The sequence below is a fragment of the Fodinibius sp. Rm-B-1B1-1 genome (genome assembly GCF_038594945.1).
GTDB classification, from domain to species: domain Bacteria; phylum Bacteroidota; class Rhodothermia; order Balneolales; family Balneolaceae; genus Fodinibius; species Fodinibius alkaliphilus.
This window is the reverse complement of sequence record NZ_JBCFYD010000001.1, coordinates 634,388-692,058: the sequence shown is the minus strand read 5'-3', so window position 1 is coordinate 692,058 and position 57,671 is coordinate 634,388. Positions and strand designations below refer to the sequence as shown.

General features: G+C 42.7%; 51 protein-coding genes (1 of these 51 cut by a window edge). 30 read left to right on the top strand and 21 right to left on the bottom strand.

Annotation, left to right across the window (positions count from 1 at the left end):
• From AAFH98_RS03150 to AAFH98_RS03140, 3 genes are all read left to right on the top strand, one after another.
• A protein-coding gene (locus AAFH98_RS03150) for a peptidylprolyl isomerase (RefSeq protein ID WP_342521220.1) crosses the window boundary here: on the top strand, positions 1 to 1,497 show its 3' portion. The gene continues 261 nt to the left of window position 1, outside the view; only the last 1,497 of its 1,758 coding nucleotides appear in the window; its start codon lies off the left edge, out of view; it ends in the stop codon at positions 1,495 to 1,497.
• Positions 1,498 to 1,599: 102 nt separating this feature from the next.
• Entirely contained in the window at positions 1,600 to 2,715 is a 1,116-nt protein-coding gene (gene ribD / locus AAFH98_RS03145; RefSeq protein WP_342521219.1) for a bifunctional diaminohydroxyphosphoribosylaminopyrimidine deaminase/5-amino-6-(5-phosphoribosylamino)uracil reductase RibD, read from the top strand.
• A gap of 27 nt (positions 2,716 to 2,742) precedes the next feature.
• Positions 2,743 to 3,336 (top strand): riboflavin synthase, encoded by a 594-nt coding sequence (locus AAFH98_RS03140; protein ID WP_342521218.1) that lies wholly within the window; start codon positions 2,743 to 2,745, stop codon positions 3,334 to 3,336.
• Positions 3,337 to 3,366: 30 nt separating this feature from the next.
• On the opposite strand, the gene AAFH98_RS03135 is transcribed toward AAFH98_RS03140, so the two are convergent.
• Together AAFH98_RS03135 and AAFH98_RS03130 are read right to left on the bottom strand one after the other, a co-directional pair.
• Positions 3,367 to 6,087, bottom strand: coding sequence for a putative LPS assembly protein LptD (locus AAFH98_RS03135; protein ID WP_342521217.1), 2,721 nt, complete (start codon positions 6,085 to 6,087; stop codon positions 3,367 to 3,369).
• Between the two features lie 108 nt (positions 6,088 to 6,195).
• Positions 6,196 to 6,501 (bottom strand): FtsB family cell division protein, encoded by a 306-nt coding sequence (locus AAFH98_RS03130; RefSeq protein WP_342521216.1) that lies wholly within the window; start codon positions 6,499 to 6,501, stop codon positions 6,196 to 6,198.
• A 117-nt stretch (positions 6,502 to 6,618) separates the two neighbouring features.
• Between AAFH98_RS03130 and AAFH98_RS03125 the strand changes: the two genes are divergently transcribed.
• From AAFH98_RS03125 to AAFH98_RS03115, 3 genes are all read left to right on the top strand, one after another.
• Positions 6,619 to 8,523: a phospholipase D-like domain-containing protein gene (locus tag AAFH98_RS03125; protein WP_342521215.1), complete on the top strand. Its 1,905-nt coding sequence runs from the start codon at positions 6,619 to 6,621 to the stop codon at positions 8,521 to 8,523.
• 90 nt (positions 8,524 to 8,613) lie between these two features.
• Positions 8,614 to 9,540: a bile acid:sodium symporter family protein gene (locus AAFH98_RS03120; protein ID WP_342521214.1), complete on the top strand. Its 927-nt coding sequence runs from the start codon at positions 8,614 to 8,616 to the stop codon at positions 9,538 to 9,540.
• Positions 9,533 to 10,810, top strand: coding sequence for a 1-acyl-sn-glycerol-3-phosphate acyltransferase (locus AAFH98_RS03115; RefSeq protein WP_342521213.1), 1,278 nt, complete (start codon positions 9,533 to 9,535; stop codon positions 10,808 to 10,810). The genes AAFH98_RS03120 and AAFH98_RS03115 overlap by 8 nt, the downstream gene beginning before the upstream one ends.
• 22 nt (positions 10,811 to 10,832) lie before the next feature.
• On the opposite strand, the gene AAFH98_RS03110 is transcribed toward AAFH98_RS03115, so the two are convergent.
• The 9 genes from AAFH98_RS03110 to AAFH98_RS03070 form a co-directional block, all read right to left on the bottom strand.
• Positions 10,833 to 11,207 (bottom strand): YraN family protein, encoded by a 375-nt coding sequence (locus tag AAFH98_RS03110; RefSeq protein WP_342521212.1) that lies wholly within the window; start codon positions 11,205 to 11,207, stop codon positions 10,833 to 10,835.
• Positions 11,200 to 11,796 carry a GbsR/MarR family transcriptional regulator gene (locus AAFH98_RS03105; protein WP_342521211.1) on the bottom strand — a complete coding sequence of 199 codons (597 nt, stop codon included), beginning with the start codon at positions 11,794 to 11,796 and terminating at the stop codon, positions 11,200 to 11,202. The genes AAFH98_RS03110 and AAFH98_RS03105 overlap by 8 nt, the downstream gene beginning before the upstream one ends.
• A 3-nt stretch (positions 11,797 to 11,799) precedes the next feature.
• A complete protein-coding gene (locus tag AAFH98_RS03100) occupies positions 11,800 to 12,057 on the bottom strand; it encodes an FmdB family zinc ribbon protein (RefSeq protein WP_342521210.1) in 258 nt (85 codons plus the stop codon).
• Between the two features lie 87 nt (positions 12,058 to 12,144).
• Positions 12,145 to 13,338: a pyridoxal phosphate-dependent aminotransferase gene (locus tag AAFH98_RS03095; RefSeq protein WP_342521209.1), complete on the bottom strand. Its 1,194-nt coding sequence runs from the start codon at positions 13,336 to 13,338 to the stop codon at positions 12,145 to 12,147.
• A gap of 117 nt (positions 13,339 to 13,455) precedes the next feature.
• Entirely contained in the window at positions 13,456 to 13,956 is a 501-nt protein-coding gene (gene coaD, locus AAFH98_RS03090; RefSeq protein ID WP_342521208.1) for a pantetheine-phosphate adenylyltransferase, read from the bottom strand.
• Between the two features lie 14 nt (positions 13,957 to 13,970).
• Positions 13,971 to 14,525, bottom strand: a complete 555-nt coding sequence (gene rsmD, locus AAFH98_RS03085; protein WP_342521207.1) for a 16S rRNA (guanine(966)-N(2))-methyltransferase RsmD — start codon at positions 14,523 to 14,525, stop codon at positions 13,971 to 13,973.
• A gap of 82 nt (positions 14,526 to 14,607) precedes the next feature.
• The gene (locus AAFH98_RS03080; RefSeq protein WP_342521206.1) at positions 14,608 to 15,471 is read right to left on the bottom strand and encodes a hypothetical protein; all 864 of its coding nucleotides are present in this window, start codon (positions 15,469 to 15,471) and stop codon (positions 14,608 to 14,610) included.
• A 6-nt stretch (positions 15,472 to 15,477) separates the two neighbouring features.
• The gene (locus AAFH98_RS03075; RefSeq protein ID WP_342521205.1) at positions 15,478 to 15,957 is read right to left on the bottom strand and encodes a hypothetical protein; all 480 of its coding nucleotides are present in this window, start codon (positions 15,955 to 15,957) and stop codon (positions 15,478 to 15,480) included.
• 136 nt (positions 15,958 to 16,093) lie between these two features.
• Complete coding sequence (locus tag AAFH98_RS03070; protein WP_342521204.1) at positions 16,094 to 16,762, bottom strand: thiopurine S-methyltransferase; 669 nt, start codon at positions 16,760 to 16,762, stop codon at positions 16,094 to 16,096.
• 65 nt (positions 16,763 to 16,827) lie between these two features.
• On the opposite strand from AAFH98_RS03070, the gene AAFH98_RS03065 reads away from it, so the two are divergent.
• From AAFH98_RS03065 to AAFH98_RS03055, 3 genes are all read left to right on the top strand, one after another.
• A complete protein-coding gene (locus AAFH98_RS03065; protein ID WP_342521203.1) occupies positions 16,828 to 17,319 on the top strand; it encodes an MgtC/SapB family protein in 492 nt (163 codons plus the stop codon).
• Positions 17,320 to 17,336: 17 nt separating this feature from the next.
• Positions 17,337 to 18,650, top strand: a complete 1,314-nt coding sequence (locus AAFH98_RS03060) for an MATE family efflux transporter (RefSeq protein ID WP_342521202.1) — start codon at positions 17,337 to 17,339, stop codon at positions 18,648 to 18,650.
• Between the two features lie 95 nt (positions 18,651 to 18,745).
• Positions 18,746 to 19,261 carry a SixA phosphatase family protein gene (locus AAFH98_RS03055; protein ID WP_342521201.1) on the top strand — a complete coding sequence of 172 codons (516 nt, stop codon included), beginning with the start codon at positions 18,746 to 18,748 and terminating at the stop codon, positions 19,259 to 19,261.
• Here the strand turns inward: AAFH98_RS03055 and AAFH98_RS03050 are convergent.
• From AAFH98_RS03050 to AAFH98_RS03040, 3 genes are read right to left on the bottom strand one after another with little or no spacing between them, the layout of a single operon-like run.
• Positions 19,258 to 20,991, bottom strand: coding sequence for a SulP family inorganic anion transporter (locus tag AAFH98_RS03050; RefSeq protein ID WP_342521200.1), 1,734 nt, complete (start codon positions 20,989 to 20,991; stop codon positions 19,258 to 19,260). The two genes, AAFH98_RS03055 and AAFH98_RS03050, sit on opposite strands and share 4 nt — an antisense overlap.
• 3 nt (positions 20,992 to 20,994) lie before the next feature.
• Positions 20,995 to 22,779: an SLC13 family permease gene (locus AAFH98_RS03045; protein ID WP_342521199.1), complete on the bottom strand. Its 1,785-nt coding sequence runs from the start codon at positions 22,777 to 22,779 to the stop codon at positions 20,995 to 20,997.
• A 39-nt stretch (positions 22,780 to 22,818) separates the two neighbouring features.
• Positions 22,819 to 24,993 carry a S46 family peptidase gene (locus tag AAFH98_RS03040; RefSeq protein ID WP_342521197.1) on the bottom strand — a complete coding sequence of 725 codons (2,175 nt, stop codon included), beginning with the start codon at positions 24,991 to 24,993 and terminating at the stop codon, positions 22,819 to 22,821.
• Positions 24,994 to 25,113: 120 nt separating this feature from the next.
• Between AAFH98_RS03040 and AAFH98_RS03035 the strand changes: the two genes are divergently transcribed.
• The 8 genes from AAFH98_RS03035 to AAFH98_RS03000 all read left to right on the top strand — a co-directional run bounded on the left by AAFH98_RS03035 (position 25,114) and on the right by AAFH98_RS03000 (position 32,087).
• Positions 25,114 to 25,464 (top strand): hypothetical protein, encoded by a 351-nt coding sequence (locus AAFH98_RS03035; RefSeq protein WP_342521196.1) that lies wholly within the window; start codon positions 25,114 to 25,116, stop codon positions 25,462 to 25,464.
• 39 nt (positions 25,465 to 25,503) lie between these two features.
• Complete coding sequence (locus AAFH98_RS03030; protein ID WP_342521195.1) at positions 25,504 to 26,211, top strand: RluA family pseudouridine synthase; 708 nt, start codon at positions 25,504 to 25,506, stop codon at positions 26,209 to 26,211.
• Between the two features lie 71 nt (positions 26,212 to 26,282).
• Entirely contained in the window at positions 26,283 to 26,630 is a 348-nt protein-coding gene (locus AAFH98_RS03025; RefSeq protein WP_342521194.1) for a hypothetical protein, read from the top strand.
• A gap of 279 nt (positions 26,631 to 26,909) precedes the next feature.
• Entirely contained in the window at positions 26,910 to 27,407 is a 498-nt protein-coding gene (locus AAFH98_RS03020; protein ID WP_342521193.1) for a Dps family protein, read from the top strand.
• 37 nt (positions 27,408 to 27,444) lie between these two features.
• On the top strand, positions 27,445 to 27,735 hold the full coding sequence (locus tag AAFH98_RS03015; RefSeq protein ID WP_342521192.1) for a sll1863 family stress response protein: 291 nt from the start codon (positions 27,445 to 27,447) through the stop codon (positions 27,733 to 27,735).
• Positions 27,736 to 27,821: 86 nt separating this feature from the next.
• Entirely contained in the window at positions 27,822 to 28,643 is an 822-nt protein-coding gene (locus AAFH98_RS03010) for a mechanosensitive ion channel family protein (RefSeq protein ID WP_342521191.1), read from the top strand.
• 194 nt (positions 28,644 to 28,837) lie between these two features.
• Positions 28,838 to 31,093 carry a DUF349 domain-containing protein gene (locus AAFH98_RS03005; RefSeq protein WP_342521190.1) on the top strand — a complete coding sequence of 752 codons (2,256 nt, stop codon included), beginning with the start codon at positions 28,838 to 28,840 and terminating at the stop codon, positions 31,091 to 31,093.
• 127 nt (positions 31,094 to 31,220) lie between these two features.
• Positions 31,221 to 32,087: an MBL fold metallo-hydrolase gene (locus AAFH98_RS03000; protein ID WP_342521189.1), complete on the top strand. Its 867-nt coding sequence runs from the start codon at positions 31,221 to 31,223 to the stop codon at positions 32,085 to 32,087.
• Between the two features lie 446 nt (positions 32,088 to 32,533).
• Here AAFH98_RS03000 and AAFH98_RS02995 read toward each other — a convergent pair whose 3' ends face one another.
• A complete protein-coding gene (locus tag AAFH98_RS02995) occupies positions 32,534 to 33,007 on the bottom strand; it encodes a hypothetical protein (protein ID WP_342521188.1) in 474 nt (157 codons plus the stop codon).
• A gap of 614 nt (positions 33,008 to 33,621) precedes the next feature.
• Between AAFH98_RS02995 and AAFH98_RS02990 the strand changes: the two genes are divergently transcribed.
• From AAFH98_RS02990 to cdaA, 5 genes are all read left to right on the top strand, one after another.
• Entirely contained in the window at positions 33,622 to 36,345 is a 2,724-nt protein-coding gene (locus tag AAFH98_RS02990; protein ID WP_342521187.1) for a TonB-dependent receptor, read from the top strand.
• 170 nt (positions 36,346 to 36,515) lie between these two features.
• Complete coding sequence (locus AAFH98_RS02985) at positions 36,516 to 37,742, top strand: alkaline phosphatase family protein (protein WP_342521186.1); 1,227 nt, start codon at positions 36,516 to 36,518, stop codon at positions 37,740 to 37,742.
• A gap of 604 nt (positions 37,743 to 38,346) precedes the next feature.
• Positions 38,347 to 38,685: a ferredoxin FdxA gene (gene fdxA / locus AAFH98_RS02980; RefSeq protein WP_342521185.1), complete on the top strand. Its 339-nt coding sequence runs from the start codon at positions 38,347 to 38,349 to the stop codon at positions 38,683 to 38,685.
• A 79-nt stretch (positions 38,686 to 38,764) separates the two neighbouring features.
• Positions 38,765 to 39,622, top strand: coding sequence for a dihydropteroate synthase (gene folP, locus AAFH98_RS02975; protein WP_342521184.1), 858 nt, complete (start codon positions 38,765 to 38,767; stop codon positions 39,620 to 39,622).
• Positions 39,623 to 39,877: 255 nt separating this feature from the next.
• Entirely contained in the window at positions 39,878 to 40,696 is an 819-nt protein-coding gene (cdaA, locus tag AAFH98_RS02970) for a diadenylate cyclase CdaA (protein ID WP_342521183.1), read from the top strand.
• Positions 40,697 to 40,835: 139 nt separating this feature from the next.
• Here cdaA and meaB read toward each other — a convergent pair whose 3' ends face one another.
• The 3 genes from meaB to AAFH98_RS02955 form a co-directional block, all read right to left on the bottom strand.
• Positions 40,836 to 41,927, bottom strand: coding sequence for a methylmalonyl Co-A mutase-associated GTPase MeaB (meaB, locus tag AAFH98_RS02965; protein WP_342521182.1), 1,092 nt, complete (start codon positions 41,925 to 41,927; stop codon positions 40,836 to 40,838).
• 60 nt (positions 41,928 to 41,987) lie between these two features.
• Positions 41,988 to 44,117, bottom strand: a complete 2,130-nt coding sequence (gene scpA / locus AAFH98_RS02960) for a methylmalonyl-CoA mutase (RefSeq protein WP_342521181.1) — start codon at positions 44,115 to 44,117, stop codon at positions 41,988 to 41,990.
• Between the two features lie 104 nt (positions 44,118 to 44,221).
• Positions 44,222 to 46,249 (bottom strand): methylmalonyl-CoA mutase family protein, encoded by a 2,028-nt coding sequence (locus tag AAFH98_RS02955; RefSeq protein WP_342521180.1) that lies wholly within the window; start codon positions 46,247 to 46,249, stop codon positions 44,222 to 44,224.
• A 171-nt stretch (positions 46,250 to 46,420) separates the two neighbouring features.
• Between AAFH98_RS02955 and AAFH98_RS02950 the strand changes: the two genes are divergently transcribed.
• The 4 genes from AAFH98_RS02950 to AAFH98_RS02935 all read left to right on the top strand — a co-directional run bounded on the left by AAFH98_RS02950 (position 46,421) and on the right by AAFH98_RS02935 (position 51,541).
• Entirely contained in the window at positions 46,421 to 47,584 is a 1,164-nt protein-coding gene (locus AAFH98_RS02950; RefSeq protein ID WP_342521179.1) for an acyl-CoA dehydrogenase, read from the top strand.
• 246 nt (positions 47,585 to 47,830) lie between these two features.
• The gene (locus tag AAFH98_RS02945) at positions 47,831 to 49,096 is read left to right on the top strand and encodes a PAS domain-containing protein (RefSeq protein WP_342521178.1); all 1,266 of its coding nucleotides are present in this window, start codon (positions 47,831 to 47,833) and stop codon (positions 49,094 to 49,096) included.
• 61 nt (positions 49,097 to 49,157) lie between these two features.
• Positions 49,158 to 49,601 (top strand): SufE family protein, encoded by a 444-nt coding sequence (locus tag AAFH98_RS02940; RefSeq protein ID WP_342521177.1) that lies wholly within the window; start codon positions 49,158 to 49,160, stop codon positions 49,599 to 49,601.
• 104 nt (positions 49,602 to 49,705) lie between these two features.
• Positions 49,706 to 51,541: an ATP-binding protein gene (locus AAFH98_RS02935; RefSeq protein ID WP_342521176.1), complete on the top strand. Its 1,836-nt coding sequence runs from the start codon at positions 49,706 to 49,708 to the stop codon at positions 51,539 to 51,541.
• A 1-nt stretch (position 51,542) separates the two neighbouring features.
• Here AAFH98_RS02935 and AAFH98_RS02930 read toward each other — a convergent pair whose 3' ends face one another.
• Both AAFH98_RS02930 and AAFH98_RS02925 read right to left on the bottom strand, forming a co-directional pair.
• Positions 51,543 to 51,752: a dodecin gene (locus tag AAFH98_RS02930; protein ID WP_342521175.1), complete on the bottom strand. Its 210-nt coding sequence runs from the start codon at positions 51,750 to 51,752 to the stop codon at positions 51,543 to 51,545.
• A gap of 114 nt (positions 51,753 to 51,866) precedes the next feature.
• Positions 51,867 to 52,076 carry a cold-shock protein gene (locus AAFH98_RS02925; protein ID WP_095605246.1) on the bottom strand — a complete coding sequence of 70 codons (210 nt, stop codon included), beginning with the start codon at positions 52,074 to 52,076 and terminating at the stop codon, positions 51,867 to 51,869.
• A 190-nt stretch (positions 52,077 to 52,266) separates the two neighbouring features.
• Between AAFH98_RS02925 and AAFH98_RS02920 the strand changes: the two genes are divergently transcribed.
• The 3 genes from AAFH98_RS02920 (at position 52,267) to AAFH98_RS02910 (ending at position 54,943) form a co-directional block, all read left to right on the top strand.
• A complete protein-coding gene (locus AAFH98_RS02920) occupies positions 52,267 to 53,145 on the top strand; it encodes a nucleotide excision repair endonuclease (RefSeq protein ID WP_342521174.1) in 879 nt (292 codons plus the stop codon).
• Positions 53,146 to 53,390: 245 nt separating this feature from the next.
• Complete coding sequence (locus AAFH98_RS02915) at positions 53,391 to 53,843, top strand: RrF2 family transcriptional regulator (RefSeq protein ID WP_342521173.1); 453 nt, start codon at positions 53,391 to 53,393, stop codon at positions 53,841 to 53,843.
• 98 nt (positions 53,844 to 53,941) lie between these two features.
• Positions 53,942 to 54,943: a lipoate--protein ligase gene (locus tag AAFH98_RS02910; RefSeq protein ID WP_342521172.1), complete on the top strand. Its 1,002-nt coding sequence runs from the start codon at positions 53,942 to 53,944 to the stop codon at positions 54,941 to 54,943.
• Between the two features lie 58 nt (positions 54,944 to 55,001).
• Here the strand turns inward: AAFH98_RS02910 and AAFH98_RS02905 are convergent, their stop codons facing one another.
• The gene (locus tag AAFH98_RS02905; protein WP_342521171.1) at positions 55,002 to 56,084 is read right to left on the bottom strand and encodes a 3-oxoacyl-ACP synthase III family protein; all 1,083 of its coding nucleotides are present in this window, start codon (positions 56,082 to 56,084) and stop codon (positions 55,002 to 55,004) included.
• 302 nt (positions 56,085 to 56,386) lie between these two features.
• On the opposite strand from AAFH98_RS02905, the gene AAFH98_RS02900 reads away from it, so the two are divergent.
• Complete coding sequence (locus AAFH98_RS02900; protein WP_342521170.1) at positions 56,387 to 57,670, top strand: acetyl-CoA hydrolase/transferase family protein; 1,284 nt, start codon at positions 56,387 to 56,389, stop codon at positions 57,668 to 57,670.
• The last annotated feature ends 1 nt before the right edge of the window (position 57,671 follow it).

Genomic DNA, 57,671 nt, shown 5'->3' with positions numbered 1-57,671 from the left:
AACAGCCAGTTATTGCAAGATAAAATGGATGACTTGGGGATTACGGTTACCGATCAGGAGGTGGTTGATATGATTACAGGTCCTAATCCGGATCCTATTATCCGCCAAAACTTCTCGAATGAAGATGGTTCTATCGACCGGGTTGCTTTACAATCATGGGTTGAATCCCCGGAAAATACTCAGCTGTTAATTTCTGTTGAGCAACAGATGCGTCAAAAGCGTCAGCAGCAGAAAATGAATAACTATCTGCAGTCGTCAATGGATGTTAGTGAATATGAGGTTGAGCAACAGTACATCCGTAATAATACAAATGCTGATGTTTCGTATGTACGTTTCCCGTATGCTGAGGTATCAGAAGAGGAAGTTTCCGTTTCGGAAAGTGATTTGCGTAGCTACTACAATGATAATCAGGATGAATTTAAGCGCAAGGAGTCATATCGTATCCAGTATGTGAGCTTTGACAAAACGCCAACATCAAAGGATACAACCCGAACGTTTGAGGAGGTAAATCGGCTGAAGTCAGATTTTGCCACTGCCGAAAATGATTCGTTGTTTTTTAATCGCTATCAATCCACAACTGACTATAGTGTAAAGAATACAGCAAAAGATGAGATTCGTGAACTGTATCAGCCGGTATTAGATGTGGGAGTTGGCGAAGTTACGGATGTAATTCAGGACCAAGGGCGGCTTTACTTGTTAAAGAAATTAGATGAAACAAGTAACGAAGTGAGTTTTGTAGTATTTAGCCGGGATATTACTGCTGACCCTATTGCAACTATTGATGCCCGAGCCGAAACGGCTGATGACTTTAGTTTCTATGCTCAGGAAGATGGCTTTAATGCTGAAGCTGAGCGGCGTGAGCTGGAGGTAAGTGAAGGGTTTGCGACAAAAGGAAATAACTTTATTTCCGGTCTGGGGCAGAGTCAGCAGATTATGCGCTTTTTAGAAACGGCTTATGAGGGACAGGTTTCGGATCCCATTGAACTCACTGAACAGTTTGTGGTTATTAAAGTGAGTGAGATCACAGAAGCAGGTACCGAGCCTTTTGAGGAGGTTAAAGAGCAAATTAGAACGATTGTAACAAATAATAAACGCAAGCAGCAGGCCATTGCTAAGGTCGAAGAATTATTGGGACAAAATACAGATCTGCAGAGTATTGCAGAAGCCTCAGGTAAAGAGGTAACATCAGTAAAGTCGCTGGCTAAGAGTTCGGCAACACTTGAGGGTGCTGGCAGGGAGCCCAGAGTTATTGGTGCTATCTTTGGATTGAATCAAGGAGAACTTTCAGGTGCCATTGAAGGTACCTCTGCTGCTTTTGTTGTTCAGCTTGATGAACTGTATGAGGCGAATTTGGATAATTTGACTGCTGATGTTCGACAACGGATTCGACAGCAATTGCGTCAACAGAAAAGCCAGGCCTTTATGAGTGTTTGGCTTGAACAGCTTAAGAAGGAAGCGGATATCGAAGATAACCGAGCCCAACTATTGCGCGGGTAATTACCAGTTACATAGTGGTATTATAGGGCAAGAAGGAACGCTTCTTGCCCTTTTTTGTTTGGTATACTTTACGATAGAAGTAGATGAATAGTAACGATTATAATGAGTGAAGTTGATAAAAAATGGATGCGCCTTGCGCTCGAAATAGCTGAGCGAGGGGCTGGTTACGTTTCTCCCAACCCGATGGTGGGATGCGTAATTGTATCGTCCGATGGCAAGAAGGTTGGCCAGGGGTATCACGAGCGCTATGGGCAGGCTCATGCCGAAAAAAATGCTGTTGACTCCATTCGTGATCCAGAACAGCTTGATGGAGCTACTGTATATGTCACGCTCGAACCTTGTGCTCATCACGGTAATACCCCTCCGTGCTGTGAGCTTTTATCGAGATTGCCAATAAAACGGGTGGTTATTGCTATGGAGGACCCCACCCCCAAGGTGGCGGGCAAGGGAATACAGCATTTGCGTGATCATAATATTGAAGTGGATGTGGGATTGTTTGAGGAAGAGGCAGAGAAACTGAATGAATTTTTCTTGCATTACCAGACGCATAACCGTCCGTTTGTAACGCTTAAAATTGCCCAGACGGTAGATGGGTATATCGCTGCCCCTGATGGTGATTCAGAATGGATTAGTGGCCCTGAGTCACGAGCGTTAGTGCACGAATGGCGTAGCCGGTACGATGCGGTGATGGTGGGCCGTAATACGGCACTTTTGGATAATCCGCGATTAACAGTGCGCCATGTCGAAGGTCGACAACCCAAGCGTATTGTCATTGATGGGCCGCTGGATTTACCTCATGATTTGAACTTGTTTGCCGACCAGTATGAGGAGAAAACGATTGTACTGACCCATAACGAAGAGAAGTTTCAGAATGAAGCTGACCCGATGTTGAGTATGCTACAGTCGGATTACTTTCGAGGTAAGACGTTGTTGGTAGGCCAAAAAGATGGGCACACGGATTTAGATGAAGCCCTTCGTGAGTTGGGGCATTTGCCGGTTACATCAATCTTGGTTGAAGCTGGGCAGAATTTAGCATCTGCATTGTTGCGTCAGCGGTTAGTTGATAAGGTAGAGTGTTTTATTGCTCCCAAAATGCTTGGCGGGGGTACTCGGTCTGTTATTGGAGTGGGTATTAACCGCATGTCAGAAATTATGGAGTTCCGAGATGTACAGTGGCGGCAGGTAGGTAAAGACTTACTTTTCACCGGATATTTGTAACAAATAAAACGATTTAAGTATTCGAGCATGTTTACGGGCATTATTAAGTCAGTTGGTACAGTAGAAACGATTACATCACTCGAGGGCGGAAAAGAAATAACGATCGCCAGTGATTTCGCCGATAATGTGAGCATAGATCAAAGTATTAGTATTAATGGAGTATGCCATACGGCTACGGCTTGTGATGTCAAAACCTTTACCGTGCAAAGCGTGGAGGAGACACTTCGTAAAACCAATATTGGTGATCTAAAAGAAGGTGATTCTGTAAATTTAGAGCGATCTCTCCGCCCCGACCAGTTGATTGACGGCCATATTGTGCAAGGTCATGTAGATGCAACGGGTATTATCAAAAAAATAGAGCAAGAGGGCACCGATTGGTTGTTTACAATTGAATATCCAGAAGAGTACAGCAATTTAATTGTGGGGCGCGGTAGCATTGCTATTGACGGGATCAGTTTGACAGTGGCCAGTGAAGAAGGCCAAACGTTTAAAGTGGCAATTATCCCTTATACGTTTGAACATACTAATCTGCATGCCAAAGAAGTGGGGGATACGGTAAACCTGGAGTTTGATGTGCTGGGCAAATATGTGGTGAAGTATCTGGAGAATCGAGAGAAATAACGCTTATACTAAAATTAATCCGAAATAACTTTAAAACCCTGTTGGACGACGACCGCTGTTGCTCGACGACCGTTCAAGGTTGTTAAGTCCGGGTAGTTTTTGGAAAATACTTTGCAATTGTCCGGCATTTACGCGCAGTGAAAAGAAGTAATACTGGTTATCCCCAAACGGATTCATCGTAAAAGAGAGATCCCAGCAATGTAGATTTCGGCTCAACGAGAATTGTGAGGGCGTCATTTCTCCTTCTACAAAATCATATCCAAGCTGGGTGCGGAAATCCCATTTTGGGGTCAGTTTTAGGTTGATATTTCGTGCATTTATGGTCGCCGATGTACTATTGTCAGTATTGGGATTGGAACGTAAATTCCATCGATAGCTAAAATCAATAGAAAATGATAGTGGAGAGTTGAAATTTTGTACCGGCTGCCTGTTAAAATGGGGATCTATCGGGTGAAAGATACTCTGATTCAGGGGATTGTAGCTTTGGGGATAATAGGGTTTGTCATTGGCTTGAAATCCGCCATCTCCCCACTGTACAGAGTAACTGGTACTGGTAGAGAACGAAGTCATTTCAAACGGTTTGTTATCGGTTTTAATTAGAAAATCATCAATTTTATTACCCTGATTGTCACGATCATAAAAGTTGAAGGTAGCATTGGCACGAATACTAAGTCCAGGCAGAATAGGTGCGCGCAAAGAAGTTTTAAGGTCATCCAGTTTTAGGCTGTCCGCAGCAAAATTATAGCTTGTTCCAAGATTAAATTGTTGGATTATGTCAATAACTTCTTCCTTCTTTTCACCTGTCGAGTCGCGTTCTATTTTTTTAGCTTCAAAGATGTTTTCTAAGTTAAAACTTATTGATCGTTGTTCGCCTCGTCCGGGACCGCTAAAAACCTCGTTTTCGAAAATAGAATATTTTTGAGTGGGAATAGAGCCGTCGGTACGGGCCGAATCTGATTGTACGGTGCGGTAGTATCCCCAGAAATCACTGCTAAAATCGGGCTGGTAACTAAAAGAGATGGCGGGCCTAAGGGTATGGCGAATACTTTGGATCTTGCCAATTTTAGTATTCATTAGCCCATATAGTGTGGTAGAGAAATTTAACCCTGTATTAAAATCTCGGGCAGTAGTAAATCCTCGAACCTGTCGCTCTTCTACCCTGTTTGAGTCGGCGTTAAAAAATTTTCGCGTGGTGGTGGGAACCCAGTATTCAGTATAATTACCGTTAGCACTGACATTTAAATACCGGCTGGGAATAAGCTGGTTCATGCTTAAACTTACATCCTGCTGGAATCCATACTGGTAATGTTCATTATTGTCGGTGGCTTCGCGGTATTTTGTGGGATCGAGCAGGGCTTCAAACCAATTTACGTTGGCAGAATCGCCGGCTGTGGGGCGAAATTCGTAGTCGGAATTAAATGTGTTTTGGTATCGCACAGAAATAGTTTCGTACCATTTTGAATCTTGTCCCGATGTTTGCTCATTGGCAAAGGGGGAAAACCGTTTTAGGCTAAAATTCATATCCGGTCCCGACAGACTTGATACGTTGGTAGCAAAGTTTTGGTTTTGGTTAATAGAGATATCAAAATTGTAAGTGCCCTCGGGATGACGGTAGCGGTAGTTGAGGTTCGAGCGCGTACTTGTTTCTGCCCGTTCGTCCGGGTCATAGGAGTTGCGCTGATTAAAATCCTTAGTCCGCAAATTGATGTTGGTATTGAAGCTGGAATAGGGAGAAAAATCTTGTTGGTGCGAAATGCTTAGCTTTTTTTGCACATTAGTGCTAAAGTCGGGGTCTGTAGGCTCCAGCCCACTGTTTTCCCGAGAGTATCCAATTTCAATATTGCCATTTAACTTGTTTCGAATGCGATAATTAGTGCGAGCATCAAGGTAGTATGATCCTGAAGTAAAAATATCGACTGAAGCCTGTCCTGTTAGGTAATCATTGAAGTATTGAAACCACCCGAAATTTTGTAGTCCGATACCCCGTGTTTGTCGTTGCTGGTAGGCATAGGTAGGTTCCAAAAGTCCCGATTGTTTTTGTTCAAATTTGCCCGGCAGATATCCAAAGGGAAAAATTAACGGATATGGAATATCCAGGATGTAAAGCCGCGCACGTTCAAAAAAGACCTCTTCCTCATTGACGACCTTCATTCTATCAGCCTGGATATAATAATGGGGATGATCGAGTTGGCAGGTCGAGTAAATTGCATCTTCGAGATACACAACGTGAGGGCTTTCATTTTTAACCTTGGTGCCAATGAGGTTTCCATCCTGAACGCCTACTCGTGCTACTTCAAAACGTCCTTTTTCAGTTTTATAATTAAAGTCGATCTTATTGCTTCTTATACGGTCATCATCACGAATTAGAACGGGTTGTGATAGGGTGTCCTGCGGGGTTTGGGTTTTAGCACTGACCAAGCTGCTGTCAAGATTCATAGCTACTTTTCCCGCTTTAAGTTCACCCGAGGTGTGCACCACATTGGCATCGCCATAGAGCGTAGCAATACGCTGGTTTTCAAAGTCGAACGTAAGCGAATCGTTAGCTTGAAAGTTAACTTGTCCCTCTTGTTCTGGCTGAGATGCCGATTGCCGGGATTGTTGTGTGCCCGGTCGACCTTCAGGAATTGTGCGTTCTTGGAGCGTATCTTGCACAGCAGTAGTATCCTGTGCCCAAATAGGTTGCGATAATCCCAATAGTAAAACCAGCATCAATCCCCAAGGGATGCAAAAATATTTGAATGATCTATTCATGCAATTGATGCTGATAATGCGTTAGATTATTCGTAGGATGCAAGCAAGTATGAGTTTATATAGTATAAGGCAGAAGTGGAAAGAAATGAAGTTTTTCGATGAGAGTGGTTAGTCAACTTCTCTAATTTTATAAACCGTTTCCCCCTCCCTTTTCATACCATATTCTTCACGTGCAATACGTTCCAACAGAAAGGGATCTGTTTTGAGATTTTCAATTTTCTGTTTAAGTACCTGGGTTTCGCTTTTAAGCTGTTCCTTCTGTTCTTTTAGTTCGGCTTTCCGCTGATTAAGCTCAACCCGTGTCCAGATACTGTAAGTATCAATAAATGTAAACCATACCACGACAATGCCGCCCAGAATAAGGGCCAGAAATGATTTTCGCCATCGTAATGGATTTAACAATTCAAAGTTCATGTAGAAAGTTGCTTAAGGCGTTATTAATGCCGAACATTACGCCCGAAAATACCACAAAATATCAATCAAACACAACAAATGACCGGGCGGCTATTTTTATTTTGCATATTTGTTTTTTTGATACCCTTCCAATTGTCAGCCCAATCTTCTGCTGCTGACTCCAGTTCGGTAGAGTGGATTAAGGCTTATTTTAATCAACCGGCCGATTATTCGGTTGCCCGGCTGGGGAATATGAGTAAAAGTAATGCCGACCTTATTGGTACTCTTAAATCGCTTATCGAAAGTGCTGAACATAGCATAGATTTAGCTATTTACGATCTGGAGCATCCACGTATTGGTAGGGCACTTGTTACAGCTGCCGAGCGAGGCCTGCGCGTTCGGGTTGTGACGGATAACTATAACCGTACGGATGCCGATGAGATAGATTCTGCGATGTGGACAATGTTACGGCAAGCGGATATTATTTCGATTGATGATGACGGAGATGTGTACGAGGCCGACGGTACTATTGACGACAATAATTTGACTAATGCCGGAGCCGACATGCATCACAAATTTGCGGTTATTGACGCGTTGAGTGACTCCCCGCATGATGATAAGGTATGGACGGGATCAACAAACCTGACGTATACCGGCGCTTATAATACGAATAACACCATTGTTATTAAGGATAGCGACATTGCTGCAGCCTATCTCAATGAGTTTGAACAGATGTGGGGCGATAATGATGAAACGCCCGAGCCGGAAGCAGCTAAATATCACAAAGATAAATCGTATGTCGGCGAACATACTTATTTTGTAGATGATACGAAGGTGGAACTGTATTTTTCGCCTCAAAATCGGTCTGGCAGTAAGCCGGGCATCATGAATCGTTTAGTTGAAGTCATTAAACAGGAAACGCAGAACGATTTAGCCTTTCAAGCTTTTGCAATAACTCCGAGTATTCCGTTGAGTCAAACGATTTGGAAGATGTCGGCAACTGGCGAAATTGACCTCAATGGGGTTATTGACCCCTTGTTTTATTATCAATATAAAAGCCGGGGTGATATTTGGACGTCCCGGGAAGCAAATTTGACGAATCGGATGATTTTGCCGGCCAACGAGATGCGTAAGCTGCATCACAAAGTAATGCTTATCGATGCCAAGCATCCGGATGTACAAGATCAAGCGATTACTATTGCAGGTTCATATAACTTTTCTAAAAATGCCGAGGTTAACAATGATGAAAACTTGCTTATTATCTATTCTGATCGCATTACGAACCAGTACTATCAGGATTTTAGCGGAGTTGTCCGTCGTGCAAAACGAGAGGTTAATGTTCCTGCTCCCCATATAGATTCCGAGAAATGGTATCCGGTAGCCGAAGTTTCGGATGGTAGCCGGTTTGCGATAACGGTGCTTCCGGGTTTTGAGTATGACGTTGAATTCCTGGGTGTAGATGTACCGCGTGTTTATGCCGGGCAAGATTCTTTGGATTATTATGCAAATGAGGCCGAGGAGTATCTTCGTAATTTGATATCGGGTGGAACTGTACGGTTAAAGAGTGCATCAGGGGATATCCCTGCCTCGGGGTATGGAGCCTTTCAAGGGTATGTGACGCTTAAGACCGAGCAGGGTAAAATTATATCCTTAAACAAACAGTTGCTTAAACAAGGATTCGGTGAGCACGAGCAGTATTATGCGCAACATCCCGATTCAGTGAGGGCGTTCAAAAGATATACTCGGGAAGCCAGAGATAATAGCAGGGGAATGTGGAAGAATCCCGAAAAAGTGGGTAAGAAATTGGCGCGGAGTGAATTGGCAGACGGTGAAGAGCCTTCGGATGCATTTCCGATAAATATTAATACGGCAGATGCCTCGTTAATACAGTTGCTGCCGGGAATTGGTCCGGCCTATTCGGAACGTATTATCGACTACCGTGATCGGAATGGTTCTTTTTCGGGAGTGGATCAGCTGGAAAACATCAAAGGTATTGGGCCAACGACAATGGGAAAGCTGCGTCCTAATGTTGTGGTAGAATAAAAGGGATAAAGAAGTGACTTTTTCTTTTATTTTGAAGCAAATGCGTACTTTTCAAAGTAATAATAATGACCTTTTGTAAATGGTGAATATATGGGTGAATCTATTGATGCCCTTCGGTTAAATTTGGATGACAGCGGTTTGTTAGTGATGAATATTTCACTGGCCGTTATCATGTTTGGGGTGGCCCTGGAGCTTACGGTGGGGAGCTTTAAACGTATTGCCAGGGATCCTAAATCTACGATTATAGGAGTCGTTTCACAGTTTTTATTACTACCGGTTATTACCTATATGCTTGTTGTTTTTTTTGAACCACATCCCAGTATGGCATTGGGGATGTTTATGGTAGCGGCTTGCCCAGGGGGGAATGTGTCTAACTTTTTCTCCTTGCTCGCGAAGGGAAATGCAGCGCTTTCGGTGAGTATGACTGCTATTGCTACGACTACAGCAATTGTAATGACGCCCTTTAACTTTACGCTCTGGGCCAGTTTATATGAACCCACCAGTTTTATTTTGAGAGATATTCATATCAATCTTTGGGAGGTTTTCAAAATTATTGGTTTGATATTAGGGTTACCGCTAGTTTTAGGGATGGTTGTGAGGCATCAAAAGGAGGAATTAGCTCAAAAAATATCCGGATGGATTAAGGGTTTTGGAATCATCTTTTTTGCGGGATTTGTGTTGGTAGCTTTTGCGATGAATTACGAAAACTTTTTGAGTTATGTGCATCTTGTGATCGGCTTGGTCTTTTTTCATAATGCTTTTGCCCTTGTAGGTGGGTATGGGTTAGCTTCGGTATTTGGCCTTCCGCAAAAGGATCGAAAATCGATTGCTATCGAAACGGGTATCCAGAATTCGGGCTTGGGATTGCTACTCATTTTTAACTTTTTTGATGGGCTCGGCGGTATGGCTCTCGTAGCGGCCTGGTGGGGAATCTGGCACATTGTTACGGGCTTAGGCATAGGGTGGTACTGGTCGATAGGGAAATCAGCATTACGACAGGTGTTTAGCAATGCGTAAAAACTATTTGTGGTATCAATTTTTTCGGTATGGGGTCATGCGTCCGGCCCTGAATCTTTTTTATTCTGATATTCAGGTGACGGGTCGGCAGTACATTCCTGAACATAAACCGGTGCTTTTTGTTGCTAACCATCAAAATTCGTTTTTGGATGCCCTGCACGTGGTCAACAACACCAAGCATTTTGTTCATTTTTTAACCCGGGCTGAAGCTTTTGGAAATCCCGTTTTAGATCGTTTTTTCTACTCGTTGAATATGCTACCAGTCTATCGGGCTCGAGATGGCTTTGGGACGATTCGCCGAAATAATGAGATATTTTCCGATTGTTTTGATCGCCTGTATCAAAAGGATGCAGTGCTGGTATTTGCCGAGGCCAGCCATGAAATGGTGCGACGGGTACGTCCGTTGAGCAAAGGATTTACACGGATTGTTTTTGGCGCCGAGGAAAAATATAATTGGGAGTTGGATCTGCAAATTGTACCGGTGGGCATCAACTATGGTGATCATCGAAAGTCACAGCGCCCGGTTCACATCAAGTTTGGAGAGGCGGTACCATCGGTGCGATATCGAGATGATTTCCATGAGGATGAACGTGAGGCTGCTACGAAGTTGAAGGTTGATATGGCTGCGCGATTGAAAGAGCTGACGCTTCATGTTCCCAATAAACAACATTATGCGCTGTACCAGTTATTGTTGGATGAGTTGGAGCCAGATCGCTCGATACTGATAAATCCTGATAAGGTTAATGTGCGGGTATCGGAGATTAAGCAGCAGTTAAACGGGGAATTGGTGGATGAATCGCAACAGTTGTTGGAAAAGGCTGAACAGCATGGTATTAGCATAAAAGAGCTTGTTAATCCGCCGAGAGCTAATCTCAAAGACTTGCTACTAAGTCCACTTTATGGCTTTTCGCTGGTAAATAATGCATTGCCAAATTTGTTGGTTCGTTGGCTGGTGGATAGCTACCTGGAGGATGAGGCTTTTGAGTCGTCTGTAAAATTTTTGGTAGGTCTGCTGCTCCCTGTTTATTATCTGCTGATAGGCTCTATTTTTATTATCGGTGGACTAAGTTGGCCATGGACGCTGGGTTACATTATCACAAGTTTGATAACGGCGCGACTCTTTGTGAGAGCACGGGATTTGCTGAGATCAATGGTGGGAGAAAAAAAGAAACGAAAGCAATTTTTAAACGGGGAAGGGATATCAGAAAAACTGGAGAAACTTAGAGATATCAGGAAGTCTCTTTTTGGAAATACCGATCAGAAAAGTTAATCATATGTGCCTGTAACCCGAATTAACGCTGCGTGAATGCATCTTCAAAGTGTTTGATATCAGGTGCTTCATTATTGTTTTGCAGAATGGATATCACATCAAAACGAACAGGAGCACCATCCATTTTTCGTTCATACAGCCAAGCCTCGGCCGCTTTATAAACGTTATTGATTTTTGCATCATCAATAAATTCTTCCGGCTCACCAAAACGATTAGTCGATCGCATTTTCACCTCTACAAAAATGATAAAGGCCTCGTTGTCATAGGCGACAATATCTACTTCGGCGCGTTCAAAATGGTAGTTTCGCTCTAAAATAGTATAGCCCTTGGATTCGAGGTAAGCTACGGCAAGCTCTTCGCCGTCATCACCAATTTCTCGGGTGGTTTTATTACTCATGATGGGCCGGTGGATTACTATCGGGTTTAGATCCGGTGATGGTATGCTTCATTTCAGCCAGTTTCACCAGATGCTTCAAAAATTTAAGGTTCTTTTTATTAATATAAGGCAGCAGGGCTTCTGTAAAGCGTTCAAACATCTCCAGAAACTCAGTAAACTTTTCAATGCGTTCCCGGAAGGTTTCCTCTTCATCAGAAAGTGATTCCCGATCTTCAAAAAGGTCGAGAGTCTTGTTTAAATTTTGACGAATGGGTGCCACTTCACGCTGTTGACGTTCCCTGATAATCGTTGATACGATTGTCCACACATCCTTTTCGGCGGTGTAGAAATCTTTGCGGTTGCCTTTAAAATGAACCTTGTGGATGAGTTGCCACTGCAACAAGTTCCGTAGATTCATATTGGCATTGCCCCGGCTAATATCGAGCTGATCCATAATGGCATCCGTATCCAGTGGATCAGCTTCGGCATAAAGCAGTGCATGAATTTGGGCCATTGTCTTGTTGATGCCCCAGGCCGATGCCATTTCCCCCCAAAGCAATATAAATTGCTCTAAAGCTTCGTCATGCGTTTGGGAGTGATTGGTGCTCAAAACTTAGTTGTTTTCGCTGGATTCTGAAGAAGCTTTTGCTGATTGTGCAGATCCATTGGAAGAACCCTTGGAGCCATTCTCTTTATTCTTATAATCTGTGACATAAAAACCGTCTCCTTTGTAGACGACTCCTCCGCCACCACTGATCACGCGTTTTACTTTTTGTCCAGTCTCGGGACATTCTTCAAGGGCATCATCATTGATACTTTGTCGTACTTCAAATGTGGTTCCGTCTTCTCGTTTATACTTATATGTTGGCATAGATTGCGATAAATTTATGTTGTTCTGATAGCATCGAATAATAGCATAAAATGTGCCAAACTCGTTCGTTTGTACAAATTTGCAGTATTATGACAAGTTTTGGAGTCCTTTCTGCAGTCGCTTAATAGCTTCTTCTAAATCTTCCATCGAAGAAGCATAACTTAAGCGCATACCATTGGGTTCCCCAAAAGCATCACCGGGAACGGCAGCAAGACCATGTTCTTCAATCAGGTACATGCATAGATCGGTGCTTGATTCGACACTTGTACCATTTGAGGATGTTGTGCCGAGATAGTGAGAAATATCTGGAAAGACATAGAATGCACCGGAGGGCTTAAAGCATTTAACGCCTTCAATATTTGATAATGCATCAACGACAAAGTTGCGGCGTTCTTTAAAAGCATCCCGCATGGTATGTACGGCTTCAAGGTTGCCACGGTAAGCGGCTTCCCCCGCTTTTTGAGAAATGCTGGATGGTGCTGAAGTTTCTTGGCTTTGAATCTTTGCTGCAGCATCAGCAAAAGATTGGGGTGCAGCCAGATATCCCAATCGCCAACCGGTCATTGCAAATCCTTTAGAAAACCCATTGATAAGTACGGTGCGATCTTTAAGTTCGGGTGCTACATTTAGGATACCGACATGTTGATCCTCAAAAACGATATACTCATAAATTTCATCTGAAATAATATTTACCTGTGGATAATTTACCAATACATCGGCCAATGCTTTTAGTTCATCAGCGGAGTAGCAGGTGCCCGTGGGATTAGAAGGGGAACAGAGCATGATGGCCTTGGTGTTATCTGTAATGGTATCTTCAAGTTGCTCTGGCGTGATGCGGTAATTGTTTTCAAAGGAGGTCCGAACTGTTACGGGTGTGCCACCTGCAACATTCACCATCTGTGGGTATGAAACCCAATATGGGGTGGGAATAATAACTTCGTCCCCTTCATCAATCATAGCCAGCATGCTAAACCCAAGTGCCTGCTTGGCACCGTTCGTACATACAATTTGTGATGGATTGTAATCGAGCTGATTATCCCGTTGTAGTTTATTGGAGATACTTTCGCGGAGGCCGGGAGTGCCGGTATTCATCGTATAACCATGAAAGCCATCATTAATCGCTTTTATGGCCGCATCGCAAATGTGTTGCGGTGTTTTGAAATCAGGTTCGCCGGCGCTGAGTGATACTACCGATTTGCCTTGCCGTGTTAATTCTTTTGCTTTTGCAGATATAGCCAGAGTTTCGGAGGGAGAAACAGATTGCGCTCGTTTGGAGATCATAACGCTTTGGATCGGTTACTTGGAGTCAATTTTTTAAGTACTAAAAATAGCAAAAAACGTGCTCTATTTCTATGAGGATATAGAAGCACTCAACTCTCCAGGTATAGTAACCGGCGGTTATTTTTCTTTGTCCTTGAATTTTTCGTGCAGGGCTTTTGCTACATGTTCGGGGACAAATGATGACAGGTCGCCGCCCCAATAGGCAATTTCTCTTACTAATGAAGCCGAAATAAAGGTGAGCTGTTCATTAGGCATCAGAAAAACAGTATCCACATCGGGAGCCAGCCGGCGGTTGGTGAGTGCCATGCGAAATTCGTATTCAAAATCGGAGACTTGTCGCACCCCGCGTACCAGTGTCTGGGCGTTACGTTCTTTGGCAAAATCAACCAGCAGTCCCGTAAATTGTTGAATCTCAACTTGATTGGCCCATTCTTTGCCTTCGAGGCATTCTGCAATTAACGTCTCCCGCTCATCACCGCTAAACACCGTATCCTTTTTATTGTTTACGGCAATGGTGATGATGACCTCATCAAATAATTCGGTGGCTCGTTCTAAAATGTCGAGATGTCCATATGTGATGGGATCAAATGAACCCGGATACAGTGCCAACGTTTCCATAGGTATAAAATGAGTTAGAATTCAATGCCAGCTTCAGCAACAAAAATACTTACGTGTGTGCGTCCATATTCCTTGTAGTAAACACAGTGTGGATGATCAGTAAAATTGTGTCGTTTATCGTGTTCTAAGATAAGCCATCCCCCTTCGGCCAGCCAACCCTCAGACGTAATTTTTTCGATCATTTCGTGCATATGTTCGTAGTCATAAGGGGGATCAGAGAAAATAATATCGTATGGCAGCGGCATGCCTTCCAGAAATCGTTCTACCGGTGAGGTAGCCGTTCTTATTTGGTCACTGACATCAAATTCGCGTCCCACACTTTCGATATGCCTGATGTTTCGGCGGTCGCTATCCACAAATAACACTTTTGATGCCCCGCGCGAAATAGCCTCATACCCCAAGTTCCCGGAGCCGGCAAACAGATCCAAAATATTAGCTTCACGAATGTATTTCCGCGCATCCAAAATGGAAAAGAGCCCCTCCTTGGTCCGTGCGGAAGTAGGACGCACGTTCAGGGTTTGTGGGATGTTTATCTGTCGCCCCTTAAGGGTGCCGGTGATAATTCGCATTCGGCTTGCAAGGTTTTTGTGTTGGGATCAATGAGTTAAGAGGGAAAGTACAAAATTATCCGCATGCGGGTAACCCAAAAGCCTAATTGTAATTGAGTGCCAGCATAATGGCTGGAAATGCCGACTCTAAGCTAAATCCATAAGTTTGTTCTTCAGCCTCGATCTGAATTTTATCAAGGGTATCCATTTTGGATACTTTTCCTGCATCATCCCAAAACGGTTCTAAAATTTCGATGACATCCAGGGCATGCTGGCCATAGACATAAATCTTTTCGTGCAGCCCATCCATCCAGTTCAGGTCTTTTGTACGTTGCAGCCAAAGGTAGGGTAGGTCTTGAATCTCATCATACGGAATGTATGTGGCACTACGTAGTTTCCCGAGGATAAATGAAGATATAGAGATACAGTTATTATAGCAGCATATAGTCATAAACGATCCGCCCGGATTGGCATGCTGAATCCAACGTAGTCCAATTTCAAAATCACTTATCAAATCGGTTGTAGAAGTGTGGCCGGCTAAAGATTGTAAACCGTCCAACTGCTTATTGTTGCGAAGCAGTAGAAATTTGTAATCCTGATTGCTGAGCGAATACCATGTTGGCTGTACGTGTTTACGTTCAGTGCCGCTCATTAAAATATTGATGTGCTTTTCGCGCTCATCCGAATCGTCATATACGATTTTAGGGACGGATGTCCAGCACTCTTGGGTAGGTAGGGAAAGAATCCGTACATGTTTAATGCCAAATTCTTCCCGAAATTGTTCTATGGTTTGTTTGATACCCCGAAAATGCTGCTCGGAATTTCCAAGCAGCGTTTCGGTAATATCGAAATTGAAATCATAGCATCCTATATGTGCTATTTTTGATGGATTATCTGGTTCATTGACAGCATAGAAAAGCTGATTGTCAAAGAAGCAAAGACCTAAACAAGGATGCTGTTCCTCCATCTTTTATTATTCCCAACTGGCGGCGTTAAGCTCTGTTGTGTTTTCGAGTGATCCAATACGATCGTCCGTGTCAGGATCTTCCAGAAGATAAATATTAGGACGCAACGTGTCGTTTAACGTATACTCAAATTTCTTGTGTGGAGGTCGAGGAGAATAAACCAATGAATCCGGATTATATGATTTGTTGGATTCCATTGGAGCAAAAAGAGAATCACCTTGCGCTACCATTGCAGAATCCGTTTTTAGGTAGGTAACAAGAGTGTCAAGTCCACCCTCGGTAGGGGGAAATTCATCCATGTCTTGTTCATACTGCACCAATGCATCACGAACAAGTCCCATCTGATAGCGAACCTTTTCGGTCATTTGCTCGCGTTCAACAACTTCTTGGTAGGGAGCTACAATAGAGTGGTACAGGTAATATCCCAAACCTATGATAATAATTCCCAGTACAATGCTTAATATTCTATTACGCTTTTCAATATCCATGTCCAGATACTAATGTTATTAAGGTGGTTTTTCAAAATAAGACTTTGAAAATACATGCCGACTTGTTGATATGCAACTTCAAGTCAAAAATCAGTAAAATGTAAAAAAAGTTGAAAGCGGCCTTTAAATCTTGTTATTAATCCCTATTTAGTGGTGTAAGATAAAAAACTTGCTCTGTTAGATATGAAGAGAGCCCTCGTTGTTGGAAGGGTTCGAGCTCTTCGAGTTTCGATTGTTCGTGCATGAGTTGTAATCTAAAGTTATGGCCAAACAACTTTTGAAGCTCTTTTTCATCTACCGAAAAAGGCGGGCCGTTCATTTCTTCCTGGATATATTCAAAAGTTTGGAGCAAAATACGAGTAGTATTGCCGCAGAGGTCAAGGATCTTTTGGGCGTATTGTGGTCGCATTTTAGGCGGTAAGGCAATAATCGATGCTTTGTCATAAACCAGATCAATAGGAGTAATTTCTTTGGTAGGAAGCTTCATGAAGTCGCCTTCCCACAGTTCGAGCGAACTGGACTTATAGACCGTAAAATTATGGCTGGATGTTTGGGAAAACGTTTCGGGATATTTTTCCATAACGGTATGTAACGCTTTGTGGGATACATCAACGCCGATAACCTTTTGGCTGTGTTCGGCAAGCCAATGCAAGTCGAGACTTTTCCCGCAAAGGGGAACTAAAATCCGGCTTTCTGATTTAATATTAAGTCGTTTCCAGAGTTTTGGTAACGGCGGATATACCATATCCATGTGCCAGCCGGTATTGTCTTTGCGCCATCGACTTTGCCAGTAACTAATTTCCATGAAAAATGGGATTTGTCTCAGATTTTTTAGAACCTATAGTAATAAGAAAATAAACGATCATCACCATGGAATTTGATGCTATTTGGATCCCTACTGGAACCGTCATTTATGCTATGTTTTTGGGCAGCCTTATGGGGTTGGAGCGGGAACTTGCTCAAAAGCCTGCGGGGCTGCGTACCCATATTTTAGTGGCTGGTGCTTCATCACTGTTGGTAGTGCTGGGAGAAATTATGATTTCAAACTATAGCAGCGGAGCAGCTGTAGAAGCTATACAGGCTGACCCTATCCGAATTATGGAGGCTATTATTACTGGTATCAGCTTCTTGGGAGCGGGTACTATTATTTTTCGCAATAAAGACGAAACGGTAGAGGGACTAACAACTGCAGCCTCCATCCTATTTGCGGCGGCCATCGGTATTACGGTAGCGCTAAAGCAATATATATTAGCTGCCATTCTAACGATTATCGCCATCGTAATTCTGTTTGGATTAGGTTATATTGAGCGCTTTGTTAAACGGTTGCGCAACCGTATCTACGACGAAAAATCCAACGATTAAAGCAGTTTCCAAATCCGTTGAATCGGAAAATTCTAAATCTGGCGATCCCGAACATTATTAGTAATCTATCGGTGCCCCTGCTGGGTGCGGTAGATACGGCCCTGGTTGGTCACCTCGAAGAAGCGTACTACCTTGGTGCTATTGCTGTGGGAAGTATGATCTTCAACTTTATCTTTTGGGGATTCGGATTTCTGCGCATGGGCACAACCGGACTTACCGCGCAGGCGTTTGGAGAAAAGAATGAAACCGACAGCATAATGACCCTGGCCCGCGCGCTGACTGTGGCTATTATTTTTGGGGTTTTGATTGTGTTGCTCCAGAAATGGATTGCTGATCTTAGTTTTTGGCTCATCGAAGCATCTCCAGAAGTAGAACGGTATACTCGTATCTATTTTGAGATTCGTATTTTTACTGCACCAGCTACCTTATCACTTTATGCTATCAACGGTTGGTTTTTGGGGATGCAAAATGCTCGTTACCCGATGATTGTCACGGTATTTTTAAATAGTCTCAATATCGGTCTGGATGTACTTTTTGTATATGGTATGGGGATGACAGTCGATGGCGTAGCAATGGGTACGCTCATTGCACGATATGCGGGTATAACGCTTGCTGTTGTTTTGTTGGTTTACAAATATCGTGGTTGGCTAAGCGGATACGTGCACAATCTTTTATTAGAGGTAAAAGCGATCAAGAAATTCTTTTCGGTAAATCGCGATATTTTTATTCGAACCCTCTGTCTTATTTTTACCTTCTCCTTTTTTACGGCAAAATCGGCAGAGTTTGGGGATGTGGTGTTGGCTGCCAACTCCATCTTGTTGCAGCTTTGGATGATCGTCTCATATGGGACGGACGGCTTTGCTTATGCCGCCGAGAGTTTGATCGGGCGCTATACGGGATCCAATCAACAAAAAAGAGTGCGGTTGGCCGTCAAATATTGTTTTATCTGGGGGACGGGCATTGGCGTGACGGCATCGCTGGTTTACGGTATTTTTGATGTACATATCCTGGGGATTTTTACCGACCAACAGGATGTGATTGATACGGCTATGTTATACTTTTTATGGACGGTAGCCGGGCCAACGGTAAGCAGTTTCTCGTATATTTGGGATGGCGTTTTTATTGGAGCAACGGCTACGGGGCCTATGCGCGATTCGATGATTGTGGCAACACTTGTCGTGTTTTTACCTACCTATGCTATTGGCGTACACTATTTGGGAAATCACGCACTTTGGTTGGGGATGACGCTCTTTATGCTGGCTCGCGGGGCTACGCTCACCTATTTTGCACCTAAACATATTCTTAAAATAAATGAGCCTGCCAAAGCGTAAATATTACTGAATTAGTTGCAGCAGATTGGTGTTTCGCAGCAGGGCTACGGAACGAGGTTTTGATAAGTACAATTATCATTTGAAGTACAGTATACATGAAAACAATTTTGCTATTACGTCACGCGAAGGCTTCTCATGCAGGGTCTGCCGAAAAGGATATCGATCGTATACTAACAAAGGTTGGGCGCACAGATGCTTGCCAAGTCGGATCGTTTTTAAAGCAGGTTGAATCTATTCCAGCCTATATTCAATGTTCTCCAGCCGAGCGTGCTCGTCAAACTATTCGCCACATTGTTGAGGTTGCTGATATAGACAAGCAGCTTGTAAACTGGTGCGATGATTTGTATTACGGTGGAGCACGAGATTATTTTGGAGTAATCCATTCGGCGCCTGAGGAAACCGATCAGATCATGGTTGTAGGTCATAATCCTTTATTGGAAGAAACGGTTTCTTTGCTTTGTAACGGGGAAGGGGCTTATTTGGCACGCATGCCCCAAGGAGGATTAGTTTGTATAGAACATCCGGCTATAGAATGGAATCAGATTAAGCCGGGCACGGCGCGTTTTCGTTGGATGGTGACCCCCGACTTATTGAGGAAGTTCAACTATTAACCCGTTACATCTTTATAATCGGCCAGACGCGAGCTCTCATCTTTTTGATCAATTTTCTCTAAGATATGTGAAACAGCTTCATGGGGATCCCGATAAAAATGGTCATCGCCCAAAAATTCGCGTAGCCCTGATTTACTTACTACATCACGTACGGGGCCTTTAAGTCCGGCAATATAAAGTTCGATATTCCAGTTTTTGAGCGTGCCCACCATCGATTTTATTTTATCTACAGCTGTTGTGTCGAGGGTATTAATTGTGCTTCCATCAATGATAACGTAATGGGTTGACTGGTTGCGTTCTCGGCTCTTTTCTATGATGTAATCACGGAAAAAATCGGCATTTACAAATGAAAAAGAAGCATCCACGCGGAGAATCATAAGTCCGTCGATGGGTTTAGCTTCGGGATTACGCTCCAGGTTTTTAAAGAGGCGTGTACCTGGAATAATGCCCAGTTCAGCTACATTTGGGCGACTGTATTTATAGAACATGTGAATCATAGAGGCGACAACTCCGAGCAGAATGCCTTCCTGAATACCAATTAATAACGTACAACCAGCTGTAAAAATAGCAATCAGGCCTTCGCTGGGTTTCGTGCGGTAAAGAAGTTTAAACTCACCGATATCAATAAGATTAAGAGAGGCTACAATAATGATTGCTGCCAGGATAGGCATCGGCAAATAATAGAAAATAGGAGTAAGTAGTAACAGCGTGGTAATAATAACACCAGACGTAATAATGTTAGCCAAGGGAGTTTGGACATTTGCCTGTTCCGACGCAGCCGATCGTGAAAAGCTCCCTGATATGGGAATAGATTTGAAGAAGCTGCCAAAGAAATTTGAGGCGCCAATGGCTACTAATTCATGATTAGCGTCAATAATGTAATTATGGCGTTTGGCAAATGTTTGTCCCAGTGAAGCTACGCTCATAAATTGTACCAGCGCCAATGTTAGGGCCGTCGGTAGCAATTCGCGCATATTGTTGAAGTTGATATCGGGCATCGAAAATGAGGGTAGTCCTGTGGGAATATCACCAACAACCTGGATTCCGGTTTGGGCTGCTCCTGTAAACCACGATAAAACAAGGCTGAAAGCTACGATAACAACAGAAATAGGAAAAATTGGTTTCCAATATCTAACAATCCCCATTACAACAATAGCAGTTATTCCCCACAAAAATGTCTGGGTATGGATATCATCGAATTGCCAGATAAATTCTTCGATGATAACAATGATATATTGAGTTTGGGTAAGTTCGATACCCAGTAGGTTATTAAGCTGGCTAAAAGCAATAATGAGCGGAGCCGCAAGGGTAAACCCGGCAATTACCGGTCGCGAAAATATGTTGAGCACCGATCCCAGACGCATTGAACCCATGAGGAGTTGCAACCCGCCGGCCATCATAGCAAGTAAAATCGTGAGTTTAATATACCGGTCGGTATTGGGTTCGGCGATAAGGCCAACGCCTGCAGCAACAATCAGCATATCAATTGCAACGGGCCCTACAGACAGGTTTTTTGATGTCCCAAAGAGCGGATAAATAAGCAAAGGAATAACGCCAGCATATAGTCCGTAGATGGGAGGTACGCCCGCAATTACGGCATAGGCCATTCCTTGTGGAATAAACATAACACCGGTTGTTAAGCCGGCCGTTAAGTCGCCGCTAAGTTTTTGCCCGTTATAATTGGGCAACCATTCCGAAATTTTAAACGTTTTTCGTAGCCAGTCTTCCATAAATCAAAATGACCAAAACACAGGGATGAATATTGTAGCTAATATCCAGAATATGATATTAAGTGGTAAACCGATTTTTGTGAAGTCAGTAAATTGATAATGTCCTGAACCAAAAACAAGAGCATTTGCATGATGTCCAAAGGGGGTGATAAATGTGAGTAGTGCAGCATAACTAACTGTTAAAACCAGGGGTTCTGGATTAATACCAACTTGGCTGGCAACTTCATAAGCAATAGGAGCCAGCAACGCGACCGAAGCGTTCGTAGTAATGATGGATGTTAGTAAGGTGGTGAGCACATAAAAGCCGGAAAGAAGTACTACAGGGCCAAAATCATTGAGCATTGTAATCATACCTTCGGCGATCATGGCACCGGCTCCCGTTTTATCGATAGCAGTACCGAGCGGAAGAACACCAACAAGTAACATGATAATTTTCCAGTTGATGGCAGTGTAGGCTTCTTCGGTTGAAAGAGATCCTGTTACCAGAAGACCTACAACGCCCGCTGGCGCAGTAACAGAAATAGGGGCAATACCCAATGCAGCAATACCCACAACTAACGACAAAATTGTTAATACGATAGGAATTTTATTGGTGCGTGGACGCATGACGTCGAGCTCGGAAGTAATAACAAAGCTGGGATCGTTACTTACATCCTGTATGCGCTCTTTGCTTAGACTTAGCAGAATGGAATCTCCCCCACTTAGCTGAACCTCACCCAGTTTTTCCTGTTTTAGTTTGCCGTGATGGCGTATGGCCATCGGGACTGCACCGAAACGTTTGCCAAAATCAATATCAGCCAATTTTCGTTTGTCAAGAGCTGATTCTGGTGCTATAGCGGCTTCTACGAGTGCGTCTCGTCCGTGTTGAAGGTCGGTATCTACCCATTGATGTGAGGGGCGAAGTGCCAGATCCTCACGTCGTAGTAACTTATCAATTTCATCGGCACTACCACGAATTCGAAGCACATCATTGGCTTGGATTTTGACCTCATTTCGCTGGGCTGAGGAGTCATGTTCTGATTTAAATATTCGAAGAACATCCAGATCAAGTTCTTCAGTTAGTTTTTCAGCATCAAGAATTTGACCGATCAGGTTGGAGCTTGGTTTTACAATGAGGTCGGTCAAATACTCATTCATTTCAAACTCTGAAGTTAGTTCTTCCTTTTCTTTTTCCCGGCGCGATGGAATTGCATTAATACCGTAAGTAAACATGTAGATAAATCCGGCAGCCAGGAAGATCAAACCCATTGGGAGAAAATCAAACATACTGAAGGCTGTGCTGCCGCGATCTTCAACAATTGAGCTAACCAATAAATTGGTAGAGGTACCAATTAGCGTATTAATACCGCCCAGGATGCCTGCAAATGAAAGCGGCATCAGTAATTTTGAGGGACTAAGACCGATACGGCTGGCAATATCAATCATTACGGGAATAAAAATCATGATTACGGCCGTGTTATTCATGAACGACGATGCAAAGCTTACAAATAGCAGCATCACAAATAACCAGGGCCAGAAATTATCTTCCATCTTGTTGCAGAAGAAATTGCCTGCTCGGTTTAGTAAACCCGTACGGCGTAATGCCTCGCTAATTACAAACATCGCTGCAATAGTGATGGTAGCTGGATTGCTGACGCCTGAAAACCCTTCCTGAGGTGTTAGTATCCCACTTATTAGCAGGCACACGAGTAAAATAATAGACGCAACATCAAATGAGACATAATCGGTGGCAAATAAAAAGAGGGCTAAGGCAAGAAGAGCAAAAACAAAAATAATTTCGAATGACATGTTCGATCATATTTTTAGTTCTCAGATTTCACCTACTTCCTAAAATTGCATTTCCTTTAACAATTTATGGCTGCCTGAAAATTCCGACATCTGATTTATAATGTGGTCTATACTTACATTTATGGTTCGATGCCGTTTCGAATCAAATAAAAAGTCGCTTCCTATTCCTGCAGTTGTTCTATACGAGGTTATCCCCATTATTTTGCCTTCGTTATTTAGTACGGGACTTCCGTAAGCACCACCGGTAATATCATTGGTGGTTAAAAAGTTTATTGTTTTACCTTTTGATTGTGTAAATGCAGCGTGCATTTTACCATCACGAGTGCGGTAACCGTCAACTTGTCCCAACGTTAGGCGAAGCGTACCATTGGCATCGGGATAGGGGAAAATATTGTGTTGAAAGGCTTGCAGGCCTTCAACATAACGCTCTTGGGCAGGTTGGAGATAGGGTACATGCTGCGAGTAGTTTTGTCGGCTAAATTGATAACTGTCCAGTAATTCTTGATAAAGAGTTACAAGAGCATCTTTGGGATGGTCTAAAACCGAATCGGTTGGCGATTGTAATAGTGATTGGGCATAACTTGGGTTAAATACCAGAGATCTATTTTGTTGCTCGGTAAGATAAGATTCAATTTCCTGTTTGAGCGTGTCGTTTTTCAGAGTTCCAAATAGTTCAAGCAAGTGAAAGGGTACGTTACCTTCGGGCAGGGAAGATAACAGGTACAGCATATCGCCCAGAAATTGTTTTTGGGATTTTACATCGATGCCATTAAGCATAGCGTTATGCTTTTTGAGAAGTTGCTGCTTGTCAGCATTACTAAGTGCCGGATTGGTCGTGTCACTGATATGTTTATAATAGGAGTTGTAGAGCCCGGCTATCTGCATGATTTTACTATTGTTGAATGTATTAACAAGAGCGAATAGCAGGCTTCCATTTTGGGAGGCGATGTTGTACGCCTGTTTAAGTTGCGGCAAAACTCGTCTGTAGGTGATATTTCTGAGCGAATCTTTTTTGATCCATTCCGAAAATTGTTGCTCAATATCAGCTTTTTGCGATGGAATACTGTCACTTTTTATGCTGTGCTGTAATTGCCGAAAGTAGGTTAGGTTTTGAGTGGCAGACATTCGTTGTGGTGCGTTAGCAATAGCTGTTGCAGGGTTATTTTGGACTGATTTTTGGGCAGCATCTAAAATTGCCTCGTAGCTGTTTATGAGGATAGGGTTGCGGTGGTCGCGATAAAATGCGCCAGCATAACTACTTTCTTGTCGCTGAGTTTTTCCGGGATAACCCAGCGTTGTGACATAGTCGCCTTTGTTCATATTAGAAGTATCAATTTCTAAATGACGGTCGGGGGTAAAAGGGACGTTTGATTGGTCATAGGTTCGACTTTGACCGCTGGGTGCGGTATAGGCTCGCAAAAAGGTGTAGTCGGCTGCCCGACTGGGCCATGATTGGTTGAAAGAGTTCTGGGCGGGGAATACATCTGACTTTTGGGGACTGTGAACAAGACGAACATCATCAATTTTTTTATATACCGATATGATATAACGATTACCGCCCCAAACTTCATCGACTGTTACGGTGATATCTTTTTGTTTGGATTGGTGCTGTGTAATGAGCTGGTTTTGTATCTGTTGCGTTCGCTTTTTCTTTTCGCGGTAGGTGAGCGTGTCGGCCAACTCTTTGTTAATAGATTCTGTGATTTCTTTTTGTGCTAATAGAACTTGGATGCTATAGTTGGGTAGTGGGATTTCTTGTTCTCTGTTTCCAGCTAAAAATCCGTTTTGAAGGTGATTTTCATCGACGGAGCTCTGTCTGGCGATACCTTCGATGGCGGTACGATAATTGGTGAGAATGAGTCCGCGGTTTGAGACAAGGGCGCCCGTTCCCCGACTGTTGTCATCAATAGAGATATTTACTACGGTGTTGCTTAGGGATGAGTTATTAGTGTTGTAAATGGTATCGGCCGGAATGTCCAGTCCTTTTGATTGGAGTTCGGCATAAAGGGTATCGGTGAGCTGCGATACCAGCCAGAGGCCTTCGCCGGGGGAAAGGTCCGAGGTTTTTTTGGCACTTTTGGTTGCATCGCTGATTGGTGTATTGTTGGAATGCGATTCCTGGACGGGGGCTGGTGAGGAACATCCCCAGAAAACCAATAGGCCGGCAATGAGGAGATAGTTGAAAAGCGTGGAGGGGTTTTCGGGATGGGCCATGGTGGTACGTATGTGGGAATAAAATTTTTGGAGTGAGTGATTACGAAGGTGCGAAGATTTTTTCTTACATTAAAGCGGTTTGAATATTATTGGTATTAAAATTGACTAAGATTTTGGATTATGAATTACAAGCACAAGTTTTTTTATCTCTGTAAAACTCCGTTGAGCGCTGAGGGTCCCGAGGATGTAGAAATTATTGATCGGGCGGAAAGCAGTGATGAGTTTCCTGAATTGTTTAAGGAATATGAAGAGCTGCGTTCGCACGCTTTTAATGAGGATAAGTTGTATAGCATTATTCGCGCAGATGATGTGTATACGATCTTGCGCACCGGTACTGAGCAAGAGGCTCGTGATATGGCGTTTGATAAGGCCGAGCAGGAGATTGTCACGAACTTACAGCACCGTGTGATGCAGAAGAATGATTCGGAAGCGGAAGCTATTTTGAAGGAAGTACACGGTGTTGAATCGTAGTTGGTTGAATGGTAATAAGCATATTCGGCGCGGTTTGTGATGGCAAAGAAGCGACCTTTCTATATTGTTAAGCAGGATAAGGATATTATTATTGTCGACAAGCCGGCCGGATTGCTTGCGGTGCCTATCCCCAATAGTAATGCCAAAAATTTATTTGACCTGGTGGCTGACCATCTGGCGAAGCATGGTGTTCGGGTGGGCGTGGTGCATCGGATTGATCGCTATACGAGTGGGTTGATGGCGTTTGCTAAAAATGAGCGTGCCTATAATGATTTGGTGAGTAAATTTCGCAATCATGAGCCGAAGCGTACGTACCTGGCTGTTGTGCGTGGTATCGTGGAACAGGATGAGGGAGTACTTGAGCATCACCTTAAGCTGATTAAGGATGGATTTCGCAATATTGTGGTGGACCCTGATGAGGAGGGGGCTACGCCGGCGCGTCTTTCGTATAAGGTGAAGGAGCGATTTTGGGAAAATACGCTGGTGGAAGTACAGCTGGATACGGGATTGAAGAATCAGATTCGCGTGCAGTTTGAGGAAATCGGACATCAACTGGTGGGCGACCAGCATTATGCGCCCGAAGAAGAGGGAGAGCCGTTGATAAACCGGCAGGCGCTCCATGCGTGGAAGTTAGCGTTTAAGCATCCGCGGCATGGTAAAGAGGTACAGTTTGAGGCGAAGATTCCGGCTGATATAATGCGGCTTATTGACAAGTTTCGCTGGAAGAAGGAAGCGCATTCGGATTAGCTATATTATCTTGCTTGCATGAGTGAGCAAGCTTGTGTATATATAAATAAATTTTAATTAATTTCGTCACTATGCGGTTCCTTGTAATTTTTATTGTCAGTGCTCTCGTATTTGGCTGTTCAGATCAGCCCGTAAATACCAGCATGCAAGAAGTTGAGGCTGAGATAAGTGATGAGCAACTTCAACTTCATAATAATTCAGTTGCAGATATTTACTATTTTGTTGTTGAACAGGATATGGCGGCTAAAATAAATTGGGAGCCTCGGTCGCAGGATGAAAACAGGATTCAGTCGGGAGATACAAAGCTTGTTTCTCTTTCAGAGGTAATGGAATATGAAGCGGGTGATACAGTTATAATTTATTTCTGGACTTCCGAAGATCCCGAAAGTGATCAAATAAAAAATATACTCGTGGAGTAGAATTGAGTTTTCGATTCTTTACTCCAAAAGTTCTTGTCTTATAATTATGGAGAGCTACGAATAGCTCTCCCTTTTTTATTATCGATGATGTAAGTCCCTTCTGTGTAAAGAAATACCTATCTTGTTTATAAAAACCCTCTATCGGTTTGGTGGAATGATTACGCCCTTTTTTCTGTAGTGGATATATGATGGTTTTAACGGATGTATGTAATTATTTCCGTTGTTTTTGTTACTGGAAACATAAACAGTAATTAAAAAGTATTAATAAGGTGTTCAATTATGAGGACCGCAATTAAGAGTGAAAAAGCTATGGATATAAATATTGGAATAAGTGAAGATAATCGGGAGAAAATTGCTGATGCTCTTTCAAAGGTATTGGCAGACTCATACATGCTATATTTAAAAACACATAACTATCATTGGAATGTGACGGGAGAGTTGTTTCATTCGTTGCACGAACAGTTTGAAGGACAATACACCGAATTGGCTGATGCTATTGATGAAATTGCTGAGCGCATTCGTGCGCTCGGATATCGGGCACCAGGTACTTTTAAGGAGTTTAACGAGCTTACATCTATTGATGAAAAACAGGATGAACCTGATGCAATGGAGATGGTGCGCCGTTTAGCAATTGGCAATGAACAAGTATTGCGTACGGCCCGCGAAGCACTTGAGCCTGCTAACGCAGCTGAAGATGAGGCAACGGTAGATCTGTTAACAGAACGTTTGCATGTCCATTCCAAAACAGCATGGATGCTGCGAAGTCACTTAGAATAACTAAGGACGTTAATTCTCAAATTAAAACAACATTATTATGGCTAAACGAGAAGAGTACATTGATAAGTTAGAGAAGCAGTTACGCGAGTGGAATACACAAATCGATAAGCTGCAAGATCGTATTAACAATGAATCTCAGGATCTGAAAGCGAAACTCGACAAGCGTATGGAAGAGCTAAAAGAAAAGCGAGCTCGTTTGCGTACGAAGCTTGATAAAATTAAAGATTCAAGTGATGATGTTTTTGAGGACATAAAGGCGGATAGTGAGAAGCTTTGGGCGGATGTTAAAAAAGGCTTTTCCGAAATTCGTGAGATCGTAAAAGAATAATTAGTGATTTATTAATATAATGTAAGGCAGCCTGTTAGGGCTGCCTTCTTTTTTTGAATAAAAACTAATAGTTAAAGAGATCGGGTATGGAAGATATTAATTCAATTGTAGAAAGTATTGTGCCAATATTAGTTCAGTATGGGCTTAAGGTTTTAGCTGCTATTTTTGTGCTGATTGTTGGGTGGAGTGTAGCTGGCTGGCTAAGCAAAAAGGTGCGCAGGCAGGCCGAAAAATCTGAAACTGTAGATGCTACGCTTACCCCTTTGTTAGCTAAAATAACCAAGATCCTTGGTCTGACCGTTGTTGTTATTTTCGTATTAAATATGGTCGGTATTCAAACGGCCAGTTTAGTAGCGGTTCTTGGTGCAGCCGGTTTGGCTATCGGCTTGGCCTGGCAGGGTACGCTTGCGGATGTTGCTGCCGGGGTGATGCTGTTGGTTATGCGTCCATTTAATGTGGGAGATTCTGTCGATATTGCCGGAGTTTCGGGCACGGTAAAAGAAATTGGTCTTGTTACTACCAAGATGAATACGTTCGATAATGTGGCTATGATATTGCCCAACTCAAATGTATGGGGTACAAATATTAAGAATATGTCAGAGAATGATATTCGTCGCCTGGATTTGGTAATCGGTTTTGGGTATGACGACAATATCGACCATGCTATGGAAACGATTAAGAAGGTGCTTGGTGAGGATGATCGTATTTTAGATGATCCCGCTCCACAAATTGCCGTTTCGGAGTTAGGTGGTAGTTCGGTCAATCTAATTGTACGTCCTTGGGTGACCAAAGAAGAGTATTGGTCTTTAAAGTTTGACCTTACTAAACGTATTAAAGAACGCTTTGATGAAGAGGGAATCAACTTCCCCTATCCTTCTCATGATGTGTATATCCATAACGAAAATTAGATGTTATTATCCCAAATAATGGGGATAAGAGGAAGGCCGATCCAGTTTGGGTCGGCTTTTTTTATGGGGCAATGTTTTGATATCCCAGATGGATTGTAATAAGTTCCACAGAAATATTATCTTAGTTAAACTCTAAGGCAGCTGAGAGTTTAGAAGCGAAATTTGAATCACCAAGCGTTATAATAGAGGTATCTGTGAAGACTACTATGGAAGATAACAAAGAGACATCCCAACATGTGTATGAGGATGAATACGTAATTTTAACTCCAGATGATGAGCTTTTCCTTAAGGAACAAGGACCCATTGATCGTCGGAAGCTGTGCGAGGTTAGTGCCGATGATCTTGAGGAAAAGCTTTCGGCATTGAAACGTGCTTTTGAAGAGCTCTCAGAAAAGATTGGAGAAATGCTTACTGATGATGCGCTGGATGCTGATAAGCTGGAAATGCTTGAAGAAAAGGTTAAAACGACGAATGCTGTAGGTGATTTTTCGGCTCTCTTAGATCAAATTAATGAAAAGAAGAAGACCTTGCCGGAAGAAGATTCTTCTGAATCTGAGGTTTCAGAGGCTAAACAGAGTGATGAGAATGAAACGGATGATGAGCCTGATGAAGGATCTCCTGCGCCAGAGGCTTCGGAGACTAAAACAGAAGAAGTAGATACAGCTACTGACGAGGATACCGAAGAAGACGTAGCTGAGGCTGAGCAGGATGAGGAAGATCAGCAGGAAGTTGCTGATGAGGAACAATCTGATGATGAGGCTTCGGAAGAAAATCCCATAGATTATTATCGGGAAATCCTGGATAAGGCAAAGGATTTAGCCAAACAGGAAGACTGGTCGTATGTATCGGTTGAGCTTGATAATTTGAGCCATCGCTGGGCCGAGGGACCTGATACGGATACCGATGAAGTAAAGGATCTTTATAAAAAATTTAATGATGTTGTGGATGCGTTCGAAGAGCGCAAGGAGCAGCATTATGCTGAGCTTGAAAAGAAGAAGCAGGAAAACCTCGAGACCAAGAAAGAGCTTCTCAAAGAGTTTGAGGGTATTGTTTCTAATGAGACGTGGACGGCTACGCGCAGAGTAAGCCAGATGAAGGGACAATGGAATAGTGTTGGCCCTTTGCCCAGCGGAAAAGGAGAGGGATTAGATGAGCGATTCGAAGAGCTCCTTGATACTTTTAATGATCATAAGGTTGATCGATTGGTACAAAAGCGTCAGAAGGAAGAGGACAACCTGATGCTGAAGCTGGCTGTGCTTGAGAAGATGGAGAATGTTGCTGAGTCCATGACTCATGAAACAGAAAATTGGGATGAGATTGATGAGAAGTTTGATGATCTGACCAAGCAGTGGAAGAAGATTGGTCGGGTACCAAAAGAGAAATCAAACGAAGTGTGGGATCGTTATAAGAGTGCGCAGGATGAGTATTATGATCGCAAATATAAGTATGATCCCGACCACCAGAGCAAGGTTGATAGCTTTACGCACAAGAAGGAAAAAATTATTGAAGAGGCTGAAAACCTGCTTGAGGAACATGATTTAGCGACGGCTGCCCGTAAAATTAATAAGCTTCACCGGCGTTGGAAAAAGGTTGGAAACCTACCACAGCGAGCCGAAGATAAGCTTTGGTCGCGTTTTAAATCGGCTACGGATGCTTTTAATGAGAAAAAGGCCAACAATCAGGAAAAGATTGAGGAGCAGGAAGAGGAGCACTACCAGCAGAAGCTTGAACTCATTGATAAGGCGAACGAAGTAAAGCATACCGACGATTTTGAGAAGGGACACTCCCAGATGCAGAGCTTTATGGACCGGTGGAAAAAGATAGGTCCCGTGCCTCGTGGAAAGTCCGAAGAGATATGGAAAAAGTTTAAGGGGGCGATGGATGAGTTTTATGACCGCCGCCGCGAACACTTTAAGGAGGTTAAAGAGGAACGCAAAGAGAACCTTGAGAAAAAGCGAGAGATACTGGAAAAGCTGCGTGAATTGGGTAAGCATGATGATCCCATTAAAGCAGTAGATATTGCTAAAGGATTGCAGGAAGAGTTTAAAAATGCGGGATATGTCCCCATCAAGTATAAAAACAAGATGTGGAAGCAGTATCGCGAAGCTTGTGATGTGATTTATGATCGCATGCGAGCGGCAAAATCCGGAGATAAGTTTGACCAAGAACTCGCGAAGGCAGACCTGGATCCAGATGACAGAAGTAAGATTCAAAAGCTGCGTAAAGAGTACAACAAGGTTAAAAAGGAAGCCAAACAGTTAGAAAAAGAAGTACTGCAATACAAAGAGAAGAAGACCTATTTTAAACCTTCAAGTGGGGGAAATAGCTTGCTTGATGAAGTTCAAAATAAGATAGATAAGGTCGAGCAGAAGTTGGAAAATAAGAAGGGAAAGATGGATTCTATTACTGAGAAAATGGATCAGATCCGCGAAGAGGCAGGCGACGAATAGCAGGTTTGCTATTTCGGTTTGTTCTGCTATTATTGGCTAATAATCAGGAGAGAGAGTTTAAAATGTTGGTAAGATGATGGGGTTTATGAGAGTTATAGATGGCTAAATATTCATAAAAATCGGGTTGATGAGTACACATAAACGAGAGGTTGTTGTCACTTTTTGGGGAGTTCGAGGTTCTACCCCCTGTGCCAATAAGGAAAATATGGAGTACGGCGGCAACACTACTTGCTTAGAAGTTGATGTTCCGGGCACGGATGATATGCTTATTTTAGACAGTGGCACCGGCATTCGTAATCTCGGGAATAGTGTTATCGATCAGCCAGGTCAGATACGGGGACGTATTTTTATCACCCATCCGCATTGGGATCATATCCAGGGCTTCCCTTTTTTTAAGCCGATCTATGGTTCTAAAAATCATTTTGCTATTCATATGCCTGACCAAGGTGTGGAAGGCGGATGCAAGGATATATTGGATGGGCATCTGACAAAAACGTTTTTTCCGGTGACGTTAGATATGATAGATGCTAATCTGGAGTATATTACCCAACCTCAGGAGCGGAAATCATATGAAGGTTATGATATTGATTTTATGATGGCCAACCATACGGTGGAAACGGCAATTTATAAGGTTTATATCAATGGAAAACAGATCGTTTTTTGTCCTGATAATGAACTGATAGTTGGAGATAATCGCCAGTCGGCCTATCAAGAAGAGTTGGAAGAATTTTTAGAGGGGGTTGACCTGTTAATTCATGATGGCCAGTATAATCGTAGTTCTTACGAAGAAAAGCGTGGTTGGGGGCATTCGGCCTGGGAGGATGTGGTTGCACTTGGCAGGAAGCTCGATATTAAACGATTATTTATTACCCATCACGACCCTGACTCTGATGACAGCCAGCTTAGTGCTCTGGATGATCATTTACAAGACAAGTTCGGCTCTGTTTTTAAAGAGATTGGATTGGCCAAAGAGGGATACCAGATTTTCCTGTAGGAAATTGGACTTAGCATATATTCGTTTAATAGGTATAATCTCTTATCCCATCAGGCTCATAATTAAAAAATCTCCTCCCTGGAGAATAGGTCGTGCGCCTGCGGAAGGAAGTTAGAAGGATTGATCTTTTGTGCATAATGGATGAATTATGAATTTATATAACCAATCTCCCTAAATTCCTCTTTTCCCCCAAATCATGCGCAACAGTTCATTAAATCTTGAGCAACTTTTTAAAACTATGTATGTGTAATAGTTTTGATGCCTGTTTTGTAGCAGGAAGATTATTCAATCCGCAACATTGTATTACTGGAATTGGTCGTAATCTGACAAGTAAGGATTTCTCACGTATGTTCGAAATGACAAAGTGTAGTTCTGGGAGATAAATAAAAAGGGATACATCCAAGGTAGATGTATCCCTTTAAAATGTTTTTGCCCAAAATTAGTTATCAGAAGTAGAAGCGTGCTCCCAAGGTACCATCGATGTCAAAGTCGGTGGATGGGGCAATGTTGAGGATAGGGGCAGCTTCGATAAAGAGCCCTACCGGAGCATCTTCAAACAAGTAATTGAGTCCCACCGGTACACGGGCACCGATATAAGAGTCATTTTCTCCCAGTACCAAACGGCCACCGATACCGTAATAAAGAGGTAAGCTGCCTTCCTCTACGTCACTGAATATATCATAATTGTGCCATAGGTAATCGGCTTGTACAGTCATGGCCTCATAACGACCAAACGACCATGCTACACCAACATCGATAGCGTTACCACCGCCCGTCCATGATTTTAACGTAAGGCCGGTCGGTTCCCCTACCATAAAGCCAACTCCCAATGTCTTGTTGTTATCTTGGGCATGGCTGACATTGTTTAGTGTTAACGCCAGGAACATTGCCATTAGTGGTATTATGAACAGTTTTTTCATAGATGAAATAATTATTTGAAATTTATTTTGTAATGTTTCTACAAGGTGTACTTAAAAAGGATATCGTATAGAAAGTTCCATATAAAATAGAAATGGAAGATAGCACGTCAACGGTAAAGAAGGAAGGTATAAAATTTGGTAATAGATTAATTATAAGAAGACTTTACTAAGTTCGGCAGCTGTTATTCGGAATGTAGTTTAGGATCTTGATTTAAATATGGACAAGTATAGGTTGGCTGTTTAACAAAAAGTAACAAGATATAGTGGGGATGATTTTGCAGAGGTGGCTTATAAATTAGTTCGTGTTTCTGGCTACTCGAACATGGATTTTAATTCAGATTGTGACTGAATACTGGTCCTGTGGTTTAAAGAGGATGAGCGGCGGTTTTTAATATCATTGCAATGAAGACTTAACAGTATGCTAATCTTAGCATTGCTATAATCAGATTCATCAGAGCAAAGTATAATAAGTTGCTTAAGTTTTTTATATTAAGCACCGCTTGAGAGCCCCCTTGAGCCAGTTGGCTTAAATGTTCTCATCGGGTTTATCTTACTTTGCTAATGTGCTTTAAAGGGCACAATCCTAATCACTAATCAAAACATATCTATCGATTATGAAACGCTACGGACTTTTATTTATTGCTCTGGTAGTATTTCCGTTGATGACGACTGCTCAAATCAGTGGTACTGTATTTGAGGCAGGAACGAATCAACCACTACCAGGAGCTAATGTTATTATAAAAGGTACCCAGACAGGAACGTCTACAGGTACTGATGGTACTTTCACAATTAATGCTGACGAAGGTGATATATTAGTTATATCATTTGTCGGTTATAAAGAAAAAGAAGTTACTGCAGAAGAAGGTATTGAGATATTCCTTCAACCAGATAAAAAAGCCTTGGGCGAAATAGTGGTATCAAGCCGCACTATTGATATTGCTCGAGAACGGGAAACACCCGTTGCGGTAACTACCATCACGCCACAGGAGATTTCTGAGGAAGTTGGTAATCAAGAATTTCCGGAGATTATGAATGATACTCCCGGAGCTTATGCAACGAAGCAAGGGGGGGGATATGGAGATTCCCGCATTTCCTTGCGAGGATTTGACCAAAGTAATACCGCATTCCTGATCAATGGACAGCCTGTCAACGATATGGAAAATGGCTGGGTTTACTGGTCTAACTGGCAAGGCTTGACGGATGTTGCATCCGGTATTCAGATTCAGCGCGGTTTAGGAGCATCGAACCTTGCCGTACCGTCTGTAGGTGGAACCGTTTCGATTTTCACAAAAACGGCTGAGCAAGAGCAGGGTGGTTCTGTATCACAAATGGTAGGTAATGATGGTTATACAAAAACTGCAGCCTCATATAATACTGGTTTGGGAGAAAATGGCTGGTCGGCTTCTTTTCTGTTGAGTTACTGGCAAGGAAATGGTTATGTAGATAATACCAGTGGTGCTGGCTGGACCTATTTTGGTGCATTAGGTTATAAGCCAAATGACAGTCATTCTTTCAACTTATCTGTTCTCGGAGCGGGGCAGTGGCACCACCAGCGTCGTGCGAATGTGTCCATTCGAGATTATCAAAATTTTGGTGATGAAGGAATTGATCCACGTTGGAATACCAACGGAGGTACGCTAAATGGGGATGAATATAATATGAGACGTAATTTTTACAATAAACCCCTTGCAACGTTAAACTGGGATTGGGAAATCAGTGAAAATGTTTCACTCGCTACTTCGCTATATGGTTCTGCCGGACGTGGTGGCGGTACTGGACCACGAGGACAGTTTTACTTTAACTCAGAAACTGATCTTCATCCCTTTGGAGGAGGACAGTACCAGGAAGACCTTACTGAACATTACTTAGAAGATGGGGATGGCGCACGGAATTCCGATGGTACGATAAACTTTGATCGTATTGTGGAAATTAATCGGTCTACTACTTCCGGTTATACAGGATCACCCAGTGCATACAATGGACAGTTAATTGGCTCAAACGGTTACAATAGTGATAATGTAAATAATGCGGTACTGGTTCGCCGAGCTTCTATGAATTCCCATAACTGGTTTGGAGCAATTTCCAAATTGGAAGCTGAGGTGGATAAGTTTACATTCTCGTTGGGTGTAGATCTTCGAGATTACACCGGCTATCACTATCGTGCGATGAATGATATGTTAGGATTAGATAGCTATTTTTCTACAGGTAATGCAAACTCGATGGGTCAAATTATTGAGCCCGATAATACCATCAAAGCGTCCCCATTTCAGGACACAGGGCTGACCGGTCCGAAGGTCGATTACTACAACATCGGTTATGTTGACTGGCAGGGTCTTAACGGGATGGTTGAATATGATGGTGGTCAATTCTCGGCTGTTATCCAGGGTGGTTTGTCCAATCAAGGATATCAACGAGAGGATTTCTTTGATCAACCTAATGCTGCGCTTTCTGAGGAAAAGAATGTTCTCGGAGGTTATGTAAAAGGTGGAGCAAACTTTAATATTAATGACCATCATAACGTGTTTGCTAATGCCGGATACATTTCGCGGCAGCCACTTTTCGATGCTGTTTTCCCACGGTTCCAGAATGAAATTAATCCGGAACTGCAAAATGAAGAAATTATGTCAATTGAGTTAGGTTATGGGTATACCTCTCATATTGTAGACTTAAACGTGAATCTATACTCCACTTCTTGGGGTAATCGATTTATTGAAGAGAGCTACCCCGTTACTCAAGACGGTGGTTCTGCACAACTTCTTGATGTGGATCAACTCCACAACGGTATTGAGGTTGAAACCACCGTACGTCCAATGGAAAATTTAACATTAGACGGAATGCTATCAGTAGGTGATTGGAAGTACACGAATAATTTTACTGCTGAACTGTTTGATGATGATCGAAATCCAGTTGGTACTACCACGCTTTATGCTGATGGTGTAAAGGTGGGCGATGCTGCACAATTTGTTGGACAGATTGGCGCGGATTATCGTATTGGTGATCTTAGCGTAGATGCAAGCTATCGGCACGTAGATAATTTATATGCTGATTTTAGCATCGTAGATGAAGCCTTTGCAGATCAAGATAATGAGGGAGCTTTAAAATTACCTTCTTATGGTTTGACGGATTTAGGAGCAACCTATCGTTTCGATCTGTTTGGACAGTCAGCTTCAGCACGGGTTAATGTGAATAATCTATTTGATGTTACATACATTGCTGAATCTGAAACCAATTATCACGCATCTTCTGGTGATGAGACTTGGAAAGGTATTCATAACCGTAATTTAGTATGGTACGGATTTGGACGAACTTGGAATGTGTCCCTATCATATGAATTCTAAGTATCTATTAAAGCTTTGAATAAAAGCTAATTTTCAAAAGGGCAGCCCAATCGGGCTGCCCTTTTTTATTTTAAATTATTTCACAAAACAAGGCTGTAATCGCACGATTAAAATAATATCTTTGCGCCTTCGTGGCTTTGCGTGAACTTTAAAATTGAATTATTAAGATAATGAACCGTAGTACTTTTTTAATCATACTATTATCCGTCGTAATAGGGTTGGCCAGCTGTAATAGCGAGCAACAAACCCATCCCCCGAAAACACTGTTAGTTTCTTTTGACGGCTTTGGTCACAATTATTTAGAAAAAACAGACACCCCTAATTTTGATGCACTGGTTACAAACGGCGTGCAGGCAGAGGGGCTCATTCCCGTCTTCCCCAGTAAAACCTTTCCCAATCACTATGCCATAGCCACAGGCTTATATCCCGAAAATAATGGCTTTGTTAATAACACCATGTATGATCCCAAGTGGGAAGAGTGGTATCGCATTCGCGATCGCGAAGCTGTAGAAGATGGTAAATGGTACGAGGGGGAACCCATCTGGAATACCCTCGAAAAGCAGGGGCTCAAAACGGGTACGATGTTTTGGGTGGGGTCCGAGGCCGATATTCAAGGGATGCGCCCCACGCACTGGAAAACCTATGATGGCGATATGCCCGGCAAAGCACGTATAGATACCGTTATGAAATGGATGGCCAATGCAGGAGATGAGACCGTTGACTTTGCCACCCTCTATTATAGTGATGTCGATTCCAAGGGACATCGCTATGGTACCGATTCCGACTCGGTAAAACAGGCCATCAAGCGTGCTGACAATCTCATGGGCTATCTTAAAGAACAGATGAAGGAGAAAGGGCTGTGGACTAATACCAATATTATCATTGTTTCCGATCACGGCATGGTTGATTTGTCAGCAGATAAGCTCATTCGTCTGGATGAAATTATTGATATGGATAATACCGAGCGTGTAAACTGGGGGCCCATGACGGGTATTCAGCCCAAAGAGGGAAAACAAGAAGAGGTTTATCAGATGCTTAAATCTGCTGAAGAAAACTACCGCGTATACAAAAAAGAAGATTTACCCGAGCGTTATCACCTTAAAAATCATCGTCGGGTCGAGGATATTATTATGGTCGCTGATTTGGGATATACCATTTTAGATGAGGATTACCAAGAAGATTTTGTAGAATCGTTGCCGCGTGCGACCCACGGTTATGACAACAACGAAAAAGCCATGCAGGCGTTCTTTATCGCCCATGGACCAGCATTCAAGCAAGGTGAAAAGGTTGGGAACTTTCAGAATATCCACATCTATGAGCTCATTAATCACTTGATGGGTACCGAGCCTGCCCCAAACGATGGCTCACTGGATAGCGTAAAGGTATTATTAAAATAATGATCCTCACCGTTTGCTCGGAGGGGAAGAACAAAGCCTGCCCCGACCCATCGGGGATGGGGGCAGAAAAACTATGATTTTGTGTCATTCTGAACTTGTTTCAGAATCTGAAAAGACCATTTTAGTACGAAAGTATAGATCCTGAAATAAATTCAGGATGACATGTTGGGTTTTGCAAAGACCTCATAAATTGATTTACAATCAAAAAGTTGTTTTGCCTGCATAGTAGGGAGAAATCAAAAGAGGGTCAGATGAAAAATGGCACACGGCTAAATGGTATGATGTACAGGTGTATAAGGGTTATTTTTGCCCTGTACATCATATCCGTAACGTAATTTACTGCTCAAGAATCTCGAGCAGTAGGCTCAAACTGTTTGAGTAGGTTGCTCAAGGGGCTTGAGTAGTCTGCTCAGACTCCTTGTAGTACTAAGGACAAACACATTGTACTTAGTACTATATATGGATTGAGTAGCGTTTGTACATAAAAACCCAAAATTAAGAGTCCATCTAAATTAATTTTAGTAGGCATAAAACGTTGCATCTATCCCCAGAAGCCGTGATATTTAGTCCAATTTTGTAAACACCAAAGAATTTTTGAAATCCAATGGCATACGTAGTAACAGAACCGTGCATCAATTGTAAATACACCAACTGTGCGGCCGTTTGTCCAGTTGATGCCTTTCGGGAAGGGCCCAATTTCCTCACCATTGATCCACTGGAATGTATCGATTGTGATGCTTGTGTAGCTGAATGTCCGGTAGAGGCTATCTATCCCGATGATGAAGTACCTATGGAATGGGAGCATTATATTGATCTTAACGAACGATTAGCCGAAGAGTGGGCCGATCATATCATCAATCAAACCAAAGAAGATCTGCCGGATGCTGATGAGTGGGCTGAGGTTGAAGATAAATTGGATCATCTTCAAGAAAGCTGGGACTAACTGTTGTACGTGATTAGGTAATTGAGGAATTAAGGGAATGACCTAATCACTCAGTTATCTAATCACATCTGCAAATTTGATGAACACGAATATTTCAAAGAATCAAAGCCTTTCTATTCGAGATAAAACGCTCGATCTTTCCTCCCCCAAAATAATGGGGATTCTCAACGCAACCCCCGACTCTTTTTCCGACGGCGGCGAATATAACGAAGTTGACTCAGCCTTGGGACGTATTGGGCTGATGGTTTCACAGGGTGCCCATATTATTGATATTGGAGGTGAATCAACACGGCCTGGCTCCGATCCTGTTACCGAACAGCAAGAGCTCGACCGCGTACTGCCCATCCTTGAAAAAGCGATACCCCAATTCCCCGATACGTTTTTTTCTATTGATACAACGAAGTATCGTGTGGCTGAGGAAGCCCTGAAATTGGGTACCCATTTTGTGAATGATGTAAGTGGGCTCCAAAAGGAGCCCCGCTTTGCAGATCTATGCGTGCAGTATAACGCCGGGTATGTGATGATGCATGCGCAGGGCGATCCCCAAAATATGCAGGAAGATCCCAGCTATGAGGATGTCGTGCAAGATATTAAGCAGTTTCTGCGAGAAGGGATCAGCCAATCCAAAGAAAAAGGGTTGGAGAATATCATTATTGATCCCGGTATTGGCTTTGGTAAAACCTTGGAGCATAACCTCAGACTAATCGCTGACCTCAACGAATTCCAGGAACTTGGACACCCCATTTTAGTGGGAGCATCACGTAAATCAATGATTGGACAAATACTGAACGATCGCCCCACTGATGATCGGCTTACCGGCACTGTGGTCGCCCATTACCACGCTATGATCAACGGCGCCAACATTATTCGGGTGCACGACGTTAAAGAAGCCCACGATTCCCTGCAGGTTTTTAACGCTATTCGGTCTGTAGAATAATCTCTCGTTACGTAGCTCTGCTGTGAAAGGTATCAGGCTGTGTGTCATCCTGAATTCATTTCAGGATCTGTACAAATACTATTAGAGAGGAGGGATTCTGAAACAAGTTCAGAATGACACGAGTTTGCAGTTTTATAAGAATAGCGTTGAGGTAAGGCGATCTACAATTTTATGGCCTGCCAAATCCCAACCTAAAACTTCCCCAAATTATAGTTATATTCCCTTAAACAATATTCAGTAAAACGAGGTACCCCATTGATTCCCATTGGCTTCCTTGAATTCGGCATCAGAGACTTCATCGAAGTCCTGATCATCACCATGGTACTATTTTACCTGTACCGGTGGATTCGTGGCACCTTTGCCATCCAGGCCGCCTTGGGACTCGTATTCATCATCATCGTCAACGCAGCCGTCAGCGCACTCGGGCTCACCACCATCAACTTTATACTTCGCGGTATTTTGGATGTGGGGATCTTAGCAGTATTCATCATTTTTCAGCCCGAAATTCGAAAGTTGCTCTATAGCCTGGGACAGAATACAAATCTCGACCGCTTTTTCGTGCGCTCCAACTCCGATACCATTATCGATGAAGTCGTCGATGCCGTACGTGATATGGCGCATACCAAAACCGGTGCGTTAATTGTATTTGCGCGCACTTCAACGCTGCAAGACTTAGTCGACGTAGGGGTAAAGCTGGATGCCAAAGTAAATAGTGAGCTCCTCAAAACAATCTTCAACAAAAATACGCCACTGCACGACGGTGCCATCGTGATCCGTAATAATCGTATTGTAGCAGCAAGTTGCTATTTGCCTATCTCGCAGAACCAAAATATCTCCTCTGTATTTGGAACGCGTCACCGTGCCGCCGTAGGAATAACCGAAACGAATAATGTATTTGTGGTGGTCGTATCCGAAGAAACAGGTCGTATCTCCGTTGCCCAAAACGGTTCACTTACCAGTGGATTGACCATCCAGAAACTTCGCAGCGAGATGCAGGAAGCCCTTGGCGAACAGGATATCGATGATGAAGATGTTGCCTTTTCCTCGGGGCAGAGCGAACTTAAGCTGAGTTGATATTTGAAGCTTTTATTTAATAGAAAGCTCCATCAAAATATGTGTCATCCTGCAATAAGTTCAGAATGATGCCCAACTACTGTTTTGATAAGGTTTTTCGACAGCTTCTTTCCCTGCTGCGTAACGAATAAACGATTATTTACAGCGACTCAAAATAAAGATCCAACAATTGCTGTGCGGCCTTAAACGAGCTCATCTTTCCATTTAAGACTTCTTGCTCAATTTCTTGCTGTTCCTTCTTAACAGCAGGGTTATTATAGAAATGTTCCGTCAGGCGATTCGAAATAGTGTCATACATCCAGTGTTTAGCCTGACGATTTCTGTTGTCCTGAAAATAACCGTTCTTCTTGGTCAGCTGCATGTACTTCTGGATCATTTCCCAGATATCAGGGATACCTTTTTCCGTTAACGCTGAACAGGTTGTAACCTTTGGGCTCCACCCCGATTTTGTTTCTGGATATAAATGAAGCGCATTTTTGTATTCACGTACCGCTTGACTGACTGCTTTTTCGGTTGCCTCATCAACCTTATTAATGGCAATAGCATCCGCCATCTCCATAATACCTCGCTTAATACCCTGTAGCTCATCGCCTGCTCCGGCCAACATCAATAGCAAAAAGAAATCCACCATAGAATGTACGGCCGTTTCAGACTGGCCTACACCAACGGTTTCAATAAAAATAGTATCATAGCCAGCTGCTTCACAGAGATAAATCGTTTCGCGCGTTTTGCGAGCTACACCGCCGAGTGAACCGCCCGTGGGTGATGGGCGAATAAATGCTTGATTACTGTTGGCCAGCGTTTCCATGCGCGTTTTATCGCCCAGAATACTGCCCTTGGTACGTGTGCTGCTGGGATCAATAGCCAGAACGGCCAATTTACTACCCTGATCAATAATATAATTGCCCAAAGATTCAATAAATGTACTTTTGCCGACGCCCGGTACGCCGGTAATACCAATACGAATAGAATCACCAGTTTCGGGCAGGCAGGCTTCGATGATATCTTGTGCAGTTTCACGATGCTCAGTCTTGGTACTTTCGATGAGTGTAATCGCTCGGCTTAGAATAGTACGATCGCCTGATTTAATACCCTCGACATACTCATCCAGCGAAAGCGAGGAACGGCTATTTTTAAAACGCTCCAGCCCCTTAGTGTTGATAGCGTTATTTTGCTCCACGCCCTCATTTACCGAAAGAGAAGAGTCGTTATTTTTGTTTTTGTCAGGCAAATTTTACGATGGTTAACACCCTGCAGGTTTTCAAAACCTGCAGGGTTTAATGAGAATGAATTATTTCTGCGAATCGATAAGTATCTCCAAGATCTGTTGGGCAGCCAGTGAAATAACGGTTCCCGGACCAAAAATGCCAACGACCCCCTTATCATAGAGAAATTCATAATCCTGTTCAGGAACGACGCCCCCCACAATCACCATGATATCATCTCGTCCCAGACGTTCAAGTTCATCCAGCACTTGGGGCACCAGCGTTTTATGTCCTCCGGCCAGGCTCGAAACCCCTAAAATATGTACGTCATTTTCAGCGGCTTGACGGGCAGCTTCCTCAGGCGTCTGGAACAGCGGACCGATATCGACATCGAAGCCGAGATCGGCAAAGCTGGTCGAAATTACTTTGGCACCACGGTCGTGACCGTCCTGCCCCATTTTGGCGACCATGATACGCGGGCGTCGTCCGGCCAGCTGGGCAAACTTATCGGCCAGCTGCTGAGCCTTTTTAAAGTTTTCGTCTTTATCTATTTCTGAAGAATACACGCCTGATACTGATCTTACGGTTGCGGTATATCGTCCGAACTCTTTCTCCATCGCATCGGATATTTCGCCGAGTGTGGCCCGTTTTCGAGCAGCTTCTACGGCTGCTTGTAACAAATTCCCATCGCCGGATTCAGCAACTTTCGTAATCTTGTTAAGAGCCGACCGAACTTCCTCTTCATTGCGTTGGTTGCGAAGTTTTTCGAGCCGGTCCAACTGTGCCTTTCGGACTTTTTCATTATCAACCTCAAGAATATCAATCGGCTCTTCTTTGTCAAGCTGATATTTATTAACCCCTACAATGGTTTCTTTACCAGAATCGATGCGGGCTTGTTTTTTGGCCGCTGCTTCTTCGATCCGCATTTTGGGAACACCGGTTTCTATCGCTTTGGCCATTCCGCCTAACTCTTCAACTTCCTCAATGAGTTCCCAGGCACGCCGCGCAATGCGGTCGGTCAAGTACTCTACATAATGCGAACCTGCCCACGGGTCAACAGCTTTGGTAATACCCGTTTCTTCTTGCAGGTAGATTTGCGTGTTGCGTGCAATACGAGCCGAAAAGTCGGTCGGCAGGGCTATAGCTTCATCCAGTGCATTGGTATGCAGTGATTGTGTGTGCCCCAGTGCTGCGGCCATGGCTTCAATTGTTGTTCGCGCCACATTATTATAAGGATCTTGCTTTGTTAGGCTCCATCCCGATGTTTGACTGTGCGTACGCAGGGACATTGACTTGGGGTTTTGGGGATCAAAGCGTTTGACCAGCTTAGCCCAGAGCATACGGGCGGCCCGCATCTTAGCAATTTCCATAAAGTGATTCATCCCGATAGCCCAGAAAAAGGAAATACGAGGGGCAAAATCATCGACGTCAAGCCCGGCGTCAATGCCTGTTCGCAGATATTCGAGTCCATCAGCCAAGGTGTAGGCCAACTCAATATCACAGGTTGCCCCGGCCTCTTGCATATGATAGCCTGAAACTGAAATAGAATTGAATTTAGGCATGTGTTGGGAGGTGTATTCAAAGATATCACCAATGATGCGCATTGACGGCTTGGGGGGATAGATATAGGTATTACGCACCATAAATTCTTTGAGGATGTCGTTTTGGATGGTGCCCGCCAGCTCATCTTTGGATGCGCCTTGTTCCTCAGCTGTGACAATATAAAATGCCATAATCGGAATGACGGCTCCATTCATGGTCATCGATACCGACATCTCGTCAAGGGGAATCTGGTCGAAAAGTACTTTCATGTCCAGGATGGAATCAATGGCAACGCCCGCTTTACCGACATCACCGGATACCCGCGGATGATCAGAGTCGTAGCCACGGTGTGTGGCAAGGTCAAAAGCAACGGAAAGGCCTTTTTGTCCTTGCGCCAGCGCCTTGCGATAAAATTCGTTGGATTCCTCTGCTGTTGAAAATCCGGCATATTGTCGAATCGTCCATGGACGAAAGGTATACATGGTGGAATACGGTCCGCGCAGGTAGGGCGGGATACCAGCGGCATAGTCGAGGTGTTCTAAATCTTCGATGTCTGCCTTCGTAAACTGTGGCTTAACTGGAATTTCTTCAGCGGTATTCCACGTTTCACCATTTGTCTTGGAATTAGTAGACAGTGACGAGTCGAACTCTATGTCAGAAAAATCAGGTCTCATAATTCAATTTACTTTTATGTCATCCTGAACTTGTTTCAGGATCTATCAATCTGTATAAAGTTGTTCGTAACAGATGCCGAAACAAGTTCGGCATGACATGTTTTTTAATTCTCAATTATGTTCAATTTTTGTTGAAAGCGAGTTAGTGTTTTCAGCACATTGCATTTTGCATAAATGAACTCATCAACGCCGGCTTTTTTATAGCTTTCAATATCTTCTTTGGGATAGCCTGCAAGCACAATAATTGGTTGCTGATCTAACTGGTTTATGCCATCACAAATGGCAGGAACGAGCTCTTTGTATTCCTTGTCCGAGCTGCAAATAACGGCAATATCAGGCTGCTCATTTTTAATGGCTTCCAGGGCTTTATTCACATCTTCGAAACCAATGGGATCTTCGATATTATAACCGGCACAGCCGAAGAAATTAGCTGAGAATGTTGCCCGTCCTTTACGCCATGATTTGTTGCCCAATGGTAGGTTGAGGACTTTGGGCGTTGATTTGTGATTCTCGGTGGCCAGGCGAAGCTCTTCAAAAGCCTGGGCTCCACGGTAAGGTGACACGGTTCGATATTGCTGACGACCATAGTCGAAAAGTTTGGCAATAACATCCGCAATATTAGCTTGCTGCGAAAAGGCGTCAGCCAGATATTTTACAAGGTTTTCGGAATCACTTTCAATATTAATTTCTTCTGATTTGTGCAGTGCCACCGTTTGTCCGGTTTTGCTAATCTCATCACGCATGTTGTCATCAGGATTCGTGTACTGGTTTGTACCTACAAACGTACGTCCCCGTTTGGCAATAGATTGGTCGCGCTGCTTTTGCGATTGCTGAATGGCTGACTGTACAGTCCCGTTTTCGATAGCCTCAAATAATCCGCCCTCTTTTTCTATTTCTTTGAAAATATTCCAGGCCTGTTCTGCAATCTGATTTGTTAGTTGTTCAATGTAATAGGAGCCGGCCGCCGGGTCTTCAACTTTATTAAGATATGATTCCTCTCGCAGAATAAGCTGCTGATTTCGGGCAATACGCTGTGAAAAATCATCCGGCTGACGAAAGTGCTCATCGAACGGTAAAATGGTCAGGGAGTCACATCCTGCTATAGCAGCCGACATCCCCTCGGTAGATGTGCGAAGCATATTGGTATAGGGATCGTAAAGTGTTTTATTCCAGCGAGAGGTTTCGCCGTGAATATATGCTTGCTGTTGATCGGCATCCCCATCGTAAGCTTCAACCAGATTTTTCCAAAGGAGCCGGGCTGCTCGAAATTTGGCAATTTCCAGAAAGTAATTTGAGCCTATGGAAAAATTAAAGTTGAGGGTATCTGCTGCTTTATTCAGTGGTAGGTCGGCCTCTGTTAATAACGCCAAATACTCCGATGCTGAAGCCATCGCATATCCTAACTCTTGCACGATGGTAGCCCCACTGTTGTGATAAAAACGAGCATCTATAGAAAGGGGGCGAACGCCCGGCAGTTGCTGTGATGAAAATTGTGCTAACTGCTGAATATCTTGAGATATGGCTTCTCTACCTTTAGGATATTGTCCATGTTCCAATAAATATATGAACGGATCGTAACTAAAAGTGGCCCATACTTGTTGGGAATCGAGGTTTTGGGTTTGTGCCTCATTCCAAAGCATGGCCAGTGGGGTTGGTGAGGCAAGTGCCGCATCAAAATGAAGGGTCGTTTCCTCCAGGAGTATATCATCAAGGAGAGCAGAAAAATCATGTTGGTTTTGGATCGGCAGGCCTGAAAGATCTCCACCAAGTGCTCCTTCTGTTCTACGTACACGCAGTTTAAATGACAAAGCTTGTGCACCTCGTTGAAGGATATCACGTGCTCTTTCATTTGCCCCAGTTATGTTATTAGCAAAAACCGGGGTTCGGACTTCCCAATCGTTCGCATTGTCATCGGCGTATCTTTTGGGGATGGGATCAGTTCGGTCAACATCCGATAGATCTTGCCGGCGATAAAAAGGAAGCGGTTCGATGCCTTCGCCTGTTTGCCAGCGAAGTTTTTCTTTATAGTTGGCACCTTTTAAATCTTGTTTAATAACTTCTTCCCATTCGTCTGTGGAAACGGGTGGGAATTCTTCAAAAAGAGATAGCGTGGTGGAATCAGAGTTGCTCATAATACAAATTTCGTCTTGGTTATAGCTCTTGAAAATAATGAGGTTGTGATTACTTTACTAATGTTCGTTGGCATGATGTAACCGGTTTCAATTTAGGGCCGAAATTTTGGAAACGAATCCCTATATTACGACCGAAATTTTGAACCGACTGAATTTTTAAAGGCTATATCCATGGATAATATAGATCAACAGATGCCCGCATTAACGAAATTAACTGAAGATGAAAAAATGTTGCAGGATGCGGCGCGGGATTTCGCGGAGAGTGCCATCAAGCCAAAAGTGCATGAGATGGATGAGCAGGCGAAGCTGGATCCTGATTTAGTACAGGAGTTTTTTGATATGGGGCTGATGGGCATCGAAATCCCAGAAACATACGGCGGGGGTGGCGGATCGTTTTTTATGTCAATCGTAGCTATTGAACAGATTTCACGTGTTGATGCTTCGGCCGGGGTGTTTATGGATGTGCAGAACACGCTCGTTAACAATGCTTTTCTAAATTTTGGAAGTAAAGAGGTTAAAGAAAAGTATCTGCCACAGCTGGCTACTGAAAAGGTAGGGGCGTATTGTTTGTCAGAGGCTGGTTCCGGTAGTGACGCCTTTGCACTGAAAACATCGGCTAAAGAAGAGGGTGATTACTATGTGTTGAATGGCTCCAAAATGTGGATTACTAATGCCAATGAGGCTGATATCTTTCTGGTATTTGCAACGGTTGACCGTGATGCGGGATACAAAGGGATTACAGCATTTATTGTTGAACGTGATTTTGAGGGATTTTCGGTATCGAAAAAAGAAAATAAGCTCGGTATCCGCGCCAGTTCAACTTGCGAAATTTTGCTGGAAGACTGTAAGGTCCCCAAAGAGAATGTATTGGGGGAAGTTGGAAAAGGATACAAGGTTGCTATTGAAACACTCAACGAGGGACGTATTGGTATTGGTGCACAAATGATCGGTATTGCTCAGGGCGCGTTGGATGCCACATTGGAGTACACCAAAGAGCGTGAGCAGTTTGGGCAGGCTATTTCTGATTTCCAGGGGGTTCAGTTCCAGTTGGCCAAAATGGCGACAGATATTGAAACGGCTCGATTGCTGGTGTATAATGCCGCCCGAATGAAAGAAAATGGTGATAACTTTCTCAAAGAAGCAGCTATGGCAAAGTATCATGCCTCAGAAGTAGCCGAGGATGTAAGTTCCCAAGCGGTTGATCTGTTTGGTGGATACGGTTATGTAAAAGAGTATCCGGTAGAAAAATATTACCGTGATGCAAAGATTGGTAAAATCTATGAGGGAACTTCTAACATGCAGCTGAATACCATTGCCAAACTATTGTTGAAATAAAACCGTATTGAGATTATGAAATAGAACCTTAGAAGGCGAATAGCTTTCTAAGGTTTTTTAATGTTATAGCAAAAAAATGCACTTGTTTTAATGTTAAAGGGGTTTTTATAAAATTTTTTAGAATAAATCGGGGATTTTTCGGAATTATTGGGAATTGTATTGTTGTTGAGTAACAGTATTAAAACAGGGGTTGGCATTAAAATGCCCATTATCATCTATTAACTAAGGTTAAGTAATATTTTTAGTATGGAATCATTGGATATCAGCGCACTTAAACAGTGGTGCAAGGACGAACAATCTTTTAAAAAGGTAAAAGCCTTTGTACAGGATGTTGTTGATGAAGCGGAAGAATTGGAGAAAAGATTAAATTTGCTTGAGTCAGCAGTTCGAAGTGACTACGATTCCATACTCGTAACAGAACTCTCTCTCGAAAAGCCGGGTCCGAGAATTGTATATGTTAACGATGGGTTTTGCGAGATGACTGGCTATTCCAAAGAAGAGGTTATTGGCAAAACGCCTCGTATTTTGCAGGGCCCTAAAACAGATCGCGAAGTGTTGGATAACTTGAAACGACGGCTTAAGGAGGGGCAGTCGTTTTTTGGGCAGGCCGTAAATTACCGTAAGGATGGAACGGAGTTTGTTAACCAGTGGGATATACATCCGTTAACTGACAAGGATGGGAATATCACGCATTGGGTTTCCTATCAGCATGACATAACCGAGCGAAAGCGAGCTGAAGAGTACTTGGTTGATCAGAAAGTAGAGTTCGATGGACTACGGGAAGAATCGCAGCGAACGGTTGTTGACGTTGATGTGCAGGGTAACATCGTGATGGCCAATAAGGCTTTTCGCGAGTTAGTAGGTTATAGCAAGGATGAGTTAAAGCAGATTAAGATTTGGGATTTGCTTCCGGACAAGTATATGAAATCCATCAAAGGTCGGTTTGATAAGGAAGACGAAGATGCCTATTTCAACGATGAGGAGTTTAAGGGGATTATTAATCATAAGAATGGATTTCCTATTCAGGTGAAGGGAACGACATCAATTTTGGACCTGAAGGATCAAAAACTTATTCGAGCTGAGGTTGAAAACATATCCCTCAAAAAGCGTATTATGGATACGTTAAAAAAGAGAAATAAAGATTTTAGCCGCGTAGTACAGCGGGCCTCTGAGTTTAATTATGTGGTTGAATTACAAGATGGAAGGCCGGTTTTTAAGACGGTGTCTGAGGAATTTTCCGAAGTTACCGGTCTTTCGGCAGATGCGGTCGTAGGAAAAGGAGATGTGGCTAATTTTGTCCATGCCGATGATGTTGAAGCTTTTGAAAATCATCTTCAGAAAGTGTTTGAGGGTGAAGAATCTACCTGCAAATATCGTCTTAAAAATAAGCAAGGCCAATATGTTGAAGTTTTAGATTATGGTAAGCCCCAATGGGATCAGGAAAGTAAGGATGTTGTTTCGATAAGTTGTGCTGTTTCGGTTGATCCGGCGTATGAAAAAACAAAAGTATGATCTTAACTTCTCGTTAGATCTTTGTATTTTGAGATGTTGTAAATAATCAATAAAACAGGTTATGGCCGATATCCACGAAGTTCAGCAAAAAATTATTGATGAATTCCAAGCATTAAGTGATTGGACAGAGCGATATAAGCATATCATTAAGCAGGGCCGTAACCTTGATCCGTTGGATGAAGAGCATAAAATAGAGGATAATCTTGTTCGGGGTTGTCAATCTCAAGTATGGCTGCATACCTATTTGGAAGATGGAAACGTGATTTTTGAAGCGGACAGCGATGCGGCTATTACCAAAGGGTTAGTGGCGCTGATGGTTCGTTTTTATTCAGGGCAACCACCCGAAACGATCATCAATACCGATCCGGTTTTTATCAAAAAAATTGGCATGGAGCAACACTTGTCTCCAACTCGGTCAAATGGATTGGCTTCAATGGTTAAGCAGATGAAAATTTATGCGATGGCTTATAAGACAAAAATGAAAAAGAAACAAGCCGAAGCGTAAAGTGCTGTTTTTATTAGTGAGTTTTAATATCATTATACGCCTATTTTCTTTTAATTAAGTGATACATGTTGGCTTGTGATCACAAATAATAGCTATTACACCAAATGTATTCACTTACAGGTTTAAAAAAACTCGCTTTTGCAAAAGATCTGGTTCAAAACAGAATAGAACAGATCAATAAAACAGGCATTATTGTGTTACACAATGTGTCGTTTTCGCTTGCTGCTGCTGGTCTTTTATTTCTGGTTGCCTTCTTCCTGAATGAATCCATTTCGCTGTCTTGGTTTTTTGCCAGTATTAGTATGGCCTTCATGCTGATTCCCCTGTTAGCGAGAAAGGGATATGAAAACACCTCCAAGTTTTTGCTCTTGGCCTATATTAATATCAGTATTTTGATATTGAGCTCGGTTTTTGGCAAAGAGATGTTCATCCAGGCTTTTTACCTTCCAGCTTGTGGACTGGCGATCCTGTTATTTGATAAAGAACACCAGACGTTGCGAAATATCGGCATTGGTATGGCTGTAGCTTGCTACCTGATTCTCGACTATGTGATTTTTGATCGGATCTTCCTGACGGCTGATGAAGGGGTAATTATAAAGTGGAGCATTTTGGGAGCGGCGTTTATCACAACGTGGATGACGTTCAACAAGTTTTCGGAATCGAAAGAGTTGGCCGAAGAAGAGACAAAGAAATTACTGAAAAAAACGCAGTCTCTGAATAAAGAACTTGTAGAAAAGAAAGAACAGCTCGAAGCTAATGTCCAAGAACTGGAAGAAGCAAAAGCGAAGGTTGAAGAGGGATCAAAAGCGAAGTCCGAGTTTTTATCCACGATGAGTCACGAAATTCGCACGCCAATGAATGCTATTATTGGGATGACGAATTTGCTCGTGAAAGATAACCCGCGAGAAGATCAATTAGAACAGCTCGAAATTTTAGATTTTTCTGCCAAAACGCTTCTTTCACTCATTAATGACGTTCTCGATTTCTCAAAAATAGAGTCGGGACGTATCGAGTTTGAGTCAGTACCATTTAACTTGGAGCATTTGCTAAATGGGGTATTAGAGAGCTTCCGGTTTACGGCAGAAAAGAAGGATGTGTCGTTGTACCTGGATTTGGATGAAAATATTCCGAAAACTATTGTAGGAGATCCCAATCGGTTAACTCAAATTTTGAATAATCTTGTTAGCAATGCGGTAAAATTTACCGAAGAGGGCAGTGTTGGGTTAGTCGTATCACTTGAGGAACATAAGGGAGAGGATCTTACCATTCAGCTTGCAATTGTTGATACGGGTATTGGAATATCAGAAGAAAAGCAGGAAGCAATTTTTGATAGTTTTACCCAGGAAAAACGTGAAACGTCACGGGTATTTGGTGGAACGGGATTAGGGCTGACCATCAGCAAAAAGCTTATAGAGCTGCAGGGGGGCGTTATAGATTTGAATAGTGAAAAGGGACAAGGTAGTACGTTTTGGGTGACTATGCCTTTTAAAAAAGAAGAAGCAACCGAAGAAAAAAGTGCACATCAGACTATTGATAACAATATGTCGAATTCACTAAGTGGTGCTACGGTAATGGTTGTTGAGGATAATGCCATAAATCAAAAAGTAATGATACGCTTTTTGGAAAAATGGGATATCGAAGTAGTCCTTGCTGAAAATGGTGTTGAGGCTGTTCAGAAAATGGAAGAGAATTCGGCTATCAATATGGTGCTAATGGATTTACAAATGCCGGAGATGGATGGCTACGAGGCTACGCGTAACATCCGACAGCTCAAAAGTAAATATAAGGCTGATGTGCCAATAGTAGCTCTCACGGCTGCAGCCTTAAAAGAGGTTAAAGAAAAAGTATTTGCTTCGGGTATGAACGACTATCTAACCAAGCCCTTTAATCCGCCAGAACTTCAGAAAAAGCTGGAGTATTACATTTTGGACAAGCAGTAGATCATTCTTTGAGGGTAAAGCCCACTTTTATTACCGCCTGCCATTGTGCAACATGTCCGTTTTCGATACTGCCGCGCGTTTCGATAACTTCGAACCAACGCATATCGTCTACTGTTTTCGAAGCTTTTTGTATTGCATTCTCTATAGCTACTTCGAAAGATTCGTCAGAAGTACCAGTTAGCTCTATCTTTTTATAGGTATGATTTTCCATAATGAATTAGTTTTGTGGTCATTCCCTACTCTGTTTTATAAAGATATCATAAAAATAAAAAAGCGCCACCCTTGAAAGTGACGCTTCTAAATAATGATATAAGAAATTTGATCCTTAGAGTGGGATCACCTCTTGCGCTTGTAGGCCTTTTTCGCCTTCAGCAACAGTGAATTCCACCTCTTGGCCTTCTTCTAATTTTTTATAGCCTTCCATTTCAATTTCACTGAAATGCACGAAAATGTCTTCGCCTTCTTCTCTGGTTATGAATCCATAACCTTTGCCGTTATGAAACCATTTAACAGTTCCTACTTCACGTTCTGCCATGATAAATCTCCGAAAATTTTTACTTCTTGTGCTACTTAAATGTTTAATAACGCCTTGCTAACGCAATAAACGGCGCTTAAGAGCCTAAGTATAGTATATTTTTTGTGGATTACCTACTATATGTAAAATTTTGTCATCAAATTTTGACTATTTTAATTGAAACACTTTTAAAAAGGAGTATTTGTTTTAAATGTCGGATCAGAAGCGGTTGTTTGAGCACTATAATCCTCTCGAAGATAGAGTAGGTAAGTCGTTTTTTGAAGGGCTTCCTAAAGACCCTGGGGTGTATAAGATGTTCGGTCGTCAAAAGCAGCTGCTTTATGTGGGAAAGGCAAAAAATATTAGAAATAGATTGTTTACCTATCGACGTGCTAAAATGGAAACGACATCCCGGAAAATGATCCGTTTAATTCGGATGACGCATGGGATCGATATTGAGATTTGCGAGACTGAAAAGGAAGCACTTTTACTCGAAAACAAGTTGATTCGTACCCATCGGCCGGAATTTAATCACGCTAAAAAACAGCCCGATACTTATTATTTTATAGGCATTAATCGAAAAAAAGAGGTACTACAATTTAGTTTGCAGATGCACCATCCCAAATCGGATTTTATATATGGAGCTTTTAAAGGACACCGCCTGGTACGAAAAGCGATGGGCAGTATTCTTCGACTTTTATATATGCTCGAAAATAATATTGAATCTGTTTTTGAGTTGCCTCTCCAGTTAACAAAAAAGCTAACTCCTATGGAGTATGAGCTACAGTTCAAGCAGAAAGATACTGTCATTACCGACCTATGGCCGTGCCTTCACAACTTTTTATTGGGCATTGATATGAGTTTTATAGAACAATTGACAAGATATGTTACAGACCGTGATTTGCTGAATTCCTTCGTAGGCTCAATGATATTGGATGATCTGGATAGCTTAAAGTGGTTTTTTGAGCGTTGCTCCTCGCGAAACTATCAAATTAGTGATCAGCTTGGTTTAGGGACTCCATTAATCCCACAAGAGAAGTTAGATGATTATATCATTGAGTGGGTTTTTGCCCGAAAAGATGCAATGTAGTATAATGTTTATTGTATTTCATTATCACTGATAGCTAATTGCCTCCCCAAGCACAGCAGAATATATCTTATCTTGGGTAAGCTGTTTTTGGCTTTTAATAAACTATTTTGGTGCTAATGTTAAATTGTTTTTAATGGCTGTGGTGATTTTGTTTAGTGTTATTAGAGTAAATTAGGTGTAGAAACAATTTGGACTGATCGCTACTAAAAGGAAATAATTAAATACCCTTCACAATCAAATAATTTATGTTACTGTCAAGTGCTTGTGTTTATGGATTGCGAGCCAGTGTATATTTGGCGGCTGTTTCTGGTGGTGCTTATATCTCTATTAAGGAAATTAGTAGTGATTTAGACATATCCCATCACTTTTTAACAAAAGTGCTTCAGCAGCTTACCAAAGCTGATCTCATGGAATCAAGAAAGGGACCTAAAGGAGGAATACGTCTGGCTCATTCTCCAGGAGATCTGACTCTGCTGGAAATTGTAGCTGCTATTGATGGGATGGATGTGCTAACAGAATGTGCGTTGGGTTTGCCAGGTTGTGGGTCAGAGAAACCGTGTCCTATTCATGAAAAGTGGGTTGATACGCGGGAAGCCATCCAAAAAATGTTGACGGATACATCACTGCAAGAGTTGGTAACAGATGGTAAGGATGGTAATTTACGCATTACCGCTGATGGAAAGTTCCGCTGGGATTAATATTGTAGCTGGTATTTCTTCTGTAGTCTTCATATTCCTTTCAAAATATTGGGCTACTATGAGAGCCGAAAAAATGCTCACGTTATTATATTCTTGTTATGATCTTTATCCACAACGAAGGGAATACCGATCCGCATATTAACTTGGCGCTCGAAGAATATGCGCTCCGTAATTTTAATTATGATCACGATTACCTTCTCTTCTATATTAATGAGCCGTCTATTATTATTGGGCGTAATCAAAATACGTTAGAGGAGATTAATCACGAATATGTTGAGGAGCATGGTATTCATGTAGTGCGCCGTATTTCTGGGGGTGGAGCGGTGTATCATGATACGGGAAATCTGAACTTTAGCTTCATTACGGATTACGATAAGAAGAGGCTCAATAACTTTAAAAAATTCACAGAGCCTATTGTTCGCGTGCTCAAAAAAATGGGGGTTGATGCTGAGTTAAGTGGACGTAATGATCTTCAGGTCGCTGGACGTAAGATATCAGGTAATGCCCAGTTTTCGAGTGTAGATCGTATGTTCAGCCATGGTACGCTCCTTTTTGATAGTAATTTGGATGAGGTTACGAATGCCCTGGATGTAAAGATGAGTAAGATTGAGTCGAAGGGGCATAAATCTGTTCGAAGTCGTGTGGCAAATATTAGTGAGTTCCTGGATAAGCCCATGGATACGACGACATTCCGCAAAAAATTGCTGGATGGTTTGTATGAAGATCGGGATGAATTCGAAACATACCATCTTACGGAAGAGGAATGGAAGAAAGTACATGAACTTAAGAATGAGAAATACGGCCAATGGGATTGGAATTTTGGCAAGTCGCCCAAGTTTAATATTCAGCGAACCCATCGATTTGATGCCGGAGAAATAGACCTTCGACTGGATGTGGAAGAAGGACATATCGATAATATAAAGATCTACGGAGATTTCTTTGGCAAGGAGCCTGTAGAACAGCTTGAGGATTACCTGCAGGGAACGCGCTATGCCCGTGAGGAAATCCAAAATCTAATTGAGCCTATTAATATAGAGCAGTATTTCGGGGCGGTGCCGAAGTCCGACTTTATTGAATTACTCTATGGTTCGGATGAGTGATTTGAAATAGTGTGACTTGCTCCCAAAGTTCCGAAAACTTATCATTGAAGTTGTCAGCCTAAGGGGCTTTGTAAACCACAGCGTTGATATTCATCCCCGCACCAACAGATGCTAAAATGATGGTATCGCCGGAACCTATGTGATGATTATCCATTTGTCCACGGAGAATAAGATCAAGCATGGTGGGTACCGTGGCGACTGAGGTATTGCCGAGCCACGAAATTGTCATGGGCATAATATTTTCTGATATATTCTCTTTTTCATACAACTTCCCCAGTCGTTTTAAAATAGCTGCGTCCATCTTAGCATTTGCCTGATGAATAAGCACTTTATCTACGTCATCAAATTTGAGTCCAGCTTTGTTCAGGCCCATCTTAACGAGATCTGGTACATGAGTTAGCGCATATTGATAGAGCTTTCGTCCGTCCATATGCATGTAAAGAGGGGCATCGGCCGATGTGGAATCAAAAGGTGGTTCCATCCGCAAAAAGTAGGCTTCTTCCTTAGCATCGGTTCGGGCAGCATGACTCAAAATGCCGATATTATCATCTGTTTCTCGAGCTTCTAAAATAGTAGCTCCCGCCCCATCGGCATAAATCATACTGTCTCGGTCATTGGGGTCACAAATGCGCGAAAGGGTCTCGGTGCCGATAACCAGGCAGTTCGAGGCGTCTCCACTTTGCAGGTAATAGTTTGATTGGATGATTCCCTGTGTCCAACCCGGACATCCAAAAGGAAGATCATAAGCTACGCAGTTTGGGTTCTTTATCTTCAGACTTTGTTTCACACGCGAAGCAAGACTTGGCACCATATCGGTGACGGGGTTGTCGGCACGGACATCGCCAAAGTTGTGAGCTACAATAATGTAGTCAAGCTCTTCGCGATTAAGGCCAGCATCATCAAGGGCTTTTTCTCCTGCAATTGCTCCCATGTCGGAAGCCAGCATATCGTCAGCGGCATAGCGCCGTTCTTTAATACCGGTAATTTCTTCAAACTTCTGAATGATTTCCTCGTTCGTTTTGTCAAAAGGAGAACCATCGGCATTTAAAAACGTGCGATCCAGAAAGTCAGCGTTTGTAACTTTTTTTGATGGAATATAAGATCCGGTGCCAGTTACAACAGAGCGGAAGGTATAAGCCATAATACTTTAGAATAGATAAGTAGTTAATATGTTGTTGTATTATTGAACTCGCATGGTGCTGATAATTTTGTTGAACTGCAACAAAGAAAACAAGTATCAGGATACTTTTGAGCTAAGAGAATGAATTACGTACAAATTTATCTTTTATTTATTTCCATCACAACATAATCCAATGTTAATGTGATGCATTTAACTATTTCTCATAAACTAAACTGATTTTTTATCAAAGGATTTTAGTTGTTATGCTATACCCCCGAACCGTCAGCTGAATCGAAACCTGTTAACGTTTAATATTTTTGTTTATGTCCTATCAAGACAAATTTACCACTGCTGAAGAAGCAGTAGAACTCATCAATTCAGGAGATCGTGTTTTTATTCATAGTGTAGCTGCGGCTCCGCAACCGCTGATTAATGCAATGACGGCCCGCGCTCCTGAACTCGAGGATATTAACATTGTACATTTGCATACAGAGGGAAAAGCGCCTTATGTGAAACCAGAATATAGTGATACGTTTCATACTGATGCACTATTTGTAGGAGCAAATGTTCGGAAGGCAGTTAATGAAGGGAGCGCTGATTATCTGCCCATTTTTTTAAGTGAAGTGCCCGGATTATTTCGTCAAAACATTATGCCGATTGATATAGCGCTTGTCCAAGTTTCACCGCCCGACAAGCACGGGTATTGCTCGTTGGGAGTTTCGGTTGATGCTACTCGTGCTGCGTTGCAAGAGGCCAAGCGAGCCATTGCGTTAATTAATCCTAATATGCCACGAACACACGGCGATGGGATTTTTCACGTCAGTCGATTTAATGCGTTGGTAAAATCGGATGAGCCGTTGCACGAGATTAATATTCCTGAACCCAATGAAATCGAAAAGAAAATTGGCCAAAATTGTGCGGATCTTGTAGAAAATGGTGCTACTCTGCAAATGGGTATTGGGGCTATTCCTAATGCTGTACTGGATGCACTTGATGGACATAAAGATCTTGGTATCCATACCGAGATGTTTTCGGATGGCGTGATGGACTTGGTAGAGAAAGGAGTCATTAATGGAAAGGAAAAAGCAACACATCCCGAAAAAATTGTAGCCAGTTTTGTGATGGGAAGTCAGGCATTATATGATTTTGTGGATGATAATCCCATGATTGCCATGCTTGATGTGGAGTATGTAAATGATACGGCAGTGATCCGTCGAAATCCCAAAGTAACAGCTATTAATAGTGCAGTGGAAGTTGATATTACCGGCCAGGTTTGTGCGGATTCCATTGGAACCTATCATTATTCGGGGGTAGGTGGGCAAATGGATTTTATACGAGGCGCGTCACTCAGTACAGGGGGGAAGCCAATCATTGCTCTGCCATCCACCACAAATAAGGGAGAAAGTAAAATTGTGCCACATCTCAAGCAGGGCGCCGGAGTGGTAACGACAAGGGCGCATGTTCACTATGTAGTTACAGAGTATGGGGCGGCAAACCTTTATGGCAAAAATCTGCGCGACCGAGCGAAAGCGCTCATTAGTATTGCCCATCCCAACCATCGCGAAGCGTTGAATAAAGCCGTTAAAAATCGCTTTAACCATATCTGAT

What these genes read in the sequence shown, in the direction of transcription:
- AAFH98_RS02925 (WP_095605246.1), bottom strand. Translation starts at nt 52,076, where the DNA reads ATGGCAGAACGTGAAGTAGGAACTGTTAAATGGTTTCATAACGGCAAA.
- AAFH98_RS02945 (WP_342521178.1), top strand. Translation starts at nt 47,831, where the DNA reads ATGGAATCATTGGATATCAGCGCACTTAAACAGTGGTGCAAGGACGAA.
- AAFH98_RS03020 (WP_342521193.1), top strand. Translation starts at nt 26,910, where the DNA reads ATGAGGACCGCAATTAAGAGTGAAAAAGCTATGGATATAAATATTGGA.
- AAFH98_RS03025 (WP_342521194.1), top strand. Translation starts at nt 26,283, where the DNA reads ATGCGGTTCCTTGTAATTTTTATTGTCAGTGCTCTCGTATTTGGCTGT.
- AAFH98_RS02900 (WP_342521170.1), top strand. Translation starts at nt 56,387, where the DNA reads ATGTCCTATCAAGACAAATTTACCACTGCTGAAGAAGCAGTAGAACTC.
- AAFH98_RS03130 (WP_342521216.1), bottom strand. Translation starts at nt 6,501, where the DNA reads ATGAACTTTGAATTGTTAAATCCATTACGATGGCGAAAATCATTTCTG.
- AAFH98_RS02935 (WP_342521176.1), top strand. Translation starts at nt 49,706, where the DNA reads ATGTATTCACTTACAGGTTTAAAAAAACTCGCTTTTGCAAAAGATCTG.
- AAFH98_RS02920 (WP_342521174.1), top strand. Translation starts at nt 52,267, where the DNA reads ATGTCGGATCAGAAGCGGTTGTTTGAGCACTATAATCCTCTCGAAGAT.
- AAFH98_RS02910 (WP_342521172.1), top strand. Translation starts at nt 53,942, where the DNA reads ATGATCTTTATCCACAACGAAGGGAATACCGATCCGCATATTAACTTG.
- rsmD (WP_342521207.1), bottom strand. Translation starts at nt 14,525, where the DNA reads ATGCGAATTATCACCGGCACCCTTAAGGGGCGACAGATAAACATCCCA.
- AAFH98_RS03095 (WP_342521209.1), bottom strand. Translation starts at nt 13,338, where the DNA reads ATGATCTCCAAACGAGCGCAATCTGTTTCTCCCTCCGAAACTCTGGCT.
- AAFH98_RS03055 (WP_342521201.1), top strand. Translation starts at nt 18,746, where the DNA reads ATGAAAACAATTTTGCTATTACGTCACGCGAAGGCTTCTCATGCAGGG.
- folP (WP_342521184.1), top strand. Translation starts at nt 38,765, where the DNA reads ATGAACACGAATATTTCAAAGAATCAAAGCCTTTCTATTCGAGATAAA.
- AAFH98_RS03140 (WP_342521218.1), top strand. Translation starts at nt 2,743, where the DNA reads ATGTTTACGGGCATTATTAAGTCAGTTGGTACAGTAGAAACGATTACA.
- AAFH98_RS03015 (WP_342521192.1), top strand. Translation starts at nt 27,445, where the DNA reads ATGGCTAAACGAGAAGAGTACATTGATAAGTTAGAGAAGCAGTTACGC.
- scpA (WP_342521181.1), bottom strand. Translation starts at nt 44,117, where the DNA reads ATGAGACCTGATTTTTCTGACATAGAGTTCGACTCGTCACTGTCTACT.
- AAFH98_RS03045 (WP_342521199.1), bottom strand. Translation starts at nt 22,779, where the DNA reads ATGTCATTCGAAATTATTTTTGTTTTTGCTCTTCTTGCCTTAGCCCTC.
- AAFH98_RS02905 (WP_342521171.1), bottom strand. Translation starts at nt 56,084, where the DNA reads ATGGCTTATACCTTCCGCTCTGTTGTAACTGGCACCGGATCTTATATT.
- AAFH98_RS03040 (WP_342521197.1), bottom strand. Translation starts at nt 24,993, where the DNA reads ATGGCCCATCCCGAAAACCCCTCCACGCTTTTCAACTATCTCCTCATT.
- AAFH98_RS03110 (WP_342521212.1), bottom strand. Translation starts at nt 11,207, where the DNA reads ATGAGTAATAAAACCACCCGAGAAATTGGTGATGACGGCGAAGAGCTT.
- AAFH98_RS03080 (WP_342521206.1), bottom strand. Translation starts at nt 15,471, where the DNA reads ATGGAGGAACAGCATCCTTGTTTAGGTCTTTGCTTCTTTGACAATCAG.
- AAFH98_RS03035 (WP_342521196.1), top strand. Translation starts at nt 25,114, where the DNA reads ATGAATTACAAGCACAAGTTTTTTTATCTCTGTAAAACTCCGTTGAGC.
- AAFH98_RS02955 (WP_342521180.1), bottom strand. Translation starts at nt 46,249, where the DNA reads ATGAGCAACTCTGATTCCACCACGCTATCTCTTTTTGAAGAATTCCCA.
- ribD (WP_342521219.1), top strand. Translation starts at nt 1,600, where the DNA reads ATGAGTGAAGTTGATAAAAAATGGATGCGCCTTGCGCTCGAAATAGCT.
- AAFH98_RS02985 (WP_342521186.1), top strand. Translation starts at nt 36,516, where the DNA reads ATGAACCGTAGTACTTTTTTAATCATACTATTATCCGTCGTAATAGGG.
- AAFH98_RS02940 (WP_342521177.1), top strand. Translation starts at nt 49,158, where the DNA reads ATGGCCGATATCCACGAAGTTCAGCAAAAAATTATTGATGAATTCCAA.
- AAFH98_RS02915 (WP_342521173.1), top strand. Translation starts at nt 53,391, where the DNA reads ATGTTACTGTCAAGTGCTTGTGTTTATGGATTGCGAGCCAGTGTATAT.
- AAFH98_RS02950 (WP_342521179.1), top strand. Translation starts at nt 46,421, where the DNA reads ATGGATAATATAGATCAACAGATGCCCGCATTAACGAAATTAACTGAA.
- AAFH98_RS02930 (WP_342521175.1), bottom strand. Translation starts at nt 51,752, where the DNA reads ATGGAAAATCATACCTATAAAAAGATAGAGCTAACTGGTACTTCTGAC.
- AAFH98_RS03050 (WP_342521200.1), bottom strand. Translation starts at nt 20,991, where the DNA reads ATGGAAGACTGGCTACGAAAAACGTTTAAAATTTCGGAATGGTTGCCC.
- AAFH98_RS03010 (WP_342521191.1), top strand. Translation starts at nt 27,822, where the DNA reads ATGGAAGATATTAATTCAATTGTAGAAAGTATTGTGCCAATATTAGTT.
- AAFH98_RS03030 (WP_342521195.1), top strand. Translation starts at nt 25,504, where the DNA reads ATGGCAAAGAAGCGACCTTTCTATATTGTTAAGCAGGATAAGGATATT.
- AAFH98_RS03070 (WP_342521204.1), bottom strand. Translation starts at nt 16,762, where the DNA reads ATGGAAATTAGTTACTGGCAAAGTCGATGGCGCAAAGACAATACCGGC.
- AAFH98_RS03065 (WP_342521203.1), top strand. Translation starts at nt 16,828, where the DNA reads ATGGAATTTGATGCTATTTGGATCCCTACTGGAACCGTCATTTATGCT.
- AAFH98_RS02990 (WP_342521187.1), top strand. Translation starts at nt 33,622, where the DNA reads ATGAAACGCTACGGACTTTTATTTATTGCTCTGGTAGTATTTCCGTTG.
- AAFH98_RS03120 (WP_342521214.1), top strand. Translation starts at nt 8,614, where the DNA reads ATGGGTGAATCTATTGATGCCCTTCGGTTAAATTTGGATGACAGCGGT.
- AAFH98_RS03100 (WP_342521210.1), bottom strand. Translation starts at nt 12,057, where the DNA reads ATGCCAACATATAAGTATAAACGAGAAGACGGAACCACATTTGAAGTA.
- AAFH98_RS03075 (WP_342521205.1), bottom strand. Translation starts at nt 15,957, where the DNA reads ATGGATATTGAAAAGCGTAATAGAATATTAAGCATTGTACTGGGAATT.
- coaD (WP_342521208.1), bottom strand. Translation starts at nt 13,956, where the DNA reads ATGGAAACGTTGGCACTGTATCCGGGTTCATTTGATCCCATCACATAT.
- AAFH98_RS03135 (WP_342521217.1), bottom strand. Translation starts at nt 6,087, where the DNA reads ATGAATAGATCATTCAAATATTTTTGCATCCCTTGGGGATTGATGCTG.
- AAFH98_RS03000 (WP_342521189.1), top strand. Translation starts at nt 31,221, where the DNA reads ATGAGTACACATAAACGAGAGGTTGTTGTCACTTTTTGGGGAGTTCGA.
- AAFH98_RS03115 (WP_342521213.1), top strand. Translation starts at nt 9,533, where the DNA reads ATGCGTAAAAACTATTTGTGGTATCAATTTTTTCGGTATGGGGTCATG.
- fdxA (WP_342521185.1), top strand. Translation starts at nt 38,347, where the DNA reads ATGGCATACGTAGTAACAGAACCGTGCATCAATTGTAAATACACCAAC.
- AAFH98_RS02995 (WP_342521188.1), bottom strand. Translation starts at nt 33,007, where the DNA reads ATGAAAAAACTGTTCATAATACCACTAATGGCAATGTTCCTGGCGTTA.